49 protein-coding genes (1 of these 49 cut by a window edge) are annotated in these 56,800 nt (G+C 73.1%); 32 read left to right on the forward strand and 17 right to left on the reverse strand.

The window, feature by feature from the left end; all coding sequences use genetic code 11:
- Nucleotides 1–9: 9 nt before the first annotated feature.
- From FAF44_RS09765 to FAF44_RS09775, 3 genes are all read left to right on the forward strand, one after another.
- The gene (locus tag FAF44_RS09765; RefSeq protein WP_237102736.1) at nt 10–3,990 is read left to right on the forward strand and encodes a carboxypeptidase regulatory-like domain-containing protein; all 3,981 of its coding nucleotides are present in this window, start codon (nt 10–12) and stop codon (nt 3,988–3,990) included.
- 5 nt (nt 3,991–3,995) lie between these two features.
- A complete protein-coding gene (locus tag FAF44_RS09770) occupies nt 3,996–5,021 on the forward strand; it encodes a LacI family DNA-binding transcriptional regulator (RefSeq protein ID WP_237102737.1) in 1,026 nt (341 codons plus the stop codon).
- A gap of 72 nt (nt 5,022–5,093) precedes the next feature.
- Nucleotides 5,094–5,525: a YbaB/EbfC family nucleoid-associated protein gene (locus FAF44_RS09775; protein ID WP_237102738.1), complete on the forward strand. Its 432-nt coding sequence runs from the start codon at nt 5,094–5,096 to the stop codon at nt 5,523–5,525.
- Here the strand turns inward: FAF44_RS09775 and FAF44_RS55740 are convergent.
- The gene (locus FAF44_RS55740) at nt 5,443–6,444 is read right to left on the reverse strand and encodes a helix-turn-helix transcriptional regulator (protein WP_237102739.1); all 1,002 of its coding nucleotides are present in this window, start codon (nt 6,442–6,444) and stop codon (nt 5,443–5,445) included. The two genes, FAF44_RS09775 and FAF44_RS55740, sit on opposite strands and share 83 nt — an antisense overlap.
- 360 nt (nt 6,445–6,804) lie before the next feature.
- On the opposite strand from FAF44_RS55740, the gene FAF44_RS09785 reads away from it, so the two are divergent.
- Complete coding sequence (locus FAF44_RS09785; protein ID WP_237102740.1) at nt 6,805–6,996, forward strand: hypothetical protein; 192 nt, start codon at nt 6,805–6,807, stop codon at nt 6,994–6,996.
- 257 nt (nt 6,997–7,253) lie between these two features.
- Nucleotides 7,254–9,590, forward strand: a complete 2,337-nt coding sequence (locus FAF44_RS09790; RefSeq protein WP_237102741.1) for a beta-glucosidase — start codon at nt 7,254–7,256, stop codon at nt 9,588–9,590.
- 14 nt (nt 9,591–9,604) lie between these two features.
- On the opposite strand, the gene FAF44_RS09795 is transcribed toward FAF44_RS09790, so the two are convergent.
- Together FAF44_RS09795 and FAF44_RS09800 are read right to left on the reverse strand one after the other, a co-directional pair.
- The gene (locus FAF44_RS09795; protein ID WP_237102742.1) at nt 9,605–10,597 is read right to left on the reverse strand and encodes an endonuclease/exonuclease/phosphatase family protein; all 993 of its coding nucleotides are present in this window, start codon (nt 10,595–10,597) and stop codon (nt 9,605–9,607) included.
- Between the two features lie 42 nt (nt 10,598–10,639).
- Entirely contained in the window at nt 10,640–13,504 is a 2,865-nt protein-coding gene (locus FAF44_RS09800; protein WP_237102743.1) for a BTAD domain-containing putative transcriptional regulator, read from the reverse strand.
- Between the two features lie 33 nt (nt 13,505–13,537).
- On the opposite strand from FAF44_RS09800, the gene FAF44_RS09805 reads away from it, so the two are divergent.
- From FAF44_RS09805 to FAF44_RS09815, 3 genes are all read left to right on the forward strand, one after another.
- On the forward strand, nt 13,538–13,717 hold the full coding sequence (locus FAF44_RS09805; protein ID WP_237102744.1) for a hypothetical protein: 180 nt from the start codon (nt 13,538–13,540) through the stop codon (nt 13,715–13,717).
- 114 nt (nt 13,718–13,831) lie between these two features.
- Entirely contained in the window at nt 13,832–14,929 is a 1,098-nt protein-coding gene (locus FAF44_RS09810; RefSeq protein WP_237102745.1) for a ThiF family adenylyltransferase, read from the forward strand.
- Nucleotides 14,926–16,167 carry a hypothetical protein gene (locus FAF44_RS09815; RefSeq protein ID WP_237102746.1) on the forward strand — a complete coding sequence of 414 codons (1,242 nt, stop codon included), beginning with the start codon at nt 14,926–14,928 and terminating at the stop codon, nt 16,165–16,167. Before FAF44_RS09810 ends, FAF44_RS09815 begins: the two co-directional genes overlap by 4 nt.
- 7 nt (nt 16,168–16,174) lie before the next feature.
- Here FAF44_RS09815 and FAF44_RS09820 read toward each other — a convergent pair whose 3' ends face one another.
- On the reverse strand, nt 16,175–16,864 hold the full coding sequence (locus FAF44_RS09820) for a hypothetical protein (protein WP_237102747.1): 690 nt from the start codon (nt 16,862–16,864) through the stop codon (nt 16,175–16,177).
- Nucleotides 16,865–17,170: 306 nt separating this feature from the next.
- On the opposite strand from FAF44_RS09820, the gene FAF44_RS09825 reads away from it, so the two are divergent.
- Genes FAF44_RS09825 through FAF44_RS09835 form a run of 3 tightly spaced genes read left to right on the forward strand, consistent with a single transcriptional unit; the run spans nt 17,171 to nt 20,111 of the window.
- The gene (locus tag FAF44_RS09825) at nt 17,171–18,325 is read left to right on the forward strand and encodes a sensor histidine kinase (RefSeq protein ID WP_237102748.1); all 1,155 of its coding nucleotides are present in this window, start codon (nt 17,171–17,173) and stop codon (nt 18,323–18,325) included.
- Entirely contained in the window at nt 18,322–19,440 is a 1,119-nt protein-coding gene (locus FAF44_RS09830) for a hypothetical protein (RefSeq protein WP_237102749.1), read from the forward strand. The genes FAF44_RS09825 and FAF44_RS09830 overlap by 4 nt, the downstream gene beginning before the upstream one ends.
- Nucleotides 19,410–20,111 (forward strand): response regulator, encoded by a 702-nt coding sequence (locus FAF44_RS09835; protein WP_237102750.1) that lies wholly within the window; start codon nt 19,410–19,412, stop codon nt 20,109–20,111. The genes FAF44_RS09830 and FAF44_RS09835 overlap by 31 nt, the downstream gene beginning before the upstream one ends.
- 56 nt (nt 20,112–20,167) lie before the next feature.
- Here the strand turns inward: FAF44_RS09835 and FAF44_RS09840 are convergent, their stop codons facing one another.
- The gene (locus FAF44_RS09840) at nt 20,168–20,752 is read right to left on the reverse strand and encodes a Uma2 family endonuclease (RefSeq protein WP_237102751.1); all 585 of its coding nucleotides are present in this window, start codon (nt 20,750–20,752) and stop codon (nt 20,168–20,170) included.
- Nucleotides 20,753–21,061: 309 nt separating this feature from the next.
- Here FAF44_RS09840 and FAF44_RS09845 point away from each other — a divergent pair, with 309 nt between their 5' ends.
- Nucleotides 21,062–21,724 carry a lytic polysaccharide monooxygenase gene (locus FAF44_RS09845; protein WP_237102752.1) on the forward strand — a complete coding sequence of 221 codons (663 nt, stop codon included), beginning with the start codon at nt 21,062–21,064 and terminating at the stop codon, nt 21,722–21,724.
- Between the two features lie 123 nt (nt 21,725–21,847).
- On the opposite strand, the gene FAF44_RS09850 is transcribed toward FAF44_RS09845, so the two are convergent.
- Both FAF44_RS09850 and FAF44_RS09855 read right to left on the reverse strand, forming a co-directional pair.
- Nucleotides 21,848–22,672: a protein-L-isoaspartate O-methyltransferase gene (locus FAF44_RS09850; RefSeq protein ID WP_237102753.1), complete on the reverse strand. Its 825-nt coding sequence runs from the start codon at nt 22,670–22,672 to the stop codon at nt 21,848–21,850.
- 112 nt (nt 22,673–22,784) lie between these two features.
- Nucleotides 22,785–23,768 carry a LacI family DNA-binding transcriptional regulator gene (locus tag FAF44_RS09855; protein ID WP_237102754.1) on the reverse strand — a complete coding sequence of 328 codons (984 nt, stop codon included), beginning with the start codon at nt 23,766–23,768 and terminating at the stop codon, nt 22,785–22,787.
- 167 nt (nt 23,769–23,935) lie between these two features.
- Here FAF44_RS09855 and FAF44_RS09860 point away from each other — a divergent pair, with 167 nt between their 5' ends.
- The 9 genes from FAF44_RS09860 to FAF44_RS09900 are packed head-to-tail and all read left to right on the forward strand — an operon-like array spanning nt 23,936 to nt 33,590.
- On the forward strand, nt 23,936–25,840 hold the full coding sequence (locus FAF44_RS09860) for a primary-amine oxidase (protein WP_237102755.1): 1,905 nt from the start codon (nt 23,936–23,938) through the stop codon (nt 25,838–25,840).
- 15 nt (nt 25,841–25,855) lie between these two features.
- A complete protein-coding gene (locus FAF44_RS09865) occupies nt 25,856–27,478 on the forward strand; it encodes an ABC transporter substrate-binding protein (protein ID WP_237102756.1) in 1,623 nt (540 codons plus the stop codon).
- Nucleotides 27,479–27,480: 2 nt separating this feature from the next.
- Entirely contained in the window at nt 27,481–28,449 is a 969-nt protein-coding gene (locus tag FAF44_RS09870) for an ABC transporter permease (RefSeq protein ID WP_237102757.1), read from the forward strand.
- Complete coding sequence (locus FAF44_RS09875; RefSeq protein WP_237102758.1) at nt 28,446–29,264, forward strand: ABC transporter permease; 819 nt, start codon at nt 28,446–28,448, stop codon at nt 29,262–29,264. The genes FAF44_RS09870 and FAF44_RS09875 overlap by 4 nt, the downstream gene beginning before the upstream one ends.
- Nucleotides 29,261–30,217, forward strand: a complete 957-nt coding sequence (locus tag FAF44_RS09880; protein ID WP_237102759.1) for an ABC transporter ATP-binding protein — start codon at nt 29,261–29,263, stop codon at nt 30,215–30,217. The genes FAF44_RS09875 and FAF44_RS09880 overlap by 4 nt, the downstream gene beginning before the upstream one ends.
- Nucleotides 30,214–30,951, forward strand: coding sequence for an ABC transporter ATP-binding protein (locus FAF44_RS09885; RefSeq protein ID WP_237102760.1), 738 nt, complete (start codon nt 30,214–30,216; stop codon nt 30,949–30,951). Before FAF44_RS09880 ends, FAF44_RS09885 begins: the two co-directional genes overlap by 4 nt.
- Nucleotides 30,948–31,928, forward strand: a complete 981-nt coding sequence (locus tag FAF44_RS09890) for a P1 family peptidase (protein WP_237102761.1) — start codon at nt 30,948–30,950, stop codon at nt 31,926–31,928. Before FAF44_RS09885 ends, FAF44_RS09890 begins: the two co-directional genes overlap by 4 nt.
- Before the next feature lie 4 nt (nt 31,929–31,932).
- On the forward strand, nt 31,933–32,529 hold the full coding sequence (locus FAF44_RS09895; protein ID WP_237102762.1) for an FMN-binding negative transcriptional regulator: 597 nt from the start codon (nt 31,933–31,935) through the stop codon (nt 32,527–32,529).
- Nucleotides 32,526–33,590, forward strand: a complete 1,065-nt coding sequence (locus FAF44_RS09900; protein ID WP_237102763.1) for a C45 family peptidase — start codon at nt 32,526–32,528, stop codon at nt 33,588–33,590. The genes FAF44_RS09895 and FAF44_RS09900 overlap by 4 nt, the downstream gene beginning before the upstream one ends.
- 3 nt (nt 33,591–33,593) lie before the next feature.
- On the opposite strand, the gene FAF44_RS09905 is transcribed toward FAF44_RS09900, so the two are convergent.
- Entirely contained in the window at nt 33,594–34,757 is a 1,164-nt protein-coding gene (locus tag FAF44_RS09905; RefSeq protein WP_237102764.1) for an acyl-CoA dehydrogenase family protein, read from the reverse strand.
- Between the two features lie 65 nt (nt 34,758–34,822).
- Between FAF44_RS09905 and FAF44_RS09910 the strand changes: the two genes are divergently transcribed.
- The 4 genes from FAF44_RS09910 to FAF44_RS09925 all read left to right on the forward strand — a co-directional run bounded on the left by FAF44_RS09910 (nt 34,823) and on the right by FAF44_RS09925 (nt 38,822).
- Nucleotides 34,823–36,256, forward strand: coding sequence for an aldehyde dehydrogenase (locus tag FAF44_RS09910; RefSeq protein ID WP_237102765.1), 1,434 nt, complete (start codon nt 34,823–34,825; stop codon nt 36,254–36,256).
- Complete coding sequence (locus tag FAF44_RS09915; RefSeq protein WP_237102766.1) at nt 36,253–37,380, forward strand: CaiB/BaiF CoA-transferase family protein; 1,128 nt, start codon at nt 36,253–36,255, stop codon at nt 37,378–37,380. Before FAF44_RS09910 ends, FAF44_RS09915 begins: the two co-directional genes overlap by 4 nt.
- Nucleotides 37,377–38,039 (forward strand): GntR family transcriptional regulator, encoded by a 663-nt coding sequence (locus tag FAF44_RS09920; protein ID WP_237102767.1) that lies wholly within the window; start codon nt 37,377–37,379, stop codon nt 38,037–38,039. The genes FAF44_RS09915 and FAF44_RS09920 overlap by 4 nt, the downstream gene beginning before the upstream one ends.
- A gap of 75 nt (nt 38,040–38,114) precedes the next feature.
- A complete protein-coding gene (locus FAF44_RS09925; RefSeq protein WP_237102768.1) occupies nt 38,115–38,822 on the forward strand; it encodes a thioesterase II family protein in 708 nt (235 codons plus the stop codon).
- Between the two features lie 10 nt (nt 38,823–38,832).
- Here FAF44_RS09925 and FAF44_RS09930 read toward each other — a convergent pair whose 3' ends face one another.
- Nucleotides 38,833–39,717: a MurR/RpiR family transcriptional regulator gene (locus tag FAF44_RS09930; RefSeq protein ID WP_237102769.1), complete on the reverse strand. Its 885-nt coding sequence runs from the start codon at nt 39,715–39,717 to the stop codon at nt 38,833–38,835.
- A 171-nt stretch (nt 39,718–39,888) separates the two neighbouring features.
- On the opposite strand from FAF44_RS09930, the gene FAF44_RS09935 reads away from it, so the two are divergent.
- From FAF44_RS09935 to FAF44_RS09950, 4 genes are all read left to right on the forward strand, one after another.
- Nucleotides 39,889–41,265 carry an MFS transporter gene (locus tag FAF44_RS09935; protein WP_237102770.1) on the forward strand — a complete coding sequence of 459 codons (1,377 nt, stop codon included), beginning with the start codon at nt 39,889–39,891 and terminating at the stop codon, nt 41,263–41,265.
- Nucleotides 41,262–41,693, forward strand: a complete 432-nt coding sequence (locus FAF44_RS09940) for a GAF domain-containing protein (RefSeq protein ID WP_237102771.1) — start codon at nt 41,262–41,264, stop codon at nt 41,691–41,693. The genes FAF44_RS09935 and FAF44_RS09940 overlap by 4 nt, the downstream gene beginning before the upstream one ends.
- On the forward strand, nt 41,690–42,895 hold the full coding sequence (locus tag FAF44_RS09945) for an amidohydrolase family protein (RefSeq protein ID WP_237102772.1): 1,206 nt from the start codon (nt 41,690–41,692) through the stop codon (nt 42,893–42,895). Before FAF44_RS09940 ends, FAF44_RS09945 begins: the two co-directional genes overlap by 4 nt.
- A gap of 148 nt (nt 42,896–43,043) precedes the next feature.
- On the forward strand, nt 43,044–43,841 hold the full coding sequence (locus FAF44_RS09950; protein ID WP_237102773.1) for an alpha/beta hydrolase: 798 nt from the start codon (nt 43,044–43,046) through the stop codon (nt 43,839–43,841).
- Between the two features lie 13 nt (nt 43,842–43,854).
- On the opposite strand, the gene FAF44_RS09955 is transcribed toward FAF44_RS09950, so the two are convergent.
- The 3 genes from FAF44_RS09955 to FAF44_RS09965 are packed head-to-tail and all read right to left on the reverse strand — an operon-like array spanning nt 43,855 to nt 46,189.
- A complete protein-coding gene (locus FAF44_RS09955; protein WP_237102774.1) occupies nt 43,855–44,427 on the reverse strand; it encodes a hypothetical protein in 573 nt (190 codons plus the stop codon).
- Between the two features lie 50 nt (nt 44,428–44,477).
- On the reverse strand, nt 44,478–45,128 hold the full coding sequence (locus tag FAF44_RS09960) for a response regulator transcription factor (protein ID WP_237102775.1): 651 nt from the start codon (nt 45,126–45,128) through the stop codon (nt 44,478–44,480).
- The gene (locus tag FAF44_RS09965) at nt 45,125–46,189 is read right to left on the reverse strand and encodes a sensor histidine kinase (RefSeq protein WP_308193308.1); all 1,065 of its coding nucleotides are present in this window, start codon (nt 46,187–46,189) and stop codon (nt 45,125–45,127) included. The genes FAF44_RS09960 and FAF44_RS09965 overlap by 4 nt, the downstream gene beginning before the upstream one ends.
- A 165-nt stretch (nt 46,190–46,354) precedes the next feature.
- On the opposite strand from FAF44_RS09965, the gene FAF44_RS09970 reads away from it, so the two are divergent.
- From FAF44_RS09970 to FAF44_RS09980, 3 genes are all read left to right on the forward strand, one after another.
- Nucleotides 46,355–46,813: a CBS domain-containing protein gene (locus tag FAF44_RS09970; RefSeq protein ID WP_237102776.1), complete on the forward strand. Its 459-nt coding sequence runs from the start codon at nt 46,355–46,357 to the stop codon at nt 46,811–46,813.
- 144 nt (nt 46,814–46,957) lie between these two features.
- Nucleotides 46,958–48,244: an SLC13 family permease gene (locus FAF44_RS09975; protein WP_237102777.1), complete on the forward strand. Its 1,287-nt coding sequence runs from the start codon at nt 46,958–46,960 to the stop codon at nt 48,242–48,244.
- Between the two features lie 83 nt (nt 48,245–48,327).
- The gene (locus FAF44_RS09980) at nt 48,328–48,969 is read left to right on the forward strand and encodes a hypothetical protein (protein ID WP_237102778.1); all 642 of its coding nucleotides are present in this window, start codon (nt 48,328–48,330) and stop codon (nt 48,967–48,969) included.
- A gap of 66 nt (nt 48,970–49,035) precedes the next feature.
- Here the strand turns inward: FAF44_RS09980 and FAF44_RS09985 are convergent, their stop codons facing one another.
- The 5 genes in view from FAF44_RS09985 to FAF44_RS10005 are tightly spaced (at most 45 nt apart) and all read right to left on the reverse strand, a layout consistent with a single transcriptional unit that may run on beyond the window.
- On the reverse strand, nt 49,036–52,422 hold the full coding sequence (locus tag FAF44_RS09985; protein WP_237102779.1) for a WD40 repeat domain-containing serine/threonine protein kinase: 3,387 nt from the start codon (nt 52,420–52,422) through the stop codon (nt 49,036–49,038).
- Between the two features lie 45 nt (nt 52,423–52,467).
- The gene (locus FAF44_RS09990) at nt 52,468–53,856 is read right to left on the reverse strand and encodes a glycoside hydrolase family 28 protein (protein ID WP_237102780.1); all 1,389 of its coding nucleotides are present in this window, start codon (nt 53,854–53,856) and stop codon (nt 52,468–52,470) included.
- 29 nt (nt 53,857–53,885) lie between these two features.
- Nucleotides 53,886–54,713 (reverse strand): carbohydrate ABC transporter permease, encoded by an 828-nt coding sequence (locus FAF44_RS09995; RefSeq protein WP_237102781.1) that lies wholly within the window; start codon nt 54,711–54,713, stop codon nt 53,886–53,888.
- Nucleotides 54,713–55,588 (reverse strand): carbohydrate ABC transporter permease, encoded by an 876-nt coding sequence (locus FAF44_RS10000; RefSeq protein WP_237102782.1) that lies wholly within the window; start codon nt 55,586–55,588, stop codon nt 54,713–54,715. Before FAF44_RS10000 ends, FAF44_RS09995 begins: the two co-directional genes overlap by 1 nt.
- Nucleotides 55,588–56,800 carry the 3' portion of an ABC transporter substrate-binding protein gene (locus FAF44_RS10005; protein ID WP_237102783.1) on the reverse strand. The gene runs 173 nt beyond the window's last position, so only the last 1,213 of its 1,386 coding nucleotides appear in the window; its start codon lies off the right edge, out of view; its stop codon occupies nt 55,588–55,590. Before FAF44_RS10005 ends, FAF44_RS10000 begins: the two co-directional genes overlap by 1 nt.

The raw sequence follows: 56,800 nt of genomic DNA on the forward strand, positions 1-56,800 counted from the left end.
GGAGCGGCGATGTTCCCTGCCCGACTGCCCGCCCTGCTGCCCACCCTGTTGACGGCCCTGCTGACGGCAGTCGCCGTGCCGGCCGCGCTCGTGCTGCCCGTCCAGCCCGCCGCCGCGCAGGCCGGGACCACGTACTACGTCGACGCCGCCGCCGGCGACGACTCCGCCTCCGGCCAGGACGAGGCGCACGCCTGGAAGAGCCTGGCCAAGGTCAGCGCCACCACGTTCCGGCCCGGCGACCGCGTCCTGCTGCGCGCCGGGCAGCGGTGGAGCGGCCAGCAGCTCTGGCCCAAGGGCTCGGGCGAGAGCGGCGCGCCCATCGTCATCGACCGCTACGGCGAGGGCGCCCGGCCCCGCATCGACGCCGCGGGCGCGGCCGGGGACGCCGTCCGGCTGTTCAACCAGGAGTTCTGGACCATCAGGAACCTGGAGGTCACCAACGACAGGCCCGCCACCGGCACGCCCGGCGAGAACCTGCGCGACCTGCGCGGCATCCACGTCTCCGGCGACAACGGCCAGACCCTCGACGGCTTCGTCATCGACGGCGTGGCCGTGCACGACGTCACCGGCGAGGTCGCCTGGATCGGCGGCAGCGGCGACGACGAGCCCGGCGTGCGCTTCGGGACCGGCTGGGACGGCTCGAAGAAGACGGGCGGCATCGTGTTCGACACCACGGTGCCCGACGTCACCGCCCCGCCCTCGCAGGCGACCGTGCTGAACGACGTGCTGATCCAGAACTCGACGGTCGCCGACACGTCGTTCGCCGGCATCGTGTTCAAGCAGTACACCGGCGACGCGAAGAACGCGGCCGGCCAGCCCGCCGCCGTGCCCACCGGCTGGGGCACCCGCGCGAACCGGGACGACCCGACGTTCACCCCGCACACCAACATCGTCATCAGGAACAACCACCTCACCCAGTCCGGCACCGCGTACGGGTGCAACGGCATGTACGTGACGAACGTGCGCGGCGCGCTCATCGAGCACAACGTGGTCCACCGCACCGGCACCTCGGGCATCGAGACGTACTACGCCGACGACGTGACCATCCAGTTCAACGAGGTGTACGAGACGCAGCAGAAGGCGGGCGGAGCCGACTCCAACGGCATCGACCCGGACAAGGGCACCACCCGCCAGGTCGTCCAGTACAACTTCCTGCACGGCAACGGGGACGGCGTGCTGCTGTGCCAGTTCGGCTTCGGCGACGCCGTCGTCAGGAACAACGTCATCGCGGGCAACACCCGCTACCAGATCTACCTGCACTCGGACAGGGCGGCCAGCGCGCGGATCTACCACAACACGATCTACAACGACCGGTCCGGCTACCTCATCTACGGCTACGGCAGCTACCTCGACGCCCGCTACGACATCACCGGCAACCTGCTCCACTCCACCCGGGCGGGCGCGGTCCTGTCGACCAGCCCCACCATCGCCTACAGCCACAACCTCTACAGCGGCGCGAGCCCCACGGCTCCTGCGGGCGACGCGGACGCCGTGGTGACCGCGGACCCGCTGTTCGCCGCCGCGCCGCTCGGCGGCCCCTACGGCACCCCGGAGACCGGGCCCGCGCTGCGCACGGCCCACGGCCTGCGCGTCACCTCCGGCTCGTACGCGATCGACGGGGGCGTGGCGATCGACGGCAACGGCGGGCGCGACTACGCCGGCCAGGCCCTGTACAACGGCGCGGCCGACATCGGCGCCTTCGAGTACGTCACCGGCGACGCGGCCACCACGGAGTCCGTCACCGGGACCGTCCGCACGCCGTCCGGCAGCCCGATCTCGGGCGCGGCCGTGACGGCGGGCGGCGGCAGCGCCACGACCGGCGCGGACGGCCGCTTCGCCGTCAGGGACCTGCCGTTCACCGACGGCCTGGCCGTCACCGCCACCAGGAACGGCTACGCGAGCGCCACCAGGACCGTGGACGTGCGGCCGGGCAACGTCAGCACCGTCGCCCTCACCATGACCCCCACCAGCACCGTCGGCACGATCACCGGCAGGGTCCTGGACCAGGCCGCCCGGCCGCTGCCGGGTGCGAGCGTCGTCGTCGAGGACGGCGGCCAGACCCTGGCCACCGCCACCAGCGCCGCCGACGGCACCTACACCGCGGGCGACGTCCCCGCCGGCGACGGGTACACGCTGACCGCCTCGGCGGACGGTCACACGTCCAAGGCGGCCACGGGCCTGAAGGTCGAGGCGGCGACCACGACCGACGCCGGGTCCCTGCTGCTCGTCCGGCCCACGCCCGACTACGTCGCCGTGCACGACTTCGACGACCTGCCCACCGGCCCGTACGCGGGCGGCGGCGAGGTGACGGTGTCCGCCGGCGGCGGCAGCGTGGAGATCGTCGAAGCCGGGGGCGACCGCAGCGTGCGGCTGACCCGCACCGCCAACAGCGGCGTCACCAGCCTCACCAGGCCGGCCGCGGCCAGGGGCGCCGCGCTCAGGGGCATCGTCACCGTCGAGACGAACGTCATGAGCGAGCAGCCCTACACCTCGGGCAACCACTGGTGGTCCGTCCCGTACGTGAAGGACGCGGCCGGCCAGAACGCCGTCAGCCTCGCCGTCACCAAGAACACGATCGTCGCCTACGCGGGCTCGGTCACCAAGACCGTGGGCGCGTACGAGCCGGGCCGCTGGTACCACGTCGCCGCCGTCATGGACACCGTCAACAAGCGCTTCGACCTGCTCATCGACGGCCGCAAGGTGCTCGACGCCGCCCCCTTCAGGACCGCCGCGGACACCCTCGCCACGATCGAGTACGCCGCCACCAGCACCAACTACGGCAGCGTCAACCTCGACGACCTCCGCATCGCCCAGGGCGTCGGCCTGTCGCGCGACGACGCCGCCCTGCTCAGCCTGGACACCGACCAGGGCCCGCCGTCCGCCGGGGGCGTGCTGGAGGTTCCGGCGCGCGTCTCGGAGGTGGCGGTGACCGCCGTGGCCCGCAGTCCGTTCGCCAGGTCGGTCGCCATCGACGGCGCCGGCACGGACGGCGACCACGCCACCCGCACGGTCACCCTCGGTCCCGGCGGGGCCGACGTGCGCATCGTGATCACCGCCGAGGACGGCACCGAGGCCGCCCACACCCTCAGGATCGAGCGCCGCCCGCTCGCCCAAGACACCACCCTGTCGGGGCTCGTGCCCTCGTCGGGCGTGCTCGACCCGGCCTTCGACCCCGGCGTCCGCGACTACGCCCTGACCGTCCCCGGCGGCTCCCTCACCGTCACCCCCACCGCGGTCAACCCGAGGTCCGTCATCACGGTCCAGGGTGAGCCGGTCGCGAGCGGCAGCGCGTCGGCCGCCGTGGCGATCCCGGTGGGGGAGAGCGAGGTGGCCGTGCGGGTGGCGTCGGAGGACGGCACGGCGGACGCCACGTACCGGATCGGGGTCACCCGGCCCGAGCCGGGACTCCCGCAGGACGGGGCCACCGCGCCGCCCGCGCGGGCGTTCCTCTCGGCGACCCCCGTCCACCGCTACGGCACCTATGACGTCACCATGAACCTCTGGTACGGCGTCAACGCCAGCGTCTTCGTCCTGTACGAGAACGGTGAGGAGATCGCCAGGCGCGACCTCACCCCGGCGACGCCCGGCGCGCAGCGGGCCACCGTCGCGGTCACCGGCCGCGCGAACGGCTCCTACGTCTACACCGGCGAGCTGCTCAACCAGGCCGGCCGCACCGCCACCGCCGCGCTCAAGGTCGAGGTGACCCACGCCGCCCCCGGCAAGCCCGTGCTGAGCGACGACAACTGGGACGGCGACGGCTCGTACACGATCCGGATGAACATGTGGTGGGGCGCCAACGCCACCACCTACCGCCTGTACGAGGACGGCGTGCCGGTGGACACCCAGCGCCTCACCGCCGCCACCCCGGCCGCCCAGAGCGCCGCCACCGTGCGCACGGGACGCCCGGCGGGCAGGCGCGTCTACGTCGCGGAGCTGTCGAACGAGGCCGGCACGACCAGGAGCGAACCGCTGACGGTGGTGACAAAATGACCGCCATGGACGAGGGAGCCGCTCCCACGCTGCACGACGTCGCCAGGGAGGCCGGGGTCTCCGTGGCCACCGCCTCCCGCGCGCTCAACGGCAGCTCCCGCAACGTCAGGGCGGAGAACGCCGACCGGGTGCGGGCGGCGGCGGACCGCCTCGGCTACGAGCCGCACCTGTCGGCGCAGGCCATCGCCAAGGGCTCGACCAGGACCGTCGCGCTGGTGGTGCGTGACGTGGCCGACCCGTACTTCTCCTCCATCGCCGCCGGGGTCGCCCAGGCGGCGGAGGAGGCCGGGCTCATCGTCACCATGGCGGTGGCCGGCGGCTCGCCGGAGCGCGAGCTGGCGATCGTCAGGACCCTGCGCGGGCAGCGTCCCCGCGTCATCATCGTCACGGGCAGCCGCATCGACGGGGCCGGCACCAGGGACGCGCTCGTCGAGGAGCTGGCGGCGTACCGCACGGCGGGTGGCAGGGTGGTCCTCATCAGCCAGCGCGACCTGCCGTTCGGCACCGTCACCATCGACAACCACGGAGGCTCCGCCGCGCTCGCCCGCGCCCTGCTGGGCGCGGGTTACCGGCGCTTCGCCGTGCTGCACGCCCCGGCCGCGCTGCGCACCTCCCGTGACCGCCACGCGGGTTTCCTGTCCGGCCTCGGCGGGGCCGGGAGCGCGCTCGCCGTCGAGACCGGCTTCACCCGCGCCGGCGGGTACGAGGCGGCGCGGCGGCTGCTGGAACGGGGGCTCTCGGACGTGGAGGCGGTGTTCGCGGTCAACGACGTGATGGCTATCGGCGCGATGACCGCCTTCCGCGAGGCCGGGGTGCTGCCGGGCAGGGACATCGGGGTGGCCGGCTTCGACGACATCGCCTCCACCGTGGACGTCGTGCCCGCGCTGACCTCGGTGGCGGTGCCGCTGCGGGAGGCCGGGGCGAGCGCGATGCGGCTCGCCCTGTCCGGCGACGGCGACGGTGACACGGACGCCGAGACCCGGCTCCCGGTCAGCGTCGTCCTCCGGGAGAGCACCCCCGGTCGCCGCTGACCTCGTCCCGCACGTTATTCCGGGCTGAGACGGGGCATCCGTAGGCTCCTCGCGACAGCGCCGGGAGGCACGTTGAACGACCACACCCCCGAAGACCTCGAAGACCTCGACCGGATCATGGCGCGGGCCGAGGAGACGCTGGCCCACGTCGAACGGCTCAAAGCCGAGCTGGAGCGGCTCGCCGGCCACGGGGAGGCGGCGGACGGCCAGGTGCGCGTCACGGCCGGCCCCTCCGGCCGGCTCATCGACGTCGTGCTCGCCCCGCGCGCCCTGGGCATGGACCCCCGGCGGCTGGCCGAGGCCGTGCTGCGCGCCGCCCAGGAGGCACAGGACGACGTCGCCGGCCAGGTGGACGAGGTGCTGACGGGCACCCGCGCCGCCACCTCCGGGAGAGCGCGGACCCGGCCGCCGGCGGCCGTGCTCAGCGCCGGAACAGCTCCAGCAGCTCCTCCGCCCGGTGGGTGCGGGCGATCCACACCTCGCGCCCCCTGCGCTCCCTGGTGATCAGCCGCCCGGCGCGCAGCCGGTCGCAGTGGTAGGTCAGGCCGCTGGGCGCCAGCCGCAGGTCCGTCGCCAGCATGGACATGGTCATGGGCCGGTCGAGGGCGTGGAGCAGGCCCGCGCGGACCGGGCCGACGAGCGCGGACAGATCGTCCTTGGCGGGCGCGGCGGGCCGGCGCCACAGGGAGGCCGCGCCCGGCACGGGGTAGGCGATCCACACGGCGCCGGGGTCGTCCAGGCCGAGGACGACCGCGTCCCGGCCGGCCAGCATCGGCACCAGGACGATCGTCCGCTCGCCCAGTTCGTACGTCCCGCGCTCCGGGCCGGGGAAGCGCAGGCCGTGCCCGTCGTGCACGACACGCGTGCTGAGCGTGCCGAGCAGCAGTTCGGGCCCGCCGCGCACGGACGTCACGCCGACCCGTTCGACCTCCCTGTCCAGCAGCGGGCGGGCCCGCTGCCACAGGGGCTCGGCGGTGCTCCAGACGTCGGCCAGGGCCCCGGCGTAGCCGCGCAGCCAGCGGGCGGGCCGCGCGGCCGCCGCCCGCCAGCGCGGGGGCGGCGCGCCCGGCCCGAACGTGCGCGCCAGGTCCGCGAGCAGGGCGTCGGCCGGGAGGGCGTGCAGCGCGCCGATCTGGGCCTGGACGGAGACGTCCGCGCCGGCGGGGGAGCGCGGCACGAGGCTGTCCGGAGCGATCGACGGGCCCGGGGCCGCCAGCGGGCGCGCGGCTTCGTGGCCGGCCGGGCCGACGCGGGAGCCGATCGTGGTCCGCCAGGGCTCGGGCAGGCCGCGGTGGCGGCCGGCGAGGGCGTCGGTGAGCAGGGCGAGGGCGGTGAGGCCGGGCGAGATCGAGAGGCGGAGCTTCGGGGTGGAGCGCACGCGCAGCTCGCTCCACACGTCGGTGCTTGTTACTGGGGCCCCCACGGCTAGGACGGTCGACAAGGTGCGACATCGCCGGATGAATGCTGCGAAGCTCGCACAATGTCTCTTTCGACGGTGGAAGTTACGCACCTCCGCTAACTCCTGACTTGAAAGCCCCTTGCAATCACCGGTTCCGGCCCGCCGGGCTCGACCTGGTATGACCGGTGTGTCCGCGCTGCTGGGCAGCGTTTCTTCCACCGGGAACCAAAGATCGACATCCGTGTGTGGGTTTTCCCCACCGGCACGCCCTGAGGGCCGGTGGCCGACCTGCCCCCGCGGATGCGACGCTGCCCGCAACCGCCCCGGTCCTCCTGCGAACGGGTGGCCGGGGTGGAGCCCGCAACAGCGAGAGGAGTGCTGCAGATGAGACACGACGCCAGCCGCGTCGCGGCGAAGCGGATCAACGACCACGTGGAGGTCATCCACGTGGACCACCCGGACACGGTGCTGGAGGTTCCGCGCCGTGACTGGGAGGCGTTCACCACGGCTGTCAAGTCCGGCGCGTTCGACCTCGAAACGCTCAACCGGCAGGCCCAGGAGAGCAACGTGGCCTGACCCGTCCGCAGCACGACGGCGCCCGTTCCCCTCACCGGGAGCGGGCGCTTCCGCTTCCCGGCGGGCGCTGAAAGTTTCACCACGGGAGCGTTCCGGGGACGGCTGGTCAGCGGTGCCATCGACGGTCGCTTTTATGACACCGGAAAACCTGATGCCGAAATTTTCGGTATAGCGACGAAATATTCTTGACGTGTATGCGGACGCCACCTAAAGTCCCCGGCGTAATGATCGGGATGAATCTCTCGAAAGTCGCAACCATGACATCTGTCAATGCGCCGGGCCTCGCGCCCTGGCAGGACGCCGCCCGCACGACCGGCGAGCGGGTGGAGAGCCTGCTGGCCGAGCTCACCCTCGAGGAGAAGGTCGCCCAGCTCGGATCCGTGTGGATCCAGAGCGACGAGTCCGGTCCCGTCGCGCCCCTCCAGGACCGTTTCACGGTGCCCGGCGGGATCGAGGAGCGGCTGCGCCACGGTCTCGGGCAACTCACCCGCGTCTACGGCACCGCGCCGGTGAGCCCCGCCGAGGGCGCCGCCCGGCTGCGTTCGCTGCAGGAGAAGGTGACGGCCGCCAACCGGCACGGCATCCCGGCGATCGCCCACGAGGAGTGCCTGACCGGGTTCGCCACGTACGGGGCCACCGCCTACCCGACGCCGCTGGCCTGGGCGGCCACCTTCGACCCCGGGCTGATCGAGCGCATGGCCGGGGCGATCGGCGCCGACCTGCGGGCGGCCGGGGTGCACCAGGGGCTCGCACCCGTCTTGGACGTGGTGCGCGACTACCGGTGGGGACGGGTGGAGGAGACGCTGGGCGAGGACCCGTACCTGGTGGGGCAGCTCGGCGCGGCGTACGTGCGCGGGCTGGAGGGCGCCGGGATCATCGCCACCCTCAAGCACTTCGCCGGGTACGCCGCCTCCCGCGCGGCCCGCAACCAGGCCCCCGTGAGCATCGGCCCGAGGGAACTGGCCGACGTGATCCTGCCGCCGTTCGAGACCGCGCTGCGCGAGGGCGGGGCCCGCTCGGTGATGAACTCCTACACCGACCTCGACGGCCTGCCGGTCGGCGCGGACCCGCACCTGCTGCGCCGCCTGCTGCGCGACGAATGGGGCTTCGACGGGACCGTGGTGTCCGACTACTGGTCGATCCCGTTCCTGGCGTCCATGCACGGGGTCGCCGAGGACCTGCCCGCGGCGGGCGCGCTCGCCCTGCGGGCCGGCATCGACGTCGAACTGCCCGAGACCCACGGCTACGGCGCGCACCTGGTGGCCCACGTCCGCGCCGGGCGGGTGGACGAGGCCCTGGTGGACGAGTCCGTGCGCAGGGTGCTGTGGCAGAAGGTCGAACTCGGCCTGCTCGACGGCCCGGCCGCGGCCCCGGTCCCCGACGCCGCTGGCGAACTCGACCTGGACAGCCCGCGCAACCGCGGCCTCGCCACCGCCGTCGCGGAACGTTCCATCGTCCTGCTCGCCAACACCGGCCGCCTGCTGCCCCTCGACCCGGCCGGCACCGCCCGGATCGCGGTCGTCGGCCCGTGCGCCGGCGACCCGCGCACGCTGCTGGGCTGCTACGCCTTCCCCAACCACGTGCTCGACCGCTACCCCGGGCACGGCACCGGCCTGCCGATCCCCTCCGTCCTGGAGCGGCTGGCGGAGGAGTTCCCGCACGCCCGGCTGCGTCACGAACCCGGCGTCGAGGTGACGGGCGGCGACCGCTCGGGCATCGAGGCGGCGACGGAGCTGGCCGCCCGCTCCGACCTCGTGCTGCTGTTCGTCGGCGACCGGGCCGGGCTGTTCGGCGGCGGCACCTCGGGAGAGGGCTGCGACGCCGCCGACCTGCGGCTGCCCGGCCTCCAGCCGGACCTGGCCGAGGCGGTGCTGGCCACCGGCACGCCGACGGTGCTCGTGGTGGTGTCGGGACGGCCGTACGCGCTGGGGGCCTACCGGGACCGGGTCGCGGCGGCGGTCCAGGCGTTCCTGCCCGGCGTCGAGGGCGGCGCGGCGCTGGCCGGCGTGCTCAGCGGCCGGGTGAACCCGTCGGGACGGCTGCCGGTGCAGATCCCGGCCGCGCCCGCCATCAACCCCTCCACCTACCTGCAGCCGCCGCTCGGCCGGCGGACCGACGGGATCAGCGCACTCGACCCGACGCCGGCGTTCGCGTTCGGGCACGGGCTGTCGTACTCGGAGATCGAGTACGTCGCCCTGACCACCGACGCGGCCGAGTACCCCACCGACGGGGAGATCGAGGTGTCGGTGACCGTGCGCAACGCCGGCCACCGGCCCGCCGAGGAGGTCGTGCAGCTCTACGCCTCCGACCCGGTCGCGCAGGTGGCCAGGCCCGCCGTCCAGCTCGTCGGGTTCGCGCGGGTGCCGCTGGAGCCGGGGCAGAGCCGCGTGGTGGTCTTCGACGTGCCCGCCGACCTGCTCTCCTACACCGGCGCCGGCCTGCGCCGCATCGTCGAGCCGGGGGTCGTCGTGCTCGCCGCCGGGCCTTCCGCGGACGAGCCGCCGCTGCGTCAGGCCGTCCGGCTCACCGGCGACACCCGCGAGCCGGGCCGCGGGCGGCGGCTCACCACACGGGCGCGCCTCCTGGAGGGCTGACCGGGCGCACGTTCTCAGGGCAGCCGCAGCTCGGCGAACACGCCGCGGTGGTCGGTCCTGGGCACGTCCAGCAGTTCCACCCGGCTCACCGCCACCCGCCGATCCACCACGACGTGATCGATGGCGATGATCGGCGGGATCGGCCGGAAGTTCGGCCACGTCGGCGACAGCCCCTTGCCGACCTGCTCGGCCGCGTCCACGTACCCCCGGTCCAGCAGGTCGCGGAAGGCCCGGTGGTCGAGGCCGGCGTTGAAGTCGCCGGCCAGCACCCGCACCGCCGACGGCGAGGCCGACGGCAGGGCGCGCAGGGCCGCGTTCCACTCCGCCTCCATCCGGCCCAGCGGCGGGTTGGGATGCACGGCCACGAACTCGACCTTGCCGCCGCCGGGCAACGACACGGCGGCGGCCGGCATGTTGTGCCCGACCGGGGTGAACAGGCCGGGCAGCTCCGTCACCGGATACTTCGAGTAGATGCCGCTCCCGGCGGCGTCGAACTCGGCCTGCAACACTCGGTACGGCAGCACCTGCCGCAACCCGGCCGCGTCCAGCCGTTCGACCTCGGCGTGGGTCAGCTCCAGCGCGCTGAACACCTCGACGTCGTGCCGCCGCACGTAGTCCACCACGGTCTGCGCGTCACCCCGGCCGAACAGGTTGACCGCCAGCACCCGCAGCGCCGGTCCGCGGGCCGCGGGCTGCTCGGCCTCGAACGCCCGCGGCGTCACGACCGTGACCATCACCACGCACGCGATCGCGGCGACGAGCGCAGCCCACCGGTTGCGCCGCAGCAGCGACACGAGCGCGGTCAGCGCCGCCAGCCCCGCGCCCCACGGAGTCACGGTCATGAGCTGCGTGAGGAACGAGCCCTGCTCCCAGCCGCCGACCCTGACGACCGCCCAGACGGCCAGCAGCGTGACGATCAGCCACGACAGCCACCGCCTGCGCCGCCGCCTCCTGGGCTTCGGCCGCGCGCCGGTCTTGGCCCGCTCGATCCCGACGGAGGTGCTCACACCGCCGTCCCGTAGTCCCCGAACTGATCCACAGCCTGAACCTTAAACGTCTTTGGAACGAATCGGGCACCGGCCGCGGATCTCGGGCTCGGGACCCTGGACGGGCGGTTCGTCCGGCTCGCCGAGGCCGTCGACGCGCGCGCGAAGTTCGTCCGCGTCGCCCGGAGCCAGCTCGGCGATGAGGTCGAGGGCGCGCCGCAGAGTGTAGCCGCCCTCGCGCAGCCGGCCCGCCGCCAGTTGGGCCTCGCCCAGCCGGCGCAGGGTCCGGGCGCCGAGCGCGCGTTTCCCGGTCCGCCGCCAGGCCAGTGACCGGCGGTAGTAGGCGATCGCCTCCTCGTACTGGCCGAGCAGGTGATGGATGTGGCCCATGCTGTCGAGCGTGGCCGACTCGCCGGGCAGGTCGTCCAGCTCGCGGTGGATGGCCAGCGCCTCCTCGCAGCGGCGCAGCGCCTCCTCGTACGCCCCGAGCTGCGCGTGGAACCAGCCGACGTTGTTCAGCGCCCTGCCCTCGCCGGCCCGGTCGCCGGCCGTACGGTACAGCCGCAGCGCCTGCTCGCTCAGGGCCAGACCTTCCGTGAACCGACCGTGGCGGTCGGCCAGCACGCTGAGGTAGATGAGGCAGACCCCCTGCCCGACAGGGTCCGCGAGCTCGCCGAACCGCCCGAGCGCCGCGCGGAGCTGGGACTCGCTCGCGTCGTCCTGGCCCAGCCGGATGAGGGCCTGGGCCAGGCCGACGCGGGCGTGCGCCTGCGCGGCCGGGTCGTTCAGCCGGACCGCCGCCTCCAGCGCGATGTGGTGCATGGCCGCCTGGTCGTCGGAGCGGCCCTCCTGGGACAGGAAACCCCAGCAGGCGCCCGCCAACTGCCAGGCGTGCGCGTCGAACCCGGTGCGCGCGGCGTGCCGGACGGCCGCCAGCAGCGTCCGGTGCTCGCGGCCGAACCAGGCCAGGCTCTGCGCGCGGTCGGTGATGCGGGCCGGGACCATGCCGGGCCGCGGCGGTCCCGGGGTCAGCGGCACGCGGTGGTACAGGTCCAGGAGCCGGTCACCGAGGTGGGCGCTGTGCAGGTAGTGGTCGAGCAGCCGGTGGAGCGCCTCGTGGCGCTCGCTCTCCGGGTCGTGCGCGAGGGTCAGCTCCTCCGCGTACGCCCGGAGCAGGTCGTGGCAGCCGTACCGGCCGGGGGAGCGCTCCGTCGCGAGGTGGGCCCGGGTCAGCTCGGTGAGCAGGCGGTGCGCCTGCCGTACCGGTGTCCCGGCCAGGCTGGCGGCCGCGGCGGTGGAGATCTCGGGCGCCGGCAGCAGGCCGAGCAGCCGGAACAGCCGGGCGGCGGCCGGGCTGAGCGCGCGGTAGGACCAGGAGAACACCGTGCGCATGTTCGTCGCCGCGTCCCCGCCGTCGAAGACGTCGAGGTCGTCCAGCCCCGAGACGAGCGTGCCGAGCGGGAACGCCGGACGGGCGTGGGCGCGGGCGGCCACGATGGCCAGGGCCAGCGGCAGCCCGGCGCACCGGGAGACGATGTCGTCGACCGCCTGCGGCTCGGCGCCCACCTTGTCCACCCCGAGCCGGCGCGTCAGGAGCTCACGGGAGTCGGCGGGCGGGAAGAGACCCAGCGACAGCGTGCGGGCCCCCTCGGCCGCGACCAGGCCGGTCAGCTCGGCGCGGCTGGTGACCAGCGCCAGGCAGCCGGGCGCGTTGGGCAGCAGCGGCCGGACCTGGTCGGCGTCGAGGGCGTTGTCGAGCAGGATCAGCATGCGCCGCTCCGCCAGCAGGCTGCGGTAGAGCCCGACCCGGGCCTCCAGCGTGGCGGGGATCAGTTGCGGCGGCACCTGAAGGGCGTCCAGGAACAGCCGCACCGCCTCGGCCGGCGGCCGGGCGATGTGGGTGGGGCCGAAGCCCTGGAGGTTCACGTAGAGCTGGCCGTCGGGGAACCGGCCGCGTGCCCGGTGCGCCCAGTGCACGGCCAGGGTGGTCTTGCCGACGCCGCCGGCGCCGGTGATGACGCACGGCGCCGTCACCTGGGCGGCGGGCGCGGCGCCGGCGGCCGGCGGCATCAGCCGGTCCAGGGCGGCCAGTTCCGCCTCGCGGGCGGTGAACAGCTCGATGTCCGGGGGCAGGTGCCGGGGCACGGCGGGGGCGGTCGTGACGGCTGCCGGTCCGGCGGCCTCCTCCCGGCCGGCGAGGATCGCCTGGTGCAGCCGTTGCAGGTCCGCGCCGGGCTCGATGCCGAGTTCCTCGGCGAAGTGACGCCTGACCCGGCGGAAGACGGCCAGCGCCTCGGTCCGGCGGCCGGATCGCAGCAGCGCCCGCATCAGCAGCGAGACCAGCCGTTCCCGCAGCGGGTTCTCCGCGACCAGGGCCGCCAGCTCCGCCGCCACCTCCTGGTGCCGCCCCAGCCGCAGGTCGAGCGCGGCCCGCCGCTCCAGTGCCGTCAGCCGCTCCTCCTCGATGCCCGGCACGACGACGTCGGGCAGCCACCGGCCCGCGACGTCCGACAGGGGCGCGCCCTGCCACCACGCCAGCCCGCGACGCAGCAGGTCCGCGGCGGGCTCCGGCTCCGGCTCGCCGTCGGCCGCGCGGACCAGTTCGCGGAACCGGAACAGGTCGACGCGGTCGCGCGCCACCGTCAGGCAGTAGCCGCGTGCCGAGGTCTCCAGCGTCACTTCGGGGAACGGGGCGAGCAGCCGGCGAATCCTGGAGATCTGCTGCTGAACGGCGTTGCGGGACAGGTCGGGCGGTTCGGCGCCCCACAGCGCCGTCTCCAGGCGGGCCACGGACACCGGACGTCCGGCTTCGAGCGTGAGCACCGCCAGGACGGTCCGTCCCTGTGCCGCGGACGGGCCCAGCAGCCGCCCGCCGGCCCACACGCCGACCGGTCCGAGCAGACGGAACGTCACGCCGTCCCCGGTCACCGGTCTCCGTCTCCAGCCACTGATCACCTCTGCATGATCACCTCCTGGCAGCTTAGCGATCGGCTCAGCCGAAAATCAGCTCTAAATCAGTACCAAAATGCAGGCTTTTCCCATGCGGTGCTTAAGCCGCACAACCTCATGAGGAGGCACATCATGGAGATCAAGGTCAAGAAGGTCGAGTCCGTCAAGGCGACCCAGAACCCTGCCACGTGAGGCGCTGACACCGCCTGACGATTTCTCCCGCGGGGAGGGAGGCAGGACGCTCCGCCCGAACGCGCCGCTCCCCCTCCCCGCGGGTTCAACATGCGTACCGGCCCGGGAGGCACGATGCGGGTGGCGTTGAAGGAATGCGAGTGGGAAACGGCCGGCGAGGATCTCGTGGTGGTCTTCGACGCCCGCGAGGCGGTGACCCTGAGCGACCCCGACGGGCAGGTGGCCGCACTCCTGAGCGAGTTGCGCCGGACCCCGCAGACCGTCGCCGAGCTGAGCGCCGCCCTCGGCGCGTACGGGTTCCGCCTCTCCGAGGACGACGTCGGCCGGGGCCTGCGCGGGCTCGACAGCCTGGGCCTGGTCGAAGCCGCCGAGGACAGGGGCCTCGGCGACCCCGACGAGGACGAACGGCACTTCTCCAACCTCAGCTTCTACGGCACCTACGCCGACCTGGACCGCGGACGCGCCACGTTCCTGCGGCCGATGCGCGCCGCCCACGTCCTGGTGCTCGGCGTCGGCGGGGGCGGCTCCTCCCTGGTGCAGTGCCTGGCCGGCCTCGGCGTCGGCGCGATGACGCTGGTCGACCAGGACCGTGTCGAACCCCGTAACTTCGCCCGGCAGTTCCTCTACCGGCACGCGGACATCGGCCTGTCGAAGGCCGAGCGCGCGGCCGCGTGGGTGCGCGACTACGACCCGAGCATCAAGGTGACCGCCGTCGACCGCTGGATCTCCGCCCCCGAGGACCTCACGGACCTGGTCCAGGACATCGACCTGATCGCGGGCGGGCTCGACGGCCACCCGCACGCCAACCTCTGGGCGAACGAGGCGGCGGTCCGGGCCGGCGTCCCGTACGTCCTGGGCGGCGCCAACCGTTCCCAGGTGATGTACCTGTCCGTGGATCCGGGCCGGACACCCTGCCTGGCCTGCGACTACGCGGACCGGCCGGCCGAGGACGGCTCGGAGGGGATCGCGTACCGGATCGCGGAGAACATGAAGCTGAGCAACCCGCTCACCGGGCCGATGGCCATGCAGGTCGGCTCGCTGCTGGCCTTCGAGGCGCAGCGCTACCTCACCGGCTACGAACCGCCCCGCGCGGCCGGGTTCCGGGTCACCCTCGACCTGCGCGAGGGGCTCACGCCCCAGTGGCAGGCCCTGCCCGGGAACCCGGACTGCCGGGTCTGCCGCCTGGCGCCGGGCAGGGGTGAGCGCCGGTGACGACGTCCGGCTCCGCCGCGGTCCGGCTCAGGCCGCTCAGCGTCGTTCCCGAGGGCGAGGACGAGGTGCTGGTGGGCGACCCCGCCACCGGCACCTTCGTGACGATGCCGGCGGTCGGCGGCGTGGTCATCGCCGCCCTCGGGCGCGGGGCGAGCCTCGACGAGGCGGCGGCCGAGGCCGAGGCGTTCGCCGGCCAGCCGGTGGACGTGCCGTCGTTCGTCGCCACCCTCGGTGAACTCGGCTTCCTGGCCGAGGACACCGGCGAGGAGGGCTCGGGGGACGCGGCGCAACCCGTGCGCACCGCGCCCATCCAGGCCCGCCGCTGGATGACCAGCGTCCGCCCGGAGGCGGTACGCCCCTTCTTCGGCCCCGTGGCCTGGGCCTGCTACGCCGCCTGCCTGCTCTTCGCGCTGGGTGTCTTCGCCGTCCGTCCCGATCTGGTTCCCGACCCGGCCGTGGACGCCTTCCCCTTCGACGACATCGGGCTGAGCGCGCTGGCCTGGCTGCCCTTCGTGTGGTTCGCCGCGGCCAGCCACGAGTGCGGCCACTGGCTCGGCGCGCGGGCCCTCGGCCTGCAGACCCGTTTCGGCGTCGACCGTCGCATGATCATGCTCGTCTTCGAGACGGACCTCACCCAGGTCTGGACGCTCCCGCGCCGCCGCCGCTACGGCCCGCTGCTGGCGGGCCTCGCCGTGGACTCGGTGCTGCTCGCCGCGCTGCTCACCGGGCGGCTGCTGATCGACTCCGGCCTCTGGACGCCCCCCGCCCTGGTCGGGTCGCTGCTGGCCGCCTGGGTGTTCATCAAGGTCATGCAGATGCTCTGGCAGTGCCTGGTCTTCCTGCGCACCGACCTGTACGCCGTGCTGGTCAACGCCCTGGGCTGCCGCAACCTGTGGCGGGTGAAGTCGCTGATGCTGCGGCGGGCCTTCGGGAGGCTGACGCCGGAGCAGGCCGCGGAACTGGCGGACGCGACCGAGGCCGACCTGCGGGCCGGACGCTGGTTCCGCTGGGTGTGGCTGGCCGGACTGCTCGGCGTGGCCGCCTGGTTCTGCCTCCTGCTGCTGCCCGTCTTCGCGGCGGTCCTGAGCTGGGCGGCCGACGGCCTGGCCGAGGGGCCGCTGTCCGCCGGATTCTGGTACCGGCTGCTCTGCGCCGGCCTGCTGCTGGGCCCCGAGACCCTGGCGCTGGCACTGGCCGTCAGGGAGTACGCGGGACGGTTCGCCACCCGCCGGGCCTGACCGGGCGTCACGCCGTCACGAACTCGGCGATGATCACCGTGGCGTCGCATCCGGGCTCCACGGCCGCCATCTCGTCGTACAGCCGGTCCAGGCAGGCCCCCGGTGACGTGCCCCCGCCGAACAACTCCCGCATCCGCGCCGCCCCCAGCGCCTCGACCGCCCCGGCACTGACGATCGCGACCCGGTCGCCCGGACGCAGCACCACGGAGCCGACCTCCGGGTCCGGGGCGGCGGGCAGCGCGCTCCCGCGCGGGGCCGTCAGCCGGAGCGGCTCCGCGCCCCTCGGGCAGTGCCAGATCTCGCCGTCGCCCACGTGCGCGAACCGCAGCAGCGGGCTCTCCGCCCGCTCCAGCACCACCAGGTCGAGGTCGCCGGCCGGCCCCGTCCCCACACCGCGCCGGGACGCGTCGCGCGCCGCCCGCACGCACTCGTCCAGGCTCTGCTCACCGTGCTGCGGGCGGGCCGCGACCACCGCGCCCAGGGCCAGCGCGCCGCCCACCCCCCGGGCCGCCGCGACCAGCCGCTCCTGGACGACGTACGCGTCCGACGGGACCCCTCGCCCGCCCTCGTACGTGCCCCCCACCGCCACCAGCCGCGGTCGCGCCACCGGCATGCCCGCCGGCCAGTTCCCCCGCTTGCCCCTGACCGTCATCACGGACAGGCAGCCCAGCAGGAACGTGATCACGAACACCGTCATGAAACCCCTCCCCATCGCGCCCCAGTAGACGCCTTCCCGAACGGCCGCGACTGACGGCCGATCGGCCGTCGTAGCGTTCTGACGGCCGATCAGCCGTCATGCCGCCGGCACGGTCACGGGCCAGGGTTCGGTGCGGGCGGGAACTCCGCAGCAGAGCCGACGAAGACGACATGAGGCCCACGATGCGACGCGTCACCACGTACGCCGCGAAAGACTGCGGGGGAACACGGAGAGAAACCCTTTCGCACGCCTTTATACCGGTTATCGTGAGATCCGTTCTGTGCCCATATCGTGTGCGGACGGCTCATGGCTCTCACCGGCTCCACGAGATACGACTCGGCCACCAGCCAGCTCACCCGGGCCGTCGCACGCACGGGAGCCGGCGCGCGCAGCGCGGTGGGCTCGGTCGCGGTCGTGGCGGCCCTGTTCGGCGCGGTCCCGCCGGTCTCGGCCGCGTGGCTGGCGCCCATGCTGGCGCTCCACCTCGGGTGGACGCTCCTGTACGTGCGCGTGTTCGTCCGCAAGGACCTGCTGCCCCACTGGCTGGTGGCCGGTGATGCGGCCGTCACGGTCGCGCTGTGTCTCGCGCAGGTTCACCTGGTCCCGGTCGAGGCGATGGTCACCGGGTCGAGCTGGGTGCACGGGCTGGTCACGATGACCGTCGTGATGGCCGGGGTGACCTGGCGACCCAGGGTGGCGGTGCCCGTCGGGCTCGGCCTGGCCGCCGCCTTCGCGACCGGCGTGCGGCTCGCCTCGCCCGCCCACGACGTGCTCGGATCCCTCGGGATCCACCTCGTGCAACTGCTCGCGATCGTGCTGCTCATGACGCTGCTGCGGCGCTCGGCGGCCTCGTCCGACGCCTTCCTGCGCGAGAGCGCCCGCGCCGAGATCTCGCTCATCGTGGCACGGCTGCGCCGCGAGGACGAGCTGCGCCAGGTCGGCAGCATCCACGAGACCTCGCTGCACACGCTGACCATGGTCGGCCTCGGCACGTACGACGAGCCGTCGCCCACCCTGCGCGCCCAGGTGCACACCGACCTGGCGGCGCTGGAGCAGCTCCGCGACCAGCCGCACGCCGGCTCCGCCCCCATCGCCCTCGACGCGCTGCTCGACGAGGTCGCCGGCCGCGCCGCCGGCCTGGACGTACGCCGCCGCCTGACCCCCGAGACCGTGCCGGGGGACGTCGCGGAGCGCTTCGCCCGCGCGGTCACCGAGGCGCTGGCCAACGTCGCCCTGCACGCCGGCGTACGCGAGGCCGAACTCGTCTCCGCCCGGCGCGACGGCGGGATCGTGGTCGAGATCGCCGACGCCGGCCCCGGCTTCGACCAGGACCGCCTGCCGCCCGACCGGTTCGGCGTGCGCGGCTCGATCCTCGACACGATGCGCTCGCTGCCGAACGGCGGCGCCGAGATCTCCTCCGGCGACCGGGGCACCCGGGTGAGCCTGTGGTGGCGGCCATGACCGAGGAGATCGAGCAGATCGCCCGCCGGTACGCCCGTTACACCGCGCTCGGCGCCGTCGTCATCGCCGCCGTCTGGCACCTCGGCTACGACCTCACCGTCACCCTCACCGGCTGGAGCTCCTTCCGCTGGCCCTTCGTCGCCGCCGCGGCCTGGGTGCTCTACTCCGCGATCTTCGTCGTCGGCGCGCTGTCGCTGTCGGCCACCTCGCGAGGCCCTGAGCGGATCAGGGAGCTCGTCCTCGCCACGCTGGCCGTGGACGTCGCCGTGATCGTGGCCTGCCGGCCCGAGGAACTGCTCGGCATCAGCGACTGGGGATGGGGCTCGATCGGCTGGATCGGCGTCATGCTGACCTGGGGCCGGCCGCGCTGGCGGGCCGAGATCACCGTGTTCCTGGCCGCCAACGCCGGCATCATGCTGGCGGCCATGGCGATCTCCGGCACGTTCGACCGCGTCTCCATCGCCAAGTACCTGGTCGTCATCGCCGGCGGCGTCACCATGCAGCTCGGCTACATGGCCGGCTGCCACCTGCTGCGCACCCGCGCCGAGGAGACCGTGCTGCTGGCCCGCAGGCTCGCCGCCGACGACGCCTGGCGCGAGTCGGCCCAGCGCATCCACACCGACCGGCTGCGCCGTTACGAGGCCATCCGGGACGTGGCCGAGTCGCTGCTCACCCAGCTCGCCAACGGCGCCGACCCCGGCGACCCCCGCGTCCGCGAGGACTGCACGGCCGGCGCCATGCGGCTGCGGCGGCTCATCACCGAGCGGGAGGACGTCCCGGACGAGCTGGTGTCCGTGCTGCGCGAGCGCATCGACGCGGCCGAGCGGCGCCAGGTCCTGGTGACGGCCCCGCCGTTCGGCGACCGGCTGCCCGACCTGCCGGACGGCGTGCGCGAGGACCTGCTCAGAGCGCCGGTCCGGGCGCTGGACGGGGCGCGGACCCGCGCCAGGGTCACCGTCTCGGCCATGTCGACCATGGTCAGCGTGGCGGTCGTGGCCGACAACGACGACCTGCCCATCAGCCCGGCGCCCGTGCACGAGGCCAGCGGGGTCGTCGTCAGCTACCAGCGGCTGGGAGGCGAGATATGGGTCAACAGCATCTGGCAGGACCGGTGACGGTGGCCCTGGTGGAGGACCACCAGGTCGTGGTGGACGGCGTACGGTCGTGGTTCGGCCCGCCCACCCCCGTCGAGCTGGTCGCGCAGGGCCCCACCATCGAGTCCGTCCGCGGCACGGCCGCCGACGTGCTGCTGCTCGACCTCAACCTGAACGGCACCATGGTCCTCGACCGGGTCGCCGAGCTGTGCGCGGGCGGTCAGCGGGTCATCGTCTTCTCCGAGCACGAGGAGCCGGAGACCGTACGGGCGGTGCTGGACGCCGGCGCCTCGGCCTTCATCGGCAAGGGCCGGGCCACCCGGGAGTCCTGCGTGGAGACCATCCTGGAGGTGGCCGCCGACCGCCCCTCCGTCACGCCGCCGATGGCCCAGGCCATCGCGACCGACGAGGGCCCGCACCGGCCGCACCTGTCGGACAAGGAGCGGGCGGCGCTGCTGTACTGGTTCCAGTCGATGTCGAAGGCGTCGGTGGCGGCGCGCATGGGGATCAAGGAACGGACGGTGCGGCAGTACATCGACCGGGCCCGGGTCAAGTACGCGGCGGCCGGACGGCCCGCGCCCACCAAGGAGAAGCTGCTCATCTGCGCCATCGAGGACGGCCTGCTACGACCCGACGAGGTGACCGTCTACACCTCACTGGCTGCCCGCACCCCCGCCGAACCGCGGGACTGACACTCCTGGACCCCGGCGCTCCCGGCAGGAGGGGGCCGGCGGAGCCGGGGTCCAGGTCACCTTCGTCCGCTGACGAGGGCCGCCGGGTCGAAGGTGATGCGGAACGGCGCGGTCAGGCTGGCGGGCGTGCCGGCCTTGTGGACGGACGGCGGGTCGTATCGGGTGCCCTTGAGCTCGTAGACGTACAGGGTCGGTCCTTCGCCGGGCTCGACCCGCCAGTAGCAGGGGATCCCGGCCTCCGCGTATGCGGCGACCTTGAGCATCTCGTCGCGTTTCGTGGTGCTCGGGCTGCCCACCTCGACGGCGAGCAGGATGTGGTGCGGCGAGAACATGAGGTCTACTTCTTCGGTCATCTCCTCGCGAACGACCACGAGGTCGGGGATGTAGAAATCCCTGGCGGTGACCCGCAGGTTGACCGTCGACAAGGGCTCCAGCCCGGGTGGGAGGGCGTCGTCGAGGATCCGCTGTAGCCGGTAGATGACGCGCTGGTGCGGAGGGGTGGGGGCAGGGCTCACCAGTAGGCTCCCGTTGAACAGCTCGTAGCGGTTACCGTCGTCCGGCAACTCGAGCAGGTCGTCGACCGTGAAAGGCGCGTTCCCCAGGGGAGTCGCCGGTTGTCCGGTCGGTTCGATCGTCGCCATAGCGGTCACCCACTCAGTATCGGGAGTCTCGACCTCGCCCACATGCTACTTCCCCCATTTCCGTCACTTTAAGTTTGCGCTCCATCACATAACGGGCAGGGTCGGTTCGGGCGATGATCGGCAGGTTGAAAGTTTCAACTCTCTGATCTATGCATGGAAAGCCCTTTCCGCTGTTCACCGCCCCCGCCGCCCGCGCCCGCCCGCCGCTGACCGGCGTCCTCACTTGGCCGCGCCCCGCTCGTCAGATACCGTCGCCCACCGGGAGCGCTCCTCACCACCGGAACCCCGACCGGAACACGGAGACCGCACATGCCCCGAGTAGCACCACCCCGCTGGGCGAAGCGCGCCCTGATCCTGCTGACGACCCTGGCGATGATCTTCACTGTGCCGCTCGCCGGCACCGCGTCGGCGCACGGCTCGGTCGTCGACCCGGCCTCCCGCAACTACGGCTGCTGGCTGCGCTGGGGCAGCGACTTCCAGAACCCCACCATGCAGCAGCAGGACCCCATGTGCTGGCAGGCGTGGCAGGACAACACGAACGCCATGTGGAACTGGAACGGCCTCTACCGTGACGGCGTCGCCGGCAACCACCAGGGCGTCATCCCCAACGGCCAGCTCTGCAGCGCCGGACAGACCCAGGACGGCCGCTACCGCTCCATGGACACGCCCGGCGCCTGGAAGACGACCAGCCTCGGCAGCACGTTCAACATCCGCCTCACCGACCAGGCATACCACGGCGCGGACTACATCCTCGTCTACATCACCCGCCAGGGCTACGACGCGACCACCACGCGGCTCGGCTGGAACCACCTGGAACTGATCCGCACCACGCCGAAGTACGCGCCCGCCGGGGAGTACCCGATCACCGGCCTGAGCAAGGGCTCGCGCACCGGCCGTCACGTGGTCTTCACGGTCTGGAAGGCCTCGCACATGGACCAGACCTACTACTTCTGCAGCGACGTCACCTTCTAGCCGGGGTACCGCGCCGCAGGGCACTCGACACCCTTCGCGGCCCTGGGTGAACGCTTCCCTCGCCCGCCGGGCGCGGTCCGCCGCGTCCGGCATGAGGGGCGCGGACAGCCACCGCTGCGGGAGTCAGAGCACGTGGTCGGGGGTGTCGAGCCAGACGCGTTGCCCGTCCGGGGTGACCGTCATCCCGAACCGTCCGGGGCCGGGCTCGCCCCACGACACCCACCGGAAGAAGGCGTCGGTGACCTCGTCCCACAGAGGCCGGTCGCCCACCTGGTAGACCTCGTGCCCGGTCTCGCCGGGCCGCCACTCCACCGTGCCCCACGAATGAGGGTCCACCGGGTCGGACAGCCACAGCCGGAACACCTCGCCGTCCTCGTCCCGGTCGTCGGCGTACACGGAGCCGACCCCCGTGAGCGCCGAGATCGCCAGGCCCGCCCCTGCGGGGGCGTAGGCGAGGGTACGCGGGACGACGTCCGTTTCGGACCAGTGCTTGTCCTCCGGCCGCCGCGCCGTCCGGTCCACCTCGATCGACGTCACCGCCCCGGCGGGGCTGACCAGATGGGACAGGAGCGCAGCGGTCCAGCCGGTGCCCGTACCGACCTCCAGCACGCGTTGACCGGGCTCGGGGGACAGCCATTCCAGCAGGTCCGCAACCGTGCCCGGCGCGGACGCCGACGACGTGAAGTCGCCCTCGGCCGTCCTGATGTCGGTGGCGCCGTCGTCGAGCTGGGCGACGATGGCCGTGTCGAGGTAGACGGCACGCAGCCAGTCCTGCGGGTCGGCGTCGCGGTCGATGACCCGCTTCCCTCCGCCGTCCGCGTCCACCAGGCCGACCGGCGGGGCGAACAGGTGGCGGGGCACCGCGCGGAAGGCGTCGTACACCCGCTCGCCCGCAGGAGAGACCGCGCTGACCTGACGGATCAGCGCCTCCACCTGGTCAGCCGTCACTCGCCTGTGCCGCCCTCGCGCCGGCCGCCGCCGGCCTGACTGCCGGCGCTCGGCCGCACGGGCTTGAACGGCTTGTCCCTCTTCCCGCCCACGCCGCGATCTCCCCCTTCCACTACCGGAGAGGATCGGTGGAGGTGCGGAGTTGGAGTTCTATCGCGTGCAGGCGTTCCGTGCCCGGCAGCGCGGCCCCCGAGATCAGCTCGAACAGCAGCTCCGCGCAACTGGCCCCCGCCTCGCGCGGGCGCAGGTCGATCGACGTGATCGGCGGGTCGGCCATCCGGGTGGCGGCGCTGTCGACGCACGAGGCGAGCAGCACGCCGGACCCCGACTCCCGCAGCAGCGGCGCGACCTCGGTGGCGGCCCCGGCCGGCGCGCACACCAGGGCGTCCATCGGCGAGCCGGGGCCGAGCAGGGCGCGGGCGGCGGCGCGGATCTCGTCGCCGGTCGCGTCGAACGACACCCGGCGCACCAGCGGCGCCACCCCCTGGGCGGCGCACCAGCCGAGATAGCCCCGGTGCACCCCGGCCGCCCAGTCGCTCTCGTCGCCCGCCACGATGAGCGCCGGCCGCGCCGCGCCGGCCGCGCGCAGGTGGCCGAGCAGCCGGGCGAGCATCTCCGCGTGCTCCGACCACACCACTCCGTCGGCCTGCCGCGCGCCGGGGAAACGTTCGCACGAGACCGTCGGCAGGCCCGTGGCCATCAGGTTCTCCACCACGGGGTCGCCGCCGAGCGGGTCGCCGAGCACCAGCCCGTCCACGCGTGGCGGCCGGGCGCGGTGCTGGCCCGAGGTGATCAGGGTGACGTCGTAGTCGTGCCGCGCCGCCTGCTCCACCACGCCGAACACGAACGACATGTAGTACGCCGAGCGGGTCAGCACCTCGGGCACGTGCAGCCCTATCGTGCCGGTGCTGGCCCGGCGCAGGTGGCGGGCCGAGCCGTTGGGCACGTAGCCGAGCCGTTCGGCCACGGCGGCGACGGTCTCGCGGGTGCGTTCGGACACCCGCCCGGAGCCGCGCAGCGCGTCGGACGCCGTCGTCTTGGACACCCCCGCCTCGCGGGCCACGGTGAGGATGGTGACCGGCTCGTCTGCTCGCACGCCCCGATGGTAGCCGTCCTTCCGGCCGGTCATTCCCGCGCCCGGCGGCGGCGGTTCCGGTAAACGATGTGTTTCGCCTGGGCTCCAGGTCTTGTGCCCTCCGGTCATCGCAATTAAGTTAGCGCGAAACTTGCCGGAACGTTCCGGCATCTGAAAGGGGCCGAACGTTGCACCTGTCCGCCGGGAAGCACCCCCACCCGCTCGACCCGCTCGCCGCGCGGGAGATCGACGAGGTCAGACGCGTCCTCACGACGGAGGGCCGGCTCACCAGCACGGTCCGGGTGGCCTACCTCGGGCTGGAGGAGCCGCCGAAGGACGAGGTGCTGGCCTACGAGGGCGGCGGCGCCCGTCCGGACCGCCGGGCCCGCGCGTACCTGCTGGACCTGGAGACCGAGGCCGCCCACGACGTCATCGTGTCGCTCGGCCGGGGCGAGGTGGAGCGCGTGGCCCCGATCGACCCGCTGACCGACGGCCAGGTGCCGATGCTGGACGAGGAGCACGCGCTGGTGCGCCGGGTGCTCGGCGCGCACCCCGGCTGGGCCGCGGCCCTGGCCACGCGCGGGATCGAGGACCCGGCGGGCGTCTATCTCGCCGCCCTCAGCGCCGGTCACTTCGGGCTGCCGGACGAGGCGGGCAGACGGGTGGCCAGGGTGCTGGCGCACCGGATGCCGACGCCCGAGAGCCTCCCGTGGGCACACCCCGTGGACGGCCTGGTCGCCTACATCGACCTGGTCAAGGGCGAGGTCCTGGAGATCGTGGACACCGGCCCCCAGCCGATCCCGCAGGAGCCGGGCGACTACACCGACGGCCCCCACCGCACCACGCAGAAGCCCATCCACATCACCCAGCCGGACGGTCCCAGCTTCACGATCGACGGCCCGCTGGTGACCTGGGAGAAGTGGAGCCTGCGCCTCGGCTACGACATGCGCGAGGGCCTCACCCTGCACCGGATCGGCTTCGACGACGCCGGGCGCACCAGGCCGATCGTCTACCGGGCGTCGGTGGCCGAGATGGTGGTCCCGTACGGCGACCCGAGCCCGATCCGCTTCTGGCAGAACTACTTCGACACCGGCGAGTACCAGCTCGGCAAGCTCGCCAACTCCCTGGAACTCGGCTGCGACTGCCTCGGCGAGATCACCTACTTCGACGTCGTCGTCACCGACGGCGCGGGCACGCCCAAGGTGATCAAGAACGCCGTCTGCATGCACGAAGAGGACTACGGCGTGCTGTGGAAGCACACCGACCCGGCCAACGGCTCCAGGGAGACCCGCAGGCAGCGGCGTCTGGTGATCTCGTTCTTCGTGACCGTCGGCAACTACGACTACGGCTTCTACTGGTACCTCTACCTCGACGGAGCCATCGAGCTGGAGGTCAAGGCCACCGGCATCGTCTTCACCGGCGTCTACGACGACCGCGCCGCCCCGTACGCGTCGGAGGTGGCCCCGGGGCTGGCCGCGCCGTACCACCAGCACCTGTTCAGCGCCCGGCTGGACATGACGGTGGACGGCGTGGCCAACGCCGTGGACGAGATCGAGGCCAGGCCGATCGAGTCCGGGCACGGCAACGCGTTCGGCCGCGCCGTCACCCGGCTGCGCACCGAGCGGGAGGCCAGGCGCGACGCCGACCTGAAGGCGGAGCGCACCTGGCACGTCGTCAACCCCGAGGTGCGCAACCGGCTGGGCCGCCCCGTCGGCTACGCGCTGCACGCCGAGGGCAGGCCGACCCTGATGGCCGCGCCGGGCTCCAGCATCCACCGCAGGGCCGAGTTCGCGACCAGCCACCTGTGGGTCACCCGCTACCACCCCGCGGAGCGCTATCCCGCCGGCGACCTGGTCAACCAGCATCCCGGCGGCGCGGGCCTGCCCGCCTACACCAGGGCCGACCGCGACATCGACGGGCAGGACATCGTGCTGTGGCACACGTTCGGCCTGACGCACTTCCCCCGCACCGAGGACTGGCCGATCATGCCGGTCGACACCTGCGGGTTCGTACTCAAGCCGGTCGGGTTCTTCGACCGGAACCCGACGCTCGACGTCCCGCCGAGCGCCTCGGAACGCTCGTCCTGCCATTAAGAGGAGAAGAGGCCCATGCGTCCCCTACGCCTGGCCTGCGGTGTCGCGGCAGCCCTGCTGGCGTCGGCCTGCGCCGCCACCGGACCGATCACCACCCCGACGGACGCCGCCCAGGAGAGCGCCGCGCCCGGCTATCTGGCCGTCGCCGACCAGGCGCTCGCGCCGGGAGGCACGCTGAACGTCCAGGTGCACATCGACAGCGGCGCCGCCACCGGCTACGACCCCCAGCTCGCCGACGTGGCCACCACCTGGCAACTGCTCTCGTTGTCCTACGAGACGCTGGTCACCGTCGGCCCCGACTTCGCGATCCAGCCGCTGCTGGCCGAGAAGTGGGACACTCCCGACGACCGGACCTACGTCTTCCACCTGCGCGAGGGCGTCACCTTCTCCAACGGCAGGAAGCTGACCGCCGACGACGTCGTGGGCAGCCTCAAGCGGCTGCTGGCCTCGAAGTCGGTGTGGGTCGGCCAGCTCGGCCCGGTGGACGAGATCGCCAAGGACGGCGACGGCAAGGTCAAGGTCACGCTGAAGGAGCCGTACACGCCGTTCCTGGCGGCGCTGGCCAACGTGCCGGCCGCGATCCTGCCGATGAAGGAGATCGACGACAAGTCGGTCGATCCGGCCACCACCCTGCTCGGCACCGGCCCGTACGTGGTCGAGGACCACCGCCAGGACGTGTCGTGGACGTTCAGGCGCAACGACGCGTACTGGAACCAGGGCAAGCCCGCCGCCGACGTCCTGAACATCACGATCGCCCCTGAGGAGGCCGCGCGCATCGCCGCGCTGCAGAACGGCGGCGCCGCCCTGGCCACGCTGGGCAACGTGGACTCCGAGTCGATGCTGGCCGGCGCCGCGGACGTCAAGGTCGTCACCCAGGCCACCACCGACTTCTACTACCTGATGCTCAACAGCCTGAAGCCGGGCTCCAAGCTGGCCGACCCCAAGGTGCGTCAGGCGATCAACATCGCGCTGGACACCAAGCAGATCGCCGAGGTGGCGCTCGGCGGCAAGGGCGAGCCCACCGCCGTCACGCCGGCGGGCCTGCCCGGCTCCTGCGACCCGGCCGCGCTGCCGTCGGCCGCCAAGGGCCCCGACGAGGCCAAGCGGCTGCTGGCCGAGGCGGGCGCGGAGAACCTGTCGTTCACCCTGACCATCTTCAACACCGAGCCGGCCCCGGCCGTCGCCCAGGTGATCCAGCAGAACCTCCAGCAGGCCGGCATCACCGTCAAGATCGAGCAGATGGACGAGGCGAGCTGGTCGGGCAAGGTGTACGGCAAGGCCCCGGCCGAGTTCGACGCCGCCCTGTCCTGGTTCGCCGGCTACGCCGACCCCGGCATGGTCACCAAGTGGTGGAACCCGGAGACGGCCGGCTTCAACGCCGGCTTCATGCGGCCCGACCCCGCCCTCAGCGCGGCCATCGACGCGGCCGGCAAGGAACCCGCCGGGGCCGCCCGGGACCGGGCGCTGGCCGAGGTGTGCGCGCAGGCCGACGCGGACGCGCAGATGATCCCGCTGGTCACCCGCCCGGCCACGGTCGCCTTCAGAACCGACGCGCTCAGCCCGAGCCTGTACGCCACCGAGGGCTACGGCAACGTGCTGCGCCTGGTCGCCGACGCCCGCGTGAAGAAGTCCCGGTAGCCATGCGGCTGCTGATGTGGTGGTCCGGCCGGGCGCTCAGCTCGGCCGCCACGCTCCTGGGCGTCTCCGTGCTGATCTTCGCGGCCGTGCGCCTGATGCCCGGCGGCTTCGCGGAGACGGTGCTCGGGCCGTTCGCCACCGCCGAGCAGAAGGCCGAACTGGCCACCCGCTACGGGCTCGACCAGCCGGTCTTCATGCAGTACGGGCACTGGCTGGCGGCCGTGTCCGGCGGCGACTTCGGCATCTCGATGATCAGCCGCCAGCCGGTCGGGGCCGAGTTGCTGGCCCGCCTGCCGGTGACGGCCGAGCTGACCGTGCTGGCGGTGGCGGCGAGCGTGCTGCTCGGGGTGCCGCTGGGCGTGCTCACCGCCGTGCGCGCCCGTCCGGGGGGCGGCGGCGCGGCCGGCCGGCTGCTCAGCGGGCTGGGCGTCAGCGTGCCGGAGTTCGTGCTGGGCAGCCTGGTGGTGTTCGTCTTCTCCCGGTACGCGCTCGGCCTGAAGGTCGGCTCCTGGGTGCCGCTCACCCAGGACCCGGCCGCGAACCTGGCCACGATGATCCTGCCGGCGGCCGTGCTGTCGGTCTTCGCCATCTCGGTGACCGCCCGCACCACCCGCGACGCGGTCATGGGCGTGCTGGTCGAGCCGTACGTGACGGCCGCCGTCGGGCGCGGGGAGTCGCCGTGGTCCATCGTCAGGCACCACATCCTGCGCAACGCCGCCACCCCCGTGGTCACGCTGATCGGCACGACGGTGGCGTACCTGCTGGGCGGCGCGCTGATCGTGGAGCACGTGTTCAACCTGCCGGGCGTCGGCTCGTACATCGTGCAGGCCGTCGGCCGCCGGGACTACGCGGTCGTGCAGGCCGGGGTGCTGCTGGCGGCCGGGGTGTTCATCGTCATGAACGTGCTGATCGACCTGCTCGTGGGGGCGATCGACCCCCGGCTCGGCGTGCTGGCGGGGAGGCGCTCGTGAGGAAGCTGGACCGGCTGTCCATCGGCGGGCTCGCCTGCCTGCTCGTCCTGGTGCTGTTCGCGCTGGGCTCGCCGGCCGGGGCCGGGGGAGACCCGGACGCCATCGTCGGCCCGCGGTTGCAGCCGCCGGGGCCGGGCTGGTGGCTCGGCACCGACAACCTGGGCCGCTCGGTGCTGCCCCGCGTCATGGAGGGCGTCGGCACCACGCTGCTGCTCTCGTCGGTCGCGGTGCTGGTCACGGCGGTGCTGAGCGCGGCCTTCGGCATCCTCGCCGGATACCGTGGCGGTTACCTGAACGAGCTGGTGATGCGCCTGGTGGAAGTGCTCTACTCCTTCCCCGCCATCGTGCTGGCCATCCTGGTCGCGGCCGTGCTCGGCCCCGGGCAGACGGCGGCGCTGGCCAGCATCGTGCTGGTGACGATCCCGCTGATGACCCGGCTGGTGCGGGCCGCCGCCGTGGCCGTGGCGCAGCGCGACTACGTCACCTCCGCCGTGATCAGCGGGGCCGGGCTGCCGCGCGTGCTGGTCCGGCACGTGCTGCCGAACGTGGCCGGCACGATCGCCGTGCAGGGCACGTACGCGCTGTCGGTCGGCATCGCGGTCGAGGGCGGGCTGAGCTTCCTCGGCTTCGGGGTGCAGCCGCCGCAGGCGTCCCTGGGGGTGCTCATCCAGCAGGGCGGCACGTACATGATCGCCGCGCCGTGGCTGATCCTCGGCCCCGGCGTGGTGCTCGTGGCGGCCATCCTGGCGATCAACGTGGTCGGCGACGGGCTGCGCGACCGGCTCGAACCCAGAGAGACGAGGTCACTGACATGAGCCTGCTCTCCGTACGGAACCTGGTGATCGACTACGCCCGCACCCGCGCGCTCGACGGGGCCGACCTGGAGGTGGCGCAGGGCGAGACGGTCGGGCTGGTCGGCGAGAGCGGGTCGGGCAAGTCCACGCTCGGCTCCGCCGTCGGCCGGCTGCTGCCGCGGGCCGCCCGGCGCGCCGGGGGCGAGGTGCTGGTGGCGGGGGAGCCGGTGTTCGACCTGCCCGACGCCAAGCTGCGCCACCTGCGCAGACGGCACCTCGGGTTCGTCTTCCAGGACCCGATCGGCTCGCTCGACCCGACCATGCGCGTCGGCAACCAGCTCCGCCTGGTGCTCGGACGGGGCGGCGACGTGCGCTTCCACCTGGGACGGGTCAAGCTCGACGACCCGCGGGTGCTGCGCTCCTACCCCCACCAGCTCTCCGGCGGCATGGCCCAGCGGGTGGCGATCGCGATGGCCATGGCCACCTCGCCCGAACTGCTCGTCGCCGACGAGCCGACCGCCGCGCTGGACAGCCAGGTGCGCGAGGAGGTGTCGAACGTGATCTTCTCGCTGGCCGCCGACGCGGGCGCCAGCATCCTGTGGCTCAGCCACGACCTGCCCGCCGTGGCCCGCCGCTGCGACCGGGTGGCGGTCATGTACGGAGGCCGCGTGGTCGAGAGCGGCCCCGCCCGCGAGGTGCTGGGCAATCCCGCCCACCCCTACACGGCGGCGCTGGCCGGCGCCGCGCCCGCCGCCGCGGCCCACGGCGTGCGCCTGGAGCCCGTCCCCGGACGGCCTCCCGTGCTCACCGGGCCGTCGCCGGGCTGCGCGTTCGCCCCGCGCTGCGCGTTCGCGGAGGAGCGCTGCGGGCACGAGCGTCCCGCCCCGGTGCGGATCCGCGAGCAGGACGTGCTCTGCCACCGCGCCGCCGACCTGGAACCGGAGCTGTCCCGGCGGCGGGAGGTGACGGCGTGATCCTCGAACTCGACGACGTCACCGTCACCTTCGCCGCCGGGCCGCCGCTGCGGCGCATCCACCTCGACGCCATGCGGCACGTCTCGCTGTCGGTCGCCGAGGGCGAGACGCTCGGCCTGGTCGGCGAGTCGGGCTCGGGCAAGACCACCACCAGCCGGGTCGCGCTCGGCCTGCAGCGTCCCACGGCCGGGACGGTCAGGTTCGACGGCCGCCCGTTCCCCCGGCGGCGGCGCGCGCTGGCGGGCCGCATGCAGGCCGTGCTGCAGCATCCGCACTGGTCGCTGAACCCGCGCATGCGCGTCGGCCAGAGTGTCGCCGAGCCGCTGGACGTGCTCGGCCGGCCGGCCGGCGACGCCGTCGCCGAGATGCTGGAGCACGTCGGCCTGGACGCCGGCTTCGCCGGCCGCTACCCGCACGAGCTGTCCGGCGGCCAGCGCCAGCGCGTCTCGATCGCCCGCGCCCTGATCACCAGGCCCGGCTTCATCGTCTTCGACGAGGCCGTCAGTGCGCTGGACGTCTCCGTCCAGGTGCAGATCCTCAACCTGATCAAGGATCTGCAGGCGGAGTACGGTTTCAGCGCCCTGTTCATCTCCCACGACCTCGGCGCGGTGCGCTACGTCGCCGACCGGATCGCCGTCATGCGCGCGGGCGAGATCGTCGAGACCGCCGACACGCCCACCTTCTACACCGCACCCGCCCACGAGTACTCGAAGCAGCTTCTGGAGGCACTGTGACGTACGAGCCCAGGCCGGCGACGCCGTCGGCGTTCGCGCCCGGCGTGCCGCGCAACGCGGACCTGCCGCTGACCCCGCAGCCCAGCCCGGGGCGCGGCTCGGTCGCGTTCGACCTGCCCGGCGTGCGCGTCGGCACGGCCGAGTACGGCGAGGGCCCCACCGGCTGCACCGTGATCCACCTCCCGGCGGGCGCGCGCACGGCCGTGGACGCCCGCGGCGGCGCGGTCGGCATGAGCGGCGGCTACGACTACAACCACGCCGTCTGCCTGGCGGGCGGTTCGGTGTACGGGCTGGCCGCGGCGGCGGGCGTGAGCGACGAACTGCTGCTCAGCCGCGACAACGTCACCAGGTGGGACGAGCTGCAACTGGTGTCGGGGGCGGTGATCTACGACTTCTCCTGCCGTGACAACGCCGTCTACCCCGACGCCGAGCTGGGCCGGGCCGCGGTGCGGTGGGCGAAGGAGGGCGAGTTCCCGGTGGGCCGGTGCGGCGCGGGACGCACGGCGAGCGCGGGCAAGATCGACTTCGGCCGGGCGGAGTTCTCCGGGCAGGGCGCCGCGTTCGGCACGTTCGGTGAGATCAAGGTGCTGGTCGCGACGGTGGTCAACTCCGTGGGCGCGGTGGTCGACCGGCAGGGCCGGGTCGTGCGCGGCAACTACCACGCCGCCCAGGGCCTACGCCGCCACCCGAGCGCCGACTACGCCGAGCTGACCGGGGCCCCGGCCGTCATGGGCAACACGACGCTGACCGTGATGATCACCAACGTCAGGCTGACCGACGTCGAGCTGCTCCAGGTGGGCCGCCAGGTGCACAGCTCGATGCACCGGGGCATCCAGCCGTTCCACACACTGACCGACGGGGACACGATGTTCGCGATGACGACCGACGAGGTCGAACTGGCCGGGGTCAAGCCCACCGGCCTGGGCACGCTGGCCTCCGAGGTCGCGTGGGACGCCATCCTGAGCGCGGCGGAGTGACGACATGTGGACCGCACCCCGTTACGCCGTCGATGATCCCGCCCGCGTGGACGCGCTGGTCAGGGAGAACCCGTTCGCCATGGTCGTGAGCGTCGTCGAGGACGTGCCCGTGGCCACCCACTGTCCCGTCCTGCTGGAGGGGGAGAGCGTCGAGGATGGCACGCTGATCGGCCACATGGCGAGCAAGAACCCGCAGTGGCGCTCGTTCGAGTCCTCGCCCGAGGTGCTCGTCGTCTTCTCCGGGCCGCACGGCTACGTCTCGCCCACCGTGTACGGGACCGACCCGGCCGTGCCGACCTGGGACTACGCGGCCGTGCACGTGACCGGCCGGGTGGAGCTGATGGACGACGCCCTGGAGGTGGTGGAGCGGACGGTCGCGGCGGCGGAGGCGTCCCGCTCGCCCTCGTGGGAGCCGACGCCCGCCTCCCGTGAGAGGTTCCGGGCCCTGCTGCCTGGGGTAGTGGCCTTTCGCGTGCATGTTCGTACGCAGCAGAGCGTGTTCAAGCTGAGCCAGGACATCGACGCCGAGCGGTACAGCCGCGTCCGCGCCTGCGCCGGCGCCGAGAACCCGAGGCTCGCCGAGTTGATGGACAGGTCATGACATTTCCCACTTTCACGTCCAGTCAGATCGAACCCAGGGCCCGTGGCAAGGAGTTCGGCACCCACCTGCGCGAGCGGGTCGCCGCCAACCTCACCGGCTACACCGAACTGTTCACGGTCGCCGGGGCGAGCGCCGGGCAGGTGCGCGCGTGGGGCGAACGGGCACTGGAGGCCACCGAAGCCTGGTCGCCGTCGCTGGCCGGCGAGATCGCCGGCATCGCGGCGGGCGCCGGTCTGGAGCCCTGGCAGGTCTCGGTGGTCAACGCCCGCACCGAGATCCTGGCCGCCATCGACATGATCGGTCACGGCGAGTGCTCGACGTCGGTGGTGCTGCCGCAGGAGGGCCCGCCGCGCACGGTGCAGACCTGGGACTGGCACGACCATCTGCGCGACGCCCCGGTGCTGTGGGAGTACGAGCTGGACTCCGGCCGCGTCGTGCGCACGTTCACCGAGGCCGGGACGCTGGCCAAGATCGGTATCACCACGGCCGGCCTGGGCGTGCACTTCAACATCCTGCGCCACGACTCCGACAGCGCCGACCTGGGCGTGCCCGTGCACCTGATCGCCCGCCGCATCCTCGACGAGGCGTCCTCGGTGGCGGAGGCGACCGAGATCGCCCGCTCGGCCAGGGTCTCGGCCTCGACCGTCATCACGGTCGTCACCGAGTCGCAGGCCGCCTCGATCGAGATCTCCCCCGACGGGGTGGCGGCCATCCCGCCCGGCCCCGACGGCGTGCTGCTGCACTGCAACCACTTCCTCGACCCCGGGCTGGCGGCGGGGGAGCGGCACGCCACCGAGCGGCCCGCCACCTACGACCGGATGCGGCACCTGGAGGAGCACGTCGAGGGCCTGAGCGGCGCGGACCAGAACGGGCGGGCGCTGACCATGCTCAGCCACGCCCCCGACGGCGCCCCCGTCTGCGCGCATCCCGACCTCACGCAGCCGCTCAACCAGCGCTGGGAGACGCTCGCCACGATCGGGCTCGACCTGCCCGCCGGGCGGCTGCGGGTGCACCAGGGCGGGCCCTGCCAGGTCACCGAGGCGACCTGGCAGACCTTCTGAGCCTCACTTGAACGCCGGGATCCCGGTCAGCGCCTTGCCGATGACCAGCGAGTGGATCTCGGAGGTGCCCTCGTAGGTGAGCACCGACTCCAGGTTCACGGAGTGCCTGATCACCGGGTACTCCAGGGTGATGCCGCTCGCGCCGAGCAGCGTGCGGCACTTCCTGGCGATCTCCAGGGCCTCGCGCACGTTGTTGAGCTTGCCGGCGCTCACCTGCTCGGGGGTGAGCGTCCCGGCCTCCTTCAGCCGGCCCAGGTGCACCGCCAGCAGCAGGCCCTTGCCCAGCTCCAGCGCCATGTCCGCGAGCTTCTCCTGGGTGAGCTGGTACGACGACAGCGGCCTGGCGAACACCTCGCGGTCGCCCGCGTACGCGATGGCCGTCTCCAGGCAGTCCAGCGCCGCCCCCATGGCCCCGAACACGATCCCGAACCTGGCCTCGTTCAGGCAGCCCAGCGGCCCCGACAGGCCGCGGGCGCCGGGCAGCATGGCGTCGGCCGGCAGGCGCACGCCGTCGAGCACCAGTTCGCTGGTCACGCTCGCGCGAAGGGAGATCTTGTGCTTGACGTCGTTGACGGTGAAGCCCGGGGTGCCGGCCGGGACCAGGAAGCCCCGGACGCCCTCGTCCGTGCGCGCCCAGACCACGGCCACGTCCGACACGGAGCCGTTGGTGATCCACATCTTGGTGCCGTTCAGCACCCAGTCGCCGCCCTCGCGCTTGGCCGTGGCGCGCATGCCGCCCGGGTCGGAGCCGAAGTCGGGCTCGGTCAGGCCGAAGCAGCCGATGCGCTCGCCGGCCGCCATCGCGGGCAGCCACTCCTGCTTCTGCTCCTCGCTGCCGTACTTCCAGATCGCGTACATGGCGAGGGAGCCCTGCACGGAGACCAGGCTGCGCAGCCCGGAGTCGGCGGCCTCCAGCTCCAGGCAGGCCAGCCCGTACGAGACCGCGCCCATGCCGGCGCAGCCGTACCCGTCGAGGTGCATGCCGAGCACGCCGACGGAGCCGAGCGTGCGGGCCAGCTCGCGGGCGGGCAGTTCCCCGGACTCGAACCAGCCGGCGACGTGCGGCCGGATCTCCCGGTCGCACACGCGCCGGACCGTGCTCCTGATCTCGCGTTCCTCGTCGGTGAGGAGGGTGTCCAGGGCGAACAGGGCGGTGGGTGCGATCATGCCGGGCTCCGTATTTTGGATCCAATATTGAAAATCCAATATGACACAGTTAGGGTGCGTTGACCATGGACGTTCTGAATCTCATCGGTGGCCGCTGGGTCGAGGGCGAGGGCGCGGAGTTCGCCGACACCAACCCCGCCCGGCCCTCCGAGGTCGTGGCGCGCGGGCGGTTCGCCTCCGCGCGTGAGGTGGACCGGGCGATCGCCGCCGCCCGCGAGGCCGCGCCCGGCTGGGCGGCGACGCCGCACCACGCCCGCGCCGCCGTCCTGACCGGGGCCGCCGACCTCGTGGACGGCCACGCCGACGCGTGGGGCGCCGAACTGGCCCGCGAGGAGGGCAAGACGCTCGCCGAGGCCGTCGCCGAGGTCCGGGGCGCGGCCCGCATCCTGCGCTACTACGCCGGCGAGGCCGACCGCGACAGCGGCGAGGTCTTCGCCTCCCCGCGCCCCGGCGAGAGCGTGCTCGTCGTCCGCAAGCCGATCGGCGTCGCCGGGCTGATCACGCCGTTCAACTTCCCGATCGCCATCCCCGCCTGGAAGATCGGCCCGGCGCTGACGTACGGCAACACCGTGGTGTGGAAGCCGTCCTCGCTGGTGCCGCTGCTCGCCCACCGGCTGGCCTGGGCGCTCGTCGAGGCCGGCCTGCCGGACGGGGTGCTCAACCTCGTGTACGGCGAGGCGGAGGCGGGCTCGGCCATCGTCGATCACCCGGGCGTGGACGCGGTGTCGTTCACCGGGTCCACGGCTGTCGGGCGGGCCGTCATCGCGCGCTGCGGCGAACTGGCCAAGCCGGTGCAGACGGAGATGGGCGGCAAGAACGCCTCCATCGTGCTCGCCGACGCCGACCTCGACCACGCCGCCGAGCAGGTGTGCCTGGGCGCGTTCCGCTCGACCGGGCAGAAGTGCACCGCCACCTCGCGGCTCATCGTCGCCTCCCAGGTGGCCGACGAACTGCTCGACCGGGTGGCCGGGCGGGCCGCGCGGCTCGTCGTGGGCGACCCGCTGTCGCCCGACGTGGAGATGGGCCCCCTGGTGAGCTCGGCCGCGCGGGACCGCGTCTCGGCCGGGGTCGCCCAGGCCGTCGGGGAAGGCGCCAGGCCGCTGGCCGGGGGCGGGTCGCTGGAGCGTGACGGCTGGTTCGTGCCGCCCACCCTGCTCGACCTGCCGGGGACCGGGGTGGACTTCTGGCGCACCGAGCTGTTCGGCCCGGTGGTGGGGGCCGTGCGGGCGTCGAGCACCGAGGAGGCGCTCGGGCTGGCCGACCTCAGCGACCACGGCCTCTCGGCGGCCCTGTTCACCCGGGATCTCGGCGTGGCCCTGCGCGCGGTCGAGCGGCTGGAGGTGGGCGTCCTGCACGTCAACTCGGAGTCGGCGGGCACCTTCCCGTACGTGCCGTTCGGCGGGGCCAAGCAGAGCGGGTTCGGGCCCAAGGAACAGGGGCGCGCGGCCAGGGAGTTCTACACCCGGACCGTCACCGTCTACCTCGGGTCGCCGGCATGAGCGGTGCGCTCTCCGGCCTCCTGGTGGCCGACTTCAGCCGGGTGCTGGCCGGGCCCTACTGCACGATGTTGCTGGCCGACCTCGGGGCCGAGGTGGTCAAGGTCGAGCGGCCGGGGGCCGGGGACGACACCCGTGCCTGGGGGCCGCCGTACGCCGGCGGCGAGGCGACGTACTTCCTCGGCGTGAACCGCAACAAGCGCTCGATCGCCCTCGACCTGCGGGCCGACGCCGACCTGCAGGTGGCGCGGGCGCTCGCCGCGCGGGCCGACGTGCTCGTCGAGAACTTCAAGCCCGGGACGATGGACCGGCTCGGCCTGGGCCACGACGCCCTGCGGGAGCTCAACCCCGGGCTGGTGTACTGCTCGATCACCGGCTTCGGCTCGGGCGCGGGCGCCGCGCTGCCCGGCTACGACCTGATCGCCCAGGCGGTCGGCGGGCTGATGAGCGTCACCGGCGAGCCGGACGGGCCGGGCACCAAGGCGGGCGTGGCGCTGGTGGACGTCATCACCGGCCTGCACGCGGCGCTCGGCGTCATGGCCGCGCTGCGCCACCGCGACAGCACCGGCGAGGGGCAGCGGATCGAGGTGTCGCTCCTGTCGTCGTTGCTGTCGGCGCTCACCAACCACGCCTCCGCCTACGCGGCGGCCGGGGTCGTCCCGCGCGCGATGGGCAACCGGCACCCGAGCATCGTCCCGTACGAGGTGTTCCACGCCGCCGACCGCCCGATCGTGATCGCGGCCGGCAACGACCGCCAGTTCCAGGCCCTGTGCGCCGCCCTCGACCGGCCCGCCCTCGCCCGCGACCCCCGCTACGCCACCAACCCCGGCCGCGTGGCCGCCCGCGAGAGCCTGGTCGCCGACCTCGACGCCGCCCTCGCCGAGCGCACGGCGGACGAGTGGTTCGACCGGCTCACCGCCGCCGGGGTGCCGTGCGGGCCGATCAACGACCTGGCCGCCGCCTTCGCCCTCGCCGAGGACCTCGGCCTGGAGCCGTCCGTCGAGCTCGACGGCGTCGGGCAGGTCGCCAACCCCATCCGCCTCAGCGCCACCCCGCCCGCCTACCACCGGCCGCCGCCCGCGCTCGGACAGGACGCGGCGTGGGTTCGTGAGATATTGGGGCGGTGAGTCCGGACGAGGCACGACGCAGGCCGCCCACAGCCCAGCAGTTCGTGCTGGGCGAACTGCGCCGCGCCATCACCACCGGCCGGCTGCGCCCCGGCGCTCCCATCCGGCAGGACGCGCTGGCCGAGGAGCTGCAGGTCAGCCGGGTCCCGCTGCGCGAGGCGCTGAAGACCCTCGAAGGCGAGGGGCTGGTCACCTACCAGGCGCACAAGGGCTACTGCGTCGCCGTGCTCTCGCTCGACGACCTGCGCGAGGTCTACCGCATCCGCCAGCTCCTGGAGGAGGAGGCGGTGCGGGCGGCGGTGGCCCGGCTCACCGACGCCGACCTCGCCCGCATCGAGGCGGCCCAGCACGACGTCGAACACGCGGCGGCGGCGGGCGACGTGCTCGCCATGGCCACCGCCAACCGCACGTTCCACATGACGCTGTTCGACTGCGCCGCGATGCCGCGCCTGGCCCGGCTGATCCGCACGCTGTGGGACACGACCGACGCCTACCGGTCGATGTACTACGGCGCCGCGGGCAACCGCGAGCGCGTGGTCGAGGAGCACCGCGCCACCCTCGACGCGCTGCGCCGCCGCGCCGCCGACGAGGCGGTGCGCACGCTCGACGTGCACCGCGAGCACGCCGTCACCGAGCTGGAGCCGCTCCTCGACGCCTGAGATCGCGGGCCGCCAGGCGCGGGCCTACGATCGGAGCACGCCGGGGCCCCCGCCCGCCGGCGCGGAGGAGAGCGCATGACCTGGTTCCACGCGATGGACCCCCGCCCGCACGCCGCCCTGCGGCTGTTCTGCTTCCCGCACGCCGGCGGCGCCGCCTCGGCCTACCGCGACTGGCACCGGGCGGTGCCGCCGGAGGTGGAGGTGCGGGCCGTGCAGTACCCGGGCCGGGCCGACCGGGTGGGCGAGCCGCTCGTGGACGACGCCCGCCTGCTGGCCGACCGGATCGCCGAGGCCATGCGCCCGCTGCTCGACCGCCCGGCCGTGCTGTTCGGGCACAGCATGGGCTCGCTGGTCGCGTACGAGACGGCGTTGCGCGTGCGTCCCGCCCACCTGGTCGTCTCCGGGCGGCGGGCGGCGAACCTGGCCCGCCCCGGAACCGTGCATCTGGGCACCGAGGCGGAGCTGGTCGCCGAGCTGCGCCGGCTCGACGGCACCGAGCGCGAGGTGCTGGACGAGCCGGAGCTGCGCTCGTACGTGCTGCCGATCGTGCGCGCCGACTACCGCCTGGCCGAGACCTACCGCAACCCGGCGGCCGAGCCGGTCGACTGCCCCATCACGGCCGTCATCGGCGACAAGGACCCCGAGGTGGACGCCTCGAACGCGGGCGGCTGGGCCGCGCTGACCCGTGGCGGCTTCGCGCTGCACGTGCTGCCCGGCGACCACTTCTACCTGGCCGACCGGCGCGACGAACTGCTCAGCCTGATCCTCGCCGCCGTACGGTGAGCCTCGGGTCTCAGGGCTTGGCGGGCGCGGCGGGACGGCGGTGCAGCAGGCCGAACTTGGCCCACATCGCCTCCGCCGCCTCGATCGAGGCCCCCGTACGGGCCGGGTCGATGGCGGCGAGCTGGGTGACCAGGGCCTGCGCCACGGCGACGCCGGCCGTCAGCGACGGGAAGAACGCCTCGCCCTCCGCGGGCACCATCACGACCTCCTCGGCGGCGCTGGCCAGGGCGGGGCTGGCCGCGTCGGTGAGGGCGAAGACGCGGACGCCGCGTGAGCGGGCCTCGTTGGCGGCCAGCACCGTGCTCTCGTACAGGCGCCAGAAGCTGATCGCGATGAGCACGTCGCCCTGCCCGATGACCGCCATCGCGTTGGCCAGCTCCGCGTCACCGCCCGTGACCGACTGCACCGGGTAGCCGGCCAGCCGGGCGTTGTGGGCGAGCGCGAGCCCCACGGCCGCGTAGCTCCCGTCGGCGACGATCACCGTACGCCGGGCCTCCGCGATGGCCTGGGCGATCGTGACCAGCACGCTCTCGTCGAGGCGGCGGTTGAGCAGGGCCAGGTCGTCGAGGTCGCGGCGCAGCGAGCGGGAGCTGGGCGAGCCGGTGCCCCGGTGCTCGGCCGCGACCTGGCCGGCGCTGAGCGAGGACAGGTAGCGGGCGCGCAGCTCCTGCTGCAGGGAGGGCCAGCCGGCGAAGCCGAGCGTCTGCGCCGTGCGGGTGACGGTGGCGACGTTGACGCCGGCGATCTGGGCCAGCTCGCCGGCCGACTCGAACGAGGCCCGGCGCGGGTGCGAGAGCAGCACCTCCAGCACGGCGGCGGCCTTGCCGCGCAGGCCGCGCGGGGGCAGGCGGTCGCGCAGCCAGTCCTCGTAGCTGTCCGTGGGGCGTCGCGTCACCTCGTCCCTTTCCCGAGCGCCGGTTCGCTGTCATGCGGTCGTGCGGTCCGCACCATGCTATGTGGTTGCGACGAAGCTAACGTGCAATGACCGTTGCATTTTTACCAATCTGCACTATATGTTGCTTCGCATTCGACTTGCAGGGCCATGACCTGGGGAAAGGTGTGTTCGATGACCTTGTTGGCCCGTTTGGACCGGCTCCCGCTGAGCCGTCCACACTATGTCCTGCTCCTGATCGGCGGCCTGGGCTACACCTTCGACGGCATGGACTCCGCCGTCGTCGCGTTCCTGCTGCCCAGCGCGCAGGAGGCCTGGGGCCTGTCCAACGGCCAGCTCGGCATCATCGGGTCCGCGACGCCGTTCGGATTCCTGTTCGGCGCGACCGTCGCGGGCCTGCTCGGAGACCGGATCGGCCGGAAGAAGGTGATGATGTATGCGCTCGCCTTCTACGCCGTCTTCTCCGTGGTGGCGGCACTCGCGCCGAACTACGAGGTGTTCCTGGGCGCCCGGGTGCTGGCCGGAGCCGGTGCCGGAGCGGAGAGCGCGATCATCGCGCCGTTCCTGTCCGAGTTCGTGCCCGCCAAGCGGCGCGGCTGGTTCATCGGGGCCCTGGCCGGGTTCTTCTCGTTCGGGTTCGTGATGGCGGCGCTGATCGGCCGTTTCGTGGTGCCGACCTTCGACGACGGCTGGCGGATCGCCCAGGTGATCACCGCGCTGCCGATCCTGATGCTGCTGTGGTGGCGCCGCTCGCTGCCGGAGTCGCCGCGCTTCCTGCTCCAGCAGGGCCGTACGGCCGAGGCCGAGGCGGTGGTCGCCGACCTGGAGCGGCGCGTGGAGAAGGCGACCGGGCAGGCGCTCCCGCCGGTGCCCGAGGCCGCCGCCGCGCCCGCCGTCAAGACGCCGAAGGTGAACCTGATCAGCGCGCTGCGCTTCCTGTGGAGCCCGGCCATGGCCAAGCGCACGGCGGTGATCTGGCTGGTGTGGTTCGTGATCACGTTCTCGTACTACGGGTTCTTCTCGTGGATCCCCACACTGCTCGTGCAGCGCGGCATCACGGTCACCAAGAGCTTCGAGTTCTCGATCATCATCTACCTGGCGCAGATCCCGGGATACTTCTCGGCGGCCTGGCTGTCGGAGCGGATGGACCGCAAGAACACGATCGCGCTCTACCTCGCGGGCTCGGCGGTCAGCGCGTTCTGGCTGTCGCAGATGGACACGCCCGTCATGATCACGATCGCGGGCGCGGTGCTGTCGTTCTTCCTGAACGGCACCTACGCCGGCGTCTACTCCTACACCCCCGAGGTCTTCCCGACCTGGATCCGCGCCACCGGCACCGGCCTGTCCAGCGCGTTCGGCCGGGTCGGCAGCATCCTCGCCCCGACGATCATCGGACTGTCGGCCGCAAGCCTGGGCTTCGCCGGCGTGTTCGGACTGACCACGGCGGTGCTGGTGGCAGGAGTGGTGTGCGTGGTCGTGTTCGGACTGTCCACCGCAGGACGATCACTTGAAGAGCTGACCGAAACGACGACGGAGGAGGCGGCCAGATGACCGGGTTCGAGGAACTGGAGGAGAGGGTGCGCCGGGAGATCGGCGTACGGCTGTTCACCGTGCTGGCCTGGGTGCCGCAGCGGCGCGCGCTGCGCCGCGTGCACAGCAGCCACCCCGAGCAGTACCCGGTGGGCGGCGAGAAGACGATCGAGGTGGCCCAGGACTGGCTGGCCACCTGCATCGAGGGACGGCGGCCGTACTTCGGCCCGGACCAGGCCGCGGTACGGCAGATCTTCGCCGACCACGAGCTGATCGCGAGCCTCGGCTGCTCCTCCATCATCAACGTGCCCGTGCTCGGCGACGACGGCGAGGTGCTCGGCGTGCTGAACATCCTGCACGCCGAGGGCACCTACGACGACGCCTCCGTGGCCGCCGCCGAGGCGCTCGCCAAGGACGCCGCCGCCGGCTTCACCGGTGGTGCGGCATGAGCCTGCTGCTCAGGAACGCGCTCCTGCTCGACGTCTCGACCGGCGAGTACGCCGAGGCCGACCTGCGCTGCGCCGACGGCCGCATCGCCGAGACCGGCGACGGCCTGACCGCCCCCGACGGCACCCGCGTGCTCGACCTGGCGGGCGCGCGGGTCGTGCCCGGCCTGATCGACGCGCACGTGCACGTCACCGCCTCCACCGCGGACCTGGGCTCGCTCGGCTCCATGTCGCCCGCCTACGTCGCCGCCCACAGCGCCCGCATCATGGGCGACATGCTGAGCCGCGGCTTCACCACGGTCCGCGACGCGTCCGGCGCGGACTTCGGGCTGGCCGACGCCCAGGCCGAGGGCCTCATCCGCGGCCCGCGCCTGCTGTTCTGCGGCAAAGGGCTGAGCCAGACCGGCGGCCACGCCGACTTCCGCGGCCGGGGCGAGCACCTCACGGACGAGCACCCGTGCTGCGCGGGCGTCGGCCGGGTGGCCGACGGCGTGGACGCGGTCCGTGCCGCCGCCCGCGACGAGCTGCGCAAGGGGGCCCACCACATCAAGGTCATGGCCTCCGGCGGCGTGGCCTCGCCGACCGACCGCATCGACTCGACCCAGTACTCCATGGACGAGTTGCGCGCGATCGTCGAGGAGGCCGAGGCCGCCAACCGGTACGTCGCCGCCCACGCCTACACCGCCCGCGCCGTGAACCGGGCGCTGGAGGCGGGCGTGCGCTCCGTCGAGCACGGCAACCTGCTCGACGACACCAGCGTCGAGCTGTTCCTGCGGCACGAGGCGTACCTGGTGCCGACGCTCGTGACGTACTGGGCGCTCAAGGAGGAGGGCCGCGACTTCGGGCTGCCCGAGCAGAGCTGGCGCAAGGTGGACGCGGTGCTCGAAGCCGGGCTCGTCGCGCTGGAGCGGGCCACCCGCGGCGGGGTGCGCATGGCGTACGGGACCGACCTGCTCGGCGGCATGCACCGGCACCAGAAGCAGGAGTTCCGGCTCCGGGCCGAGGTGCAGCGGCCGATCGACGTGCTGCGGGCGGCCACCTCGGGGGCCGCGGAGCTGGTCGGCCTGACGGGCGAGATCGGCACGCTGGCCGTCGGCGCGCACGCCGACCTGCTCGTCCTCGACGGCGACCCGCTGGAGGACATCGGCGTGCTGGCCGACCCCGGCCACGTGCGCCACGTGGTCCAGGCGGGCGCGCTGGTCTGAGGTCCGGGGTGTGTCGCGTGGTTCGGGCGGGTGTGCTGGTCTGGGGCGCGGGGTGTGTCGCGTGGTTCTGGCGGGTGTGCTGGTTTGAGGTCCGGGGCGGCGTGGGGCGTGGGTGCGCCGCGCCGCCCCCGTGCGTACCGTGGTCGGCGTGACGACGTTCGCGCGCACCGCCCTGATCGTCGCCGCGGTGCTGATCCTGCTGCTCGGGCTGCTGTGGGTGTTCCAGCGGCGGCTGATCTACCTGCCCGACCGCGGCCCCGTGCCCCCGGCCGCCTCGGTGCTCCCGGGGGCACGCGACGTCACGCTCACCACCCGCGACGGGCTGCGGCTCGCCGCCTGGTACGTCCCCGGCGACGGTGACGTGACCGTGCTGGTCACGGGCGGCAACGCGGGCAACCGGTCGCACCGCGCGCCGCTGGCCAGGGCGCTGGCCGCGCACGGGCTGCCGGTGCTGCTCATGGACTACCGCGGCTACGGCGGCAACCCCGGCAGCCCGACCGAGGAGGGCCTGTTCCTCGACGCCCTCGCCGCGCGCGACTTCGTCACGAGCCCCTGGGTGATCTACTTCGGCGAGAGCCTCGGCGCGGCGGTCGCGACCAGGCTGGCGCTGGAACGCCCGCCCGCCGGGCTGGTGCTGCGCTCGCCGTTCACCGACCTGGCCGACGCCGGCCAGGTCAGCTACCCGTTCCTGCCGGTGCGCGCGCTGCTGCGCGACCGCTTCCCCGTCGCCGCCGCAGTCGGCTCCGTACGGGCCCCGGTCGTCGTCGTGTACGGCACCGGCGACACGATCGTGCCCGCCCGCCTGAGCCGCGCGGTGGCCGCCGCCGCCCGCGCGACGACCGTGGAGGTGCCCGGGGCCGGGCACAACGACCTCGTCCTGCTGAACGGCAGGGAGCTGATCGGCGCGGTGGTGGAGCTCGCCGCGCGCGCCGGTCAGGCGGAGTGACCCTGCGTGGTCGCTACAGCCAGCTCGCCCGCACGCTCGTCGCCGGCTCGGCCCCGGCGGGCGCGCCCGGGCCGGCGGCGCGCACGGAGCCGAGCAGCCGGCCGACGGTCTCGACGATCTCCGGGGCGCGCTCGCGCAGACCCGTCACGTCCGCGTCGGTGACCTCGTCGCGCGCCACCCCGGACTCCTTCAGCACGCCCTCCAGGTCGGCCAGCCGCTCGCCGAGCCACTCCAGCGGCTCCGCCGACAGCCGCTCGTCGAACACCCGCCGGCCCGGCTCCCAGCCCTTGACCCCGGGGTGGTGGTGGGTGCGGTCGAAGCTGCCCGGCGTGCCGGTGACCGATTCGAGCAGGTCGACGCGCCAGATCGGCCGTTCGACGGTGATGGGACGGGCGGAGTAGATCGAGCCCTTCAGCTCGCCGGGCGCCAGCCGGCGCAGCTCCAGCCGGACCCCGCGTTCCGCGCCCTCCTGGCCTTCGAGCGGGTTGGGATCGACGAAGTAGATGTCGCTCACGGCCACGCCGATCCGATCGAAGCCGAAGAGGTAGAGCACGGGGACCACATCCTTCGCGCTGGTGCCGGGCATGCCTTGCCTCCAACGTAACACCGGGGCCCGCGAGCGGCCGTCCGGCGGGATCAGGGCTCGACGAGACCGGCGCGGATGGCGTAGCGGGTCAGCTCCAGGCGGTCGCGCATGCCGAGCTTCTGCAGGATGTTCGCCCGGTGCCGATCGACCGTCTTCACGCTGATGACCAGCGTCTCGGCGATCTCCTTGGCCGAGTTGCCCTCCGCGATCAGCTTGACGATCTCCTCCTCCCGCGGCGTCAGGATGCTCTCCGGCATGCGCTCGCCCTCGCGGTCCCGCTGCAGGTAGTCGCGGATGAGCGCGGTGACCGCGCCGGGATAGAGGAACGGCTCCCCGCGCATCGTGGCCCGGCACGCCTCCAGCAGGTCCTGGTCGGCCACGGACTTGAGCACGTACCCGGACGCGCCGACCTTGAGCGCCTCGAAGAAGTACTGCTCGTTGTCGTACATCGACAGGATCAGGATGCGCACGCCGGGCGCCCGCCGGGAGATCTCCCTGGCCGCCTGGAGCCCGGTCATGCGCGGCATCGCGATGTCGAGGATGGCCAGGTCCACCGTCTCCTCCGTGGCCGCGGCCACGGCCTGCGCGCCGTCCGCGGCCTCGGCGACCACCTCGAGGTCGGGCTCGGCGTCGAGGATCAGCCGCAGCCCCCGGCGGACCAGCGCGTGGTCGTCGGCCAGCAGGATCCGGGTCTTGTTCACGTGGTCGCACTCCGATCCGAAGGGATGACGAGACTGACGCGGGTGCCCGCACCCGGAGGGGAGTCGATGGTCAGGCGGGCTCCGATGAGCAGGGCGCGCTCGCGCATGCCCCTGATGCCGGCGCCGTCCCGGATCGCGCCGCCCCGGCCGTCGTCGGTGATGCGCAGCACCAGGCGGCCTTCCTCGGCGGCGAGCGACAGCGCGGCACGGGTGGCGCGGGCGTGCCTGGCGATGTTGGTCAGGCTCTCCTGGGCGATCCGGTACAGGACCAGTTCGACGTCCGCGCCCAGGGCCGGCAGGTCGTGCTGCACGGAGCGGGTCACCGGGATGCCGCTCATCTGGGAGATGTCGCTGGCCAGGGCGCTGAGCGCGCTGTGCAGCCCGAGATCCTCCAGCACACCGGGACGCAGCCGGCGGGCGACCTGGCGGACCTCGTCGAGGCTGGCGCGCACGGTCTCCTGCACGCCGTGCAGTTCCTCCCGCAGGTCGTCGGGGGCGCGGTCCACCACCCGCTTGAGGCCGAGCAGCACCACGGTCAGGCTCTGTCCGATCTCGTCGTGCAGCTCGCGGGCGATGCGCTGGCGCTCGCCCTCCTGCGCGGCGAGCGCGTGCGCGCTGCTCGCGCTGCGCTCGGCCTCCAGCCGGTCCAGCATCGAGTTGAACGCGTCGATCAGGTAGGCGAGATCGCTGTTGCCGCTGTCGGACAGGCGGTCTCCGCTGCGCAGCAGGTCCACGCGTTGCATGAGCGCGGTCAGCGCGTCCAGCGGGGCCAGGCCGCGGCGCAGCAGCAGCGCGTCGGCGGCCAGCATCACCGCCAGCCCCACCAGCAGCACCGGCACCTCGGCCCACACGACCGGGGCGGAGACCGTGGCGGGGGAGAGCGCGAGCACGAGTGTCCCGGCCGCGAAGACCAGTCCGTTGATCACGAACAGCCGCCGGAACAGCGCCTGCGCCGGCGCGCCCGGCATCCCCATGCCCGGCATCCTCGCGCTCGGCCTCCCCGCGCGCCGGGCCCCGTCCGGCGGCACGTCCCCCGTGCCGACGTCAGAGCGATCGTTCATCTCACCAGCCTGTTCGTCGCTGGGGGTAGTTGTCCATGCGGTCTGACCCCCATTGAGAATTCCGTCACTACATGTTCTATCCCTGCCCAGATGGGTGCCGGACCCGATAGCCGCCGGCTCATGTTCTCCCCGAGGATGGACCGGAACCGGATTGGAGACAGCGACGTGGACGCCAGCAACATCGCAGTGAACCTGCCGACCGTGACCGCGCGCGACCCTGTCACCAAAGCCGTGCGGATCATGGCACTGGCCAGGATGCCCGGCCTCATCGTCGTGGACGAGGAGGGCCGGCCGTCCGCCGTGCTGCCCGGCACCCAGGTGCTGCGGCTGGCGGTCCCGGGGGCGTACCAGGAGGATCCGGCGCTCTGCCGGACGATCGACGAGGCCCACGCCGACCTGTTCTGGGGTGAGCTGGGCGACCTGACGGTGGGCGACTGCCTGCCGCGTCAGCCCGCCACCCCCGCGACCGTGCCGCTCCACTCGACGCTGCTGGAGGTCGCCGCCCTCATGGCCCGGCTGCGCAGTCCGATCGTCGCGGTCGTCGACCGCGAGCGCCGGCTGACCGGGGCCATCACGCTGGAGCGGCTGCTGACCTGCCTCGCGCTCTCCGGCCAGGACGACTGACACCCATCCCCACTCACCGGACGGGCACCCAGGCCCGCCCGGGCCGAAGCATGCCCACCCTACGGAGGTCTCTATGTTCCGCTGTTGTCTCGCCCCGCACTCATCCGGCGCGGTTACCCGGTCCGGACCGCCGGGGAATGCGGGATGAGCGCCTTCATCGCACTGGGGATCTTCCTCGTCGCCTTCTACTTCATCGCGACGGAGAAGGCCAACAAGGTCAAGGTGGTGCTGGTCGCCGCGGGGTTGATGGCCGTGCTCGGCCTGATCCCGGGCGCCGAGGTGTTCTTCTCGGAGCATGAGGGCATCGACTGGAACGTCATTTTCCTGCTGTTCGGCATGATGGTCATCGTCGGCATCATCAAGCAGACGGGCGTCTTCGACTACCTCGCCATCTGGGCCGCCAAGAAGTCCAGAGGCCGGCCGTACCGGCTGATGGTGATGCTGATGGCCATCACCGCCATCGCCTCACCCTTCCTCGACAACGTCACCACGATCATGCTGGTCGCGCCGGTCACGATCGTGGTGTGCAACCGGCTGCGGATCGCCGCGCAGCCGTACCTGATCGCGGAGGTGCTCGCCTCGAACATCGGCGGCGCCGCCACGCTGATCGGCGACCCGCCGAACATCATCATCGGCAGCCGCGCCGGGCTGACCTTCAACGACTTCCTCGTGCACATGGCGCCCATCGTGGTCGTCATCTTCGCCGTGTTCGTGCTGCTCTCGCGGTGGTTGTTCGCCAGCTCGTTCCAGTACAACGAGGAGCACGTGGCCGAGGTCATGGCGCTGCAGGAGCGGCGCGCCATCACCGACCCGAAGCTGCTCGTGCGCTGCCTGGTGGTGCTGACCGGGGTCGTGATCGGGTTCGGGCTGCACGCGGTGGTGCACATCGATCCGTCGATCGTGGCGCTGGTCGGCGCCGGGGTGATGCTGCTGGTCTCCCGCGCCAACGTCTCCGACGTGCTGAACGAGGTCGAGTGGCCCACGCTGGTGTTCTTCATCGGACTGTTCGTCATGGTCGCGGGCCTGGTGCACACCGGCGTGATCGCCGCGATCGGCACGTGGGCGCTGGACACGCTGGGCGACAACTACTTCGTCGCCGCGACGGCCCTGCTGTTCGGCTCCAGCGCGCTGGGCGCGTTCTTCGACAACATCCCGTACGTCGCCACGACCGCCCCCATCGTCGAGGGCGTGGTCGAAGCGGCCCCCGACCCGCAGACCGGCCAGGCGCTGTGGTGGGCCTTCGCCCTGGGCGCCGACTTCGGCGGGAACGGCACCGCGGTCGCCGCCAGCGCCAACGTGGTGGCTCTCGGCATCGCCGCGCGCAACGGGCACAAGATCACCTTCTGGCAGTTCACCCGGTACGGCATCATCGTCACCGTCATCAGCACGGTGCTCGCCTGGGTGTACGTGTGGCTGCGCTACTTCACCTGATGCGGCCCCTGACACCGGGCCAGGGATAGATCAGGGGCGATCACGGATGGGCCGGGCGGCCCGCGCGCGGCATGGTGGCAACCATGAACCCCGCGAGCCGCCCGGCCCAGCTCTCGTTCACCGCCGGCCCGGCCGCCCTGCTGGGCGGCTGGGCCCTCCTGCTCCCCGTGCGCGGGGGCCTCGAACCGGGGCCCTGGTGGACGGCCGCCCACCTCGTGTGGCTGGCGGCCTTCCTGCTGCTCGGCCTGATGACGCTGGCCATGCGCGGCCTGGCGGAGCCGGTGACGGGCGGGCGCCGGGCACTGGTGGAGTCGGTGACCGGTGTGGCGATGTTCGGCCTGGCGGCCAACCTCACCCAGGTCGTCATCGACCTGTACGCCGGGTTCGCCGCGGTGGACGGCCCCGCGATGCGGGCCCTGCTGGCACAGGCCAAGGACGTCCCGGGCGTCGAGCCGCTCGTGTACGGCGCCGGCGCCCAGGTCTTCTACGTCGCGGTGCTCGCGCAGGCGGTCGTGCTGGCCCTGCTGCACCGGGTCACGCCGGCCGGCGCCGCCGTCACCGTGGCGGGCGTGGCGCTGCTGGTGGTGGCCGCGTTCGAGGAGGGGAGCGGCTCGGCGCTGGTGGCCGTGGGCATGGCCATGATGTGGCTGGGCACGCTGCTGCTGGGCCGCGGCCCGTCCGGCAGGCCGGCCGTCACCGCCCCGGCCCCCGTCGCGCACCGCTGAGCGTCGCGCGGCACACGGACCGGGACCACTCCCGCAGGGGACGGCGGGAGTGGTCCCGAACGCCGCTCAGCCCAGAGCCGCTGGGCAACCTTGTTCGAAGGGCCGGTCGGGCAGGTAGCGGTGCCATTCGGTCTCCGTCAGGCCGCGGCCCGCCCGCGCGCACGCCGCCCCGGCCAGCGCGCCGACGGACGTCGGGAGCCGGGTCGGCCGCCCGCCCCTGCCGATGGCCAGCAACTCGGCGGAGCCCGCGGTGAACACGACCGACCGGGCGCTGTCGGCCAGCCGGACCGCGGACCCGATGGGCCGCCCGCGTGCGACGTCCCAGAGGCTGAGCGTCTTGTCCTGCGAGGCGAACGCGAACAGCCGCCCGTCGGCCGAGAACACGCCGTCCCACGCCGCGCCGCCGGTCCGCAGCCAGTCGCCGACCCGCGCGCCCGTGGCGGTGTCCCAGACGCCGACCTTGCCGGAGAAGTCCACCGCGACCAGCTTCAGGTCGGGGCTGAACCAGACGTTCTGCGCCAGCGCGGGCAGGGACAGCCGGTCCCCGGCGGGCTCGCCGGTCTCCAGGTCCACCACCCGCATCCGGTCGGCGTCCAGGCCCACCAGCCGGCCGCTCGCGTCGGTCGCCCAGCCGAGCAGGCGTGGCCTGGGCACGTCCTTGAGCCGCCGCCCGCCGGGCAGCGACCAGAGGGTGAAGGTCTTCTCCCCGGCCGTCCAGAGGCCCTTGGGCGTCGGCAGGGCGGTGTCCGCCTCGCTGGTGATGGCGAAGCCGGGGGTGAGCCGGGCCAGCTCGCGCCAGGTCGCGATGTCGCGGACGGAGACGTCGTCGCTGTTCCTGATGGCCAGCGCGCGGCCGTCGGGGCTGAAGGCGAACTCGGCGTCGTAGGCGTTGAACGAGCCGGCCTCGTGCTCCGCGCCGTTCAGCGTGACCTTGGTGGAGTCGAGCGTGTGGGTGGCCACGAGACGGCCGTCGCCGCTCAGCCGCACCGTGTCCATGGGTTCGCCGGGCGGCGGGTTCGGCTTGAGCGTGACGACGGCGTCCTCGCTCAGGTAGCGCAGCCCGCCGGGCCCGAACGCGACGCCGCCGGCCCGGTCGGCCGGCTCGCGCTCCAGCAGCAGCGGCTCGTCGGCGTCCGGCCGCCAGACGCTCACCCGCTCGCCGACGCCCGCGATCAGGTCGCCGTCCGGGCTGAAGACGGGCCTCGCGCCGACCTCCCAGTCGCTGAGTGCGACCAGCTCCTTGCGGGTGCGCGTGTCGTAGACGGTCAGGCCGGCGTCGTCGCTGACGGCCAGGCGGGTGCCGTCGCGGTTGAAGGCCGGGAAGCTCGGGCAGGCGGCGCACACGCCCGGGAAGCCCGTGCGCCGCGCGCCCGAGGGCAGCGCCCAGATCGCCTGGCCGGCCACGGCGTGGCCGCCGCCCGGGTGCACGGCGTAACCGCTGCCCGGGTGCACGAAAGGACTGGTGTCCGTGAGCAGCGCGGTCTCCCGCCCGGTACGCCAGTCGACGACGCTCCTGCTGTCGCCGACCGTCACCAGCAGCAGGCCGCCGCTGAAGGCGACCGACACCTCCAGCTCCTCGGGCGCGGGGACGCGCCGGCCCACCGCCCGGCCCGTGGCCAGGTCCCTGACGCCGATGCCCGCGCTGTCGGCGATGGCCAGCAGCCGCCCGTCCGCGCTGACCGCCGCCTGGCGGAGCTGCCTGCCGGGCAGGCCGGTGAAGCCGCCGGTCCGCCGCCCGCTGTCCACGTCCCAGATCCTGACCTCCTTCGGGCTGACGCTGACCAGGGAGCGGCCGTCCGGGGTGAGCGCGCGGACCACGTCGGGGCCGGTGTCGGGGTCGTGGAAGACCGCGTCGGCCGGGTCGGCCACCGAGGCGAACAGGCTGGACCTGGCCTCGTCGGTGGGCGACAGCCGCCCGGCGGCGACGCTGAGCAGCATGCCGAGCACGGGGTCCTGCCCGCGTACGGTGTCGGCGGCGGCGGCCAGCCGGGCCGACTCGGCGGCGTCGCGCTGCTCGGCCAGCGTGCGGCCCTGCTGCACGGCCAGCCCGCCCGCGGCCAGCGCCAGCACCAGCAGCACCGCCAGGGCGACGGACACCAGCCGGGTACGGCGCGAGCGCCGCCGGGTGAGCTGGGCCCCGGCCGCCAGGAAGTCCCGCTCGGCCGGGGTCAGCGTGATGTTGCGGCGTCCGGCGGCGGCCCAGCTCAGGGCGTCGTCCAGGGTGCTGCCGGAGAACAGGTCGGCGTCACGGCGGCCGTGCTCCCGCCAGCGCCCGGCCGCCGTGCTGATCCGGCGGTGCACGGCCAGCCCGTCGCGGTCGGCCTCGATCCAGAGCCGCAGCCGGGGCCAGGCCAGCGGCAGCGCGGGACGCAGCAGCCGCACCGGATCGGCGCCGGACACGAGGTACGGGAACGCCTCCAGCACCCGGTCCACGCCGTCGGGCAGCTCGGACCTGCGCGGCTCCCGCAGCGTCAGCTCGCCCTCGTCGGTCACCGTGACCAGCCGCAGGAACAGCTCGGGCACCAGGTCCCGGTCCGTCGGCGCGAGCGCGGCGTAGGCGTCCTCGGCCAGCTCGCCGAGCGCGGGGTCGTCGGACGCGGCCCCGACCCGGCGGCCGTCGCCCGCGCCCAGCGCCAGCAGGCGCGGCGTGTTCATCACGCCGTCGCCGCTGACCAGGCCGAGCAGCAACTCGCGCGCCGACGGGCGCAGCGCCGGGTCCTTGGCGAGCGCCGCGCGCACCGGCTCGCGCAGCGACCCGGGCAGCACCGACAGGTCGGGGTCGTGGGAGAGCACGCGGTGCATGACCGCGCCGAGCGCCTCCCCGGCGAACGGGTCGCGCCCCGTGGCGGCGTACAGCACGACGGCGCCCCAGGCGAACACGTCGGCGGCCGGCCCCGCCCGCTCGCCGGAGAACACCTCGGGCGCCATGTAGCCGGGCGTGCCCGTCACCAGGCCGGTCGAGGTGAGCGACATCTCGGGGGTGCGGGCGATGCCGAAGTCGATCACGCGGGGCCCGTCGGGGCCGAGCAGCACGTTGTCGGGCTTGAGGTCGCGGTGCACGACGCCGGCGTCGTGGATGGCGGTCAGCGCCGTGACGATCGCGGTGGCCAGGCGGTGCAGCTCGTCGCCGGCGAAGACGCGACGGGCGGAGCGCAGGCTGACGCCCTCAACGTACTCGCTGACGATGTACGGCCTGGGCCCGTCGAGGTCGGCGTCGAGCACCCGGGCGGTGCAGAACGAGGCCACCCGCTGCGCGGAGACCGCCTCCTTGACCATCCGGTCGCGCAGCCCCGGCTGCCCGGCCGGGTCGCCGCTCAGCACCTTGATCGCCACCCGGGTCCCGGCCGGGTCGTACCCCTCGTAGACGACCCCCTGGCCGCCCGCACCGAGGCGGCCGGCCAGCCAGTAGTCGCCGAGCCGCTGCGGGTCCCCGTCGATGAGCGCGCTTCCCATGACAGGTTGGATGACCGCGGCGGCCGTCTGGTTGTGGGTGCAGCCCTACACGCGCCGGCCGTTGACCCAGACGTTACGCAGCTCCAGATCGTTCACGTCGGTCACCACGTCGGTCTCGGTCATCTCCTCGAACACGCTGTTGCTGACCCGCACGCCCTTGATCGGGTTGCCGGGGTTGCCGATCAGGTAGAACGCCCTGGGCGCCGTCCCGGCCTTCAGGTTCCTGACGTCGATCGCGCCGACGTCGGGGAAGTACGGGCCGGTGTGCTTGTTCTCGTAGTTCAGCGCCACCTCGATGACGGAGTCGGCGGCCTGCCCCACCGTGATGTCCTTGAAGTACAGGTCCTTGACGTAGCCGCCGCGCTCCGGGTTGGTCTTGATCCGGATCGCCCGCTCCAGGTGCGGGCTGCTCATCGTGCAGTTCCACGCGAACACCCAGCGCACGCCGCCGGTCGTCTCGCTGCCGACCGTGACGCCGCCGTTGCCGTCGCGCATCACGCACGAGTCGACCAGCACGTTCAGCGACGGTTCGTTGACCCGGCGGCCGTCGGCGTTCTTGCCCGCCTTGATCGCCACGCAGTCGTCGCCGGTGTTGAACTCGCAGCGCTCGATGAGCACGTCCACGCACGACTCGGGGTCGCAGCCGTCGTTGTTGGGGCCGTTCGGGCTGTCCACGGTGACCTCGCGGATGGTCACGTTCGCGCACAGGACCGGGTGGATGTTCCACATGGGGGAGTCCTTGACGGTGACGCCCTCGATGAGCACGTTGCGGCAGCGGTAGAGCTGGATGAGGTTCGGCCGCAGGTAGTGGCCCTCGCCGAAGACCCGTTCCGCCACCGGCACGCCGTCCTCGGCCTGCTGGGCCAGCAGCTTCTTGTCGGGGCCCTCCGACGGGGCCGGGTCCTTCGACCAGTCCCACCAGTGGGTGGCGTCGGCGTGGCCGTCGATCACGCCGGAGCCGGTGATGGCCACGTTCGTCTTGCCGTGGGCGTAGATGAACGGGGAGTAGTTCATCAGCTCGATGCCCTCGTAGCGGGTGTGCACGACCGGCAGGTAGTCGGCCGGGTCGCGGCTGAACCGGATCGTCGCGCCCGCCTCCAGGTGCAGCTCGACGTTGTCGGCCAGGTGGATCGCGCCGGTCAGGTACGTGCCCGCGGGCACCAGCACCCGTCCGCCGCCCGCCGCCGCGCACGCCTGGACGGCCCGCTCGAACGCCTCCGTGCACATGACGTTCCCGTCGCCGACGGCCCCGTGGCCGGTGACGGGGAAGACGCGGGCGGGGAAGCGGGGCGGGCGGATGCGGCGCCTGATCTGCGGCACCCTGCTCCACGCGGCGTCCGCCTGGCTCGCCTGCGCCGGTCCGGCGACCAGCGGCGGGACGAGCAGGCCGCCGACGGCGACGGCCAGGAAGCTCCGGCGGGGTAATGGCTGCATCGATGTCCTCCGTTGCGTTGGTGGGGGGGTCAGCCCTTCACCCCGGTCAGCGTGATGCCCTGGATGAAGGTGCGCTGGGCCAGGAAGAACAGCACGATGACCGGGATGAGGATCACCGTGCTGGCCGCCATCAGGGGCCCGAACTGGGTGCTGTACTGGGTCGAGTAGTAGGTCAGCCCGAGCGACAGCGTGTACAGGTCGGAGTCCGACAGGTAGATCAGCGGTCCCAGCAGGTCGCCCCAGGCGGCCAGGAACTGGAACAGCGCGACCGCGGCGAGCGCCGGCTTGGCCAGCGGCAGCACGATCCGCGCGTAGATGCGCAGCTCACCGGCCCCGTCCACGCGCGCCGCGGCCAGCAGGTCCCGGGGGATGCCGCGGAAGAACTGCCGCAGCAGGAAGACGAAGAACGGCCCGCCGAAGAAGTGCGGCACGATGAGCGGCAGGTACGTGTTGGTCCAGCCCATCTCGCGGAACAGCGAGAACAGCGGCACCATCGTCACGTAGAACGGGATCATCATGGTGGCCAGCAGCGCCACGAACACGACGTTGCGCCCCGGCCACTCGATGCAGGCCAGCCCGTACGCGATGAACGAGCTCGACAGCACGGCCCCCAGCATCGAGAACGCGCAGACGATCATCGTGTTGAGGAAGTAGCGCGGGAACGGGAAGACCTGCAGCCCGTCCACGTAGTTCGAGAAGGTGATCTCCTCCGGGAACCAGACGATGGGGAAGGCGTTGAGCACGTCCACCGTCTTCAGCGAGGTCGTGACCATCCACGCGAACGGCAGCAGGAACACGATGCTGAGCGTGATGAGCGTGGCGTGCGCGGCCATCGCCTGCAGCAGCCGCCGGTACATCACTGACCTCCGTAGTAGACGCGGCGGCCCACCAGCCGGAACGTGGCGACGGTGAGGGCGGCGACGATCGCGAAGAGCACCCAGGCGATCGCCGACGCGTAGCCGACCTTGAAGTACTGGAACGCGTTCTGATACAGGTACAGCCCGGACACCAGCGTCGAGCCGGCCGGGTTGCCCGTGCCGCCGGTCATGACGAACACCGGCGTGAAGAACTGGAACCCGCCGATCAGCCCCGTGACCAGCGCGAACAGCATGTGCGGGCTGACGTAGGGCAGCGTGACGTGCCGGAACCTGGACAGCGGGCCCGCCCCGTCGGAGGCGGCCTGCTCCTGCAGTGTGGCGGGCACGTCCTGGAGCCCGGCCAGCATGATGACCATCAGGTTGCCGACGCCCCACGCGCTCATCACGATCAGCGCGGGCTTGGCCCAGCCGGGGTCCGACAGCCAGCCGGGGCCGGTGACGCCGATCCGGGCGAGGGCGTCGTTGAGCAGGCCGTACTGGGGGTCGAAGATGTACATCCAGAGCACGCCGGAGGCCACCGCCGGCACGATCGTGGGCAGGTAGAACACCGTCCGGTACACCGGCCTGCCGCCCACGCCCAGGTTGAGCAGCAGCGCCAGCCCGAGCGCCACGACGATCCCGAGCGGGACCGACCAGAAGACGATGTAGAGCGTGTTCCACAACGACGACCACCACACCTGGTCGGTCAGCAGGTCCGCGTAGTTGGCCAGGCCGATCCACTCGGGCGGGTTGACCATCGTGTACGAGGTGAAGCTGTAGTAGAGCGAGGCCAGCACCGGGTAGGCGGTGAACCACAACAGCCCGACGATCGCGGGCGAGGTGAACACCAGGCCCCAGAAGACGTTTCTGCGCATCACAGTCCCAGTTGGTTCCTGAACCGTTCGGCCTCGCGGCGGGTGTTCTCCTTGACCACCCGCAGGGCCTCGGCCGCCGTGACCTCGCCGTAGATCGCCCGTGCGACGTGGATCTCCAGTTGCTGGCTGAAGTAGTTGGTCGCGGGCAGCGACGGCTTGATGTTGGTCGCGGCGAACATGGCGTCGTAGGAGGGCTTGAGCATCCGGTCCGCCTTCATCCGCTCCAGCGCCGGCGACCCGAGGTAACCGGGCGGGTAGTTGACGGTCTCGAACTCGGCGAGCGTGCCCTCGGGCGTGGCGGCGAACCAGCGCAGGAACTCCCACGCCGCCTCCGGGTGCCTGGCCTCGGACGGGATGAACGCCCCCCACCCGCCGATCCACGTCCCCGCGCCGGGCTCGGAGGCCCCGGGCGGCTCGTACGGCAGCAGCGTGGCCCCGTAGTCGAAGTCCGGCCGCGCCTCCAGGATCTGCTTGACGCTGCGCGGCCCGAGCGGGGCCATGCCCATGTGGCCGTAGCCGAAGGGGTTCATCTGCAGTGTGGGCGGCGCCACGTTGAGCCGGTCGGCGCCGCCGAGCGACCTGGCATACCCGGCCATCCAGTCGACGGCCGCGACCACCCGCTCGTCGTCGGGCGTCACCTGGCCGGTAGGCGGGTCGACGAAGCTGCCGCCGAAGGCGAAGCCCCAGGTGAAGGCGGCGTTGGCGAAACCGGCGACCTGCCAGGGCACCAGCCCGACGCGGGAGGCGCCGGACCGGCCGACCTGGGTGATGTGCCGGGAGAACTCGTCGATCTCGGTGACCGTGCGCGGCGGGCGTTCGGGGTCGAGGCCGCACTCCTCGAACAGGGCCTTGTTCCAGTAGAAGGGGAAGTTCGGGTCCACGTCCCACTGGAGCTGCCAGACGCGCTCCTTCCACCGCATGCCCTGCCACACGGCCGGCAGGAAGTCCCGCTCGGCCAGTCCGGCCCCGCGTACGAGGTCCGTGAGGTCGGTCATGATGCCCAGCTCCGCCCACTGCGGCACCTGGAACGGGATGACCATCGCCAGGTCGGGCGGGTCACCCGCGGCGATGGACACCAGCAGCTTCTGCTGCTCGCCCTGGCCGGTCGGCGGGGCGTAGACGACCTCGACGCCGATCTCGTCCTGGACGGACTCGAACCGCCTGGCCAGTTCCACCCAGCCCTGGCCGTCCACGCCGCCGAACAGGCTGTAG

It is taken from the genome of Nonomuraea sp. MG754425, assembly GCF_021699195.1.
GTDB lineage: Bacteria > Actinomycetota > Actinomycetes > Streptosporangiales > Streptosporangiaceae > Nonomuraea.

Bases quoted from the DNA above. Each gene is read 5' to 3' on its own strand.
- FAF44_RS09935 (WP_237102770.1), top strand. From the start codon at position 39,889: ATGACCTTGTTGGCCCGTTTGGACCGGCTCCCGCTGAGCCGTCCACAC.
- FAF44_RS09925 (WP_237102768.1), top strand. From the start codon at position 38,115: ATGACCTGGTTCCACGCGATGGACCCCCGCCCGCACGCCGCCCTGCGG.
- FAF44_RS09785 (WP_237102740.1), top strand. From the start codon at position 6,805: ATGAGACACGACGCCAGCCGCGTCGCGGCGAAGCGGATCAACGACCAC.
- FAF44_RS09955 (WP_237102774.1), bottom strand. From the start codon at position 44,427: ATGCCCGGCACCAGCGCGAAGGATGTGGTCCCCGTGCTCTACCTCTTC.
- FAF44_RS09765 (WP_237102736.1), top strand. From the start codon at position 10: ATGTTCCCTGCCCGACTGCCCGCCCTGCTGCCCACCCTGTTGACGGCC.
- FAF44_RS09985 (WP_237102779.1), bottom strand. From the start codon at position 52,422: ATGGGAAGCGCGCTCATCGACGGGGACCCGCAGCGGCTCGGCGACTAC.
- FAF44_RS09915 (WP_237102766.1), top strand. From the start codon at position 36,253: ATGAGCGGTGCGCTCTCCGGCCTCCTGGTGGCCGACTTCAGCCGGGTG.
- FAF44_RS09770 (WP_237102737.1), top strand. From the start codon at position 3,996: ATGGACGAGGGAGCCGCTCCCACGCTGCACGACGTCGCCAGGGAGGCC.
- FAF44_RS10000 (WP_237102782.1), bottom strand. From the start codon at position 55,588: ATGCGCAGAAACGTCTTCTGGGGCCTGGTGTTCACCTCGCCCGCGATC.
- FAF44_RS09980 (WP_237102778.1), top strand. From the start codon at position 48,328: ATGAACCCCGCGAGCCGCCCGGCCCAGCTCTCGTTCACCGCCGGCCCG.
- FAF44_RS09975 (WP_237102777.1), top strand. From the start codon at position 46,958: ATGAGCGCCTTCATCGCACTGGGGATCTTCCTCGTCGCCTTCTACTTC.
- FAF44_RS09990 (WP_237102780.1), bottom strand. From the start codon at position 53,856: ATGCAGCCATTACCCCGCCGGAGCTTCCTGGCCGTCGCCGTCGGCGGC.
- FAF44_RS09870 (WP_237102757.1), top strand. From the start codon at position 27,481: ATGCGGCTGCTGATGTGGTGGTCCGGCCGGGCGCTCAGCTCGGCCGCC.
- FAF44_RS09820 (WP_237102747.1), bottom strand. From the start codon at position 16,864: ATGACGGTGTTCGTGATCACGTTCCTGCTGGGCTGCCTGTCCGTGATG.
- FAF44_RS09905 (WP_237102764.1), bottom strand. From the start codon at position 34,757: ATGATCGCACCCACCGCCCTGTTCGCCCTGGACACCCTCCTCACCGAC.
- FAF44_RS09810 (WP_237102745.1), top strand. From the start codon at position 13,832: ATGCGGGTGGCGTTGAAGGAATGCGAGTGGGAAACGGCCGGCGAGGAT.
- FAF44_RS09940 (WP_237102771.1), top strand. From the start codon at position 41,262: ATGACCGGGTTCGAGGAACTGGAGGAGAGGGTGCGCCGGGAGATCGGC.
- FAF44_RS09895 (WP_237102762.1), top strand. From the start codon at position 31,933: ATGTGGACCGCACCCCGTTACGCCGTCGATGATCCCGCCCGCGTGGAC.
- FAF44_RS09845 (WP_237102752.1), top strand. From the start codon at position 21,062: ATGCCCCGAGTAGCACCACCCCGCTGGGCGAAGCGCGCCCTGATCCTG.
- FAF44_RS09945 (WP_237102772.1), top strand. From the start codon at position 41,690: ATGAGCCTGCTGCTCAGGAACGCGCTCCTGCTCGACGTCTCGACCGGC.
- FAF44_RS09830 (WP_237102749.1), top strand. From the start codon at position 18,322: ATGACCGAGGAGATCGAGCAGATCGCCCGCCGGTACGCCCGTTACACC.
- FAF44_RS09965 (WP_308193308.1), bottom strand. From the start codon at position 46,189: ATGAACGATCGCTCTGACGTCGGCACGGGGGACGTGCCGCCGGACGGG.
- FAF44_RS09880 (WP_237102759.1), top strand. From the start codon at position 29,261: ATGAGCCTGCTCTCCGTACGGAACCTGGTGATCGACTACGCCCGCACC.
- FAF44_RS09900 (WP_237102763.1), top strand. From the start codon at position 32,526: ATGACATTTCCCACTTTCACGTCCAGTCAGATCGAACCCAGGGCCCGT.
- FAF44_RS09790 (WP_237102741.1), top strand. From the start codon at position 7,254: ATGACATCTGTCAATGCGCCGGGCCTCGCGCCCTGGCAGGACGCCGCC.
- FAF44_RS09835 (WP_237102750.1), top strand. From the start codon at position 19,410: ATGGGTCAACAGCATCTGGCAGGACCGGTGACGGTGGCCCTGGTGGAG.
- FAF44_RS09840 (WP_237102751.1), bottom strand. From the start codon at position 20,752: ATGGCGACGATCGAACCGACCGGACAACCGGCGACTCCCCTGGGGAAC.
- FAF44_RS09865 (WP_237102756.1), top strand. From the start codon at position 25,856: ATGCGTCCCCTACGCCTGGCCTGCGGTGTCGCGGCAGCCCTGCTGGCG.
- FAF44_RS09825 (WP_237102748.1), top strand. From the start codon at position 17,171: ATGGCTCTCACCGGCTCCACGAGATACGACTCGGCCACCAGCCAGCTC.
- FAF44_RS09805 (WP_237102744.1), top strand. From the start codon at position 13,538: ATGATCACCTCCTGGCAGCTTAGCGATCGGCTCAGCCGAAAATCAGCT.
- FAF44_RS09910 (WP_237102765.1), top strand. From the start codon at position 34,823: ATGGACGTTCTGAATCTCATCGGTGGCCGCTGGGTCGAGGGCGAGGGC.
- FAF44_RS09995 (WP_237102781.1), bottom strand. From the start codon at position 54,713: ATGTACCGGCGGCTGCTGCAGGCGATGGCCGCGCACGCCACGCTCATC.